The following is a 54,791-nucleotide window of genomic DNA, read 5'->3' on the forward strand; positions in this document are numbered from 1 at the left end:
GCTCTGGCCGCCCCTGGATGTCCGGGTCAAGCCCGGGCATGACAGAAGGGGGAAGGTTCGTAGGTTGGGTTCGCGGATGCGAACCCAACATGCCGGTGACGCAACCCGAGTGTTGGGTTCGCCTTTGGCGAACCCAACCTACGCTGCGGTTCGAGGCCGGCCATGAAGCGCTTCACCGCCGTCGTGCCGGCCGGGGGTTTCGACCCCGCCGCCGTCTTCGACCGGGTCGTGCTCGACTACGATTCCCGCCACCGCCGCCGCATCGTTCTCTACGGCGAGGCCGGGACCGTGGTGCTGCTCGACCTGTCCGAGGCGGCGCATCTGCGCCATGGCGACGCACTCAAGGGCGAGGAGGGCGGTCTGATCCTGGTCTCGGCGGCGCCGGAGCGGCTGGTCGAGATCCGCGCCGGCAGCCAGGCGGAGCTGATCCGCATCGCCTGGCATCTCGGCAACCGGCATCTGCCGACCCAACTGCTGCCCGACGCGCTGCGCATCCGCACCGACCATGTAGTCGAGGAGATGGTGCGCGGCCTCGGCGGCACGGTCACCGCCATCGAGGCGCCGTTCGATCCCGAGGGCGGTGCCTACGGCCATGGTGCGGTCCATGGGCACCACCATGGCTGACGGGGCGCTGTACCGGCTGATGGCCTGGCTGTCGCCGTCCTATCCGGTCGGTGCCTTCAGCCATTCCAGCGGCCTGGAATGGGCGAACGAGGCGGGCTGGGTGGTCGACCGGCCGGGGCTGATCGTCTGGATCGAGGATGCGCTGGCTTCCGGCGCCGGCTGGAATGACGCCGTGCTGTTCGCCCACGCCCACCGCGCCGCCGCGTCCGGCGACGACGACCGGCTGGTGGAGGTCACCGACCTCGCCGCGGCCCTGGCGGCCTCGCGCGAGCGGCAGGTCGAGACGATGGCCCAGGGCACCGCCTTCCTGACGATCTCCCGCGCCGCCTGGCCGGTGCCGGGGCTGGAGCGGCTGGCTGCGCGCGTCGGCGAGACCGTCGCCTATCCGGTCGCGGTCGCCGCCTGTGCCGCCAGCCACGGCATCGCCCTGACGCCGTCGCTGACCGCCTTCCTGCACGCCGTCGCTGCCAACCTGGTGTCGGCTGCGCAGCGCCTGGTGCCGCTGGGCCAGACCGACGGCCAGCGCGCCATCGCCGCGCTGATGTCGGCGGTGGAGACGGCCGCGGCCCGGGCGGCGGCCCTGCCGGACGGTGACCCCTTCAGCCAGTGCGGCGGCTTGGCCGTCGCCGCCGACATCGCATCGATGCAGCACGAGACCCAGTATACGAGGTTGTTCCGCACATGACCCGAACCCAGAACGGTCCGCTCCGCGTCGGCATCGGCGGCCCCGTCGGCTCCGGCAAGACGGCGCTGATGGACGCGCTCTGCAAGGCCTTCCGCGACCGCTACGACATCGCGGCCATCACCAACGACATCTACACCAAGGAGGATGCGGAGTTCCTGAACCGCGCCGGGTCGCTGTCCTCGGACCGCATCCTGGGGGTGGAGACCGGCGGCTGCCCGCACACCGCGATCCGCGAGGACGCCTCGATCAACCTGGCGGCGGTGGCCGAGATGCGGCGCCGCTTCCCGGGCCTCGACCTGGTGCTGATCGAATCCGGCGGCGACAACCTGGCCGCCACTTTCAGCCCGGAGCTGGCGGACATCACCATCTACGTCATCGACGTTTCGGCCGGCGACAAGATCCCGCGCAAGGGCGGCCCGGGCATCACCCGGTCGGACCTGCTGGTGATCAACAAGACCGACCTGGCGCCCCTGGTCGGCGCTTCGCTCGAGGTGATGGACCGGGATTCCCGCAAGATGCGCGGCGACCGCCCCTTCGTCTTCGCCCGGGTGCGCAGCGGCGACGGCGTGGCCGAGATCGCCGCGTTCATCGAGAGGGCCGGCGGGCTGGTTCCGCACTGATGCGAGACAGGCGGGGCCGGAGCCACCCCCTCACCCGAAATCGCAGACGCGATTTCGACCTCTCCCCAAGGAGAGGTGAATGAGCCCAGCTCCATTTTTCCCCTCTCCTCGGGGAGAGGGAGGGGCCCATTCGCGCTGGCGAATGGGAGGGTGAGGGGGCCGGGAACCGACCCTACCGCACGACCGCCTTCAGCGCCTCCAGCCAGACCAGGACGGCGGCGGCGCCGGCGTCGGGGAGGCCGATGGCGCGTTCTCCGAGATAACTCGCCCGGCCCAACCGCGGCAACATCCGCGCCGTGGCGTCGGTGCCGGCGGCCGCCGCGGCGACGCAGACGCCCCAGGCCTCGGCCGGGGACTTGCCGCTGGCCACCGCCGCTGAGAACGCCTCCGTCGCCGGATGCAGCGCGTCCAGCATGGTCCGGTCGCCCGGCTTGGCGCCGCCCAGCTCGCCGATCGCCTGCACCGCGACCGTGAAGGCCTCGGCCCAGGCGGCCGGGGCCGGGGTGGCATCGCCGGCCAGCCGCCGCGATGCGCGCAGCAGGGCGGTGGCGTAGAACGGGCCGGAGCTGCCGCCGATCGCCCGGCGCAGCGCGTCGCCGACCGATGCCAGCGCCCGTGACGGGTCGGCCCAGGCGGCGTCGGGCAGGGCCCGGATCGCCTCCGCCGCCCGCACCATGCTGGCGCCGAGATCGCCGTCGCCGGCGCGGGCATCGAGGTCGGTCAGATGCGGCTCGGCCTTGACCAGCGCGTCGGCCACCACCAGCCCGGCTTCCTGCAGCGCCGGGGCAAGCGGCGAGGGAGGGGCGTCGTCCTGCGCTACCGGTGCCGGCTCCGGCGCGCGGATCCGCCGCTTCGGCCCGATCTTGCCGCCGCCCGGCCAGGCCGGGGCCTGGGCTGGCGCGTCGAGCAGGGCGATCCGCTCGTCGTCCAGCTTCAGCAGGCTCAGCGAGCAGCCGGGCATGTCCAGCGCGGTCAGGAAATTGCCGGCCCAGGCCCGCTCCACCGCGATGCCGCGCACCGCCAGGTCGGCCAGGGCGGCGCGGGCGACGATCGACAGCTCCATCGGCGGCGTGGCGCCGAGGCCGTTGATCAGCAGCGCCACCCGGTCGCCGCGGGCGAGGCCGCGGTCGGACACGATCGCCTGCAGCATCTCGGCCACCAGCTCGTCGGCCGGCTGCAGCGGTCCGCGCCGCACCCCGGCCTCGCCATGGATGCCGAGGCCCAGCTCGATCTCGCTGTCGCCCAGCGTGAAGCCGGGCTTGCCGGCGGTCGGCACGATACAGGCGCCCAGCGCCACCCCCATGGTGCCCAGGTCGGCGGCGGCGGCGCGGACGATGGCGGCGACCTCGGCCAGCGTCCTGCCGGCGGCAATCGTGGCACCGGCCAGCTTGTGGATCAGCACGGTGCCGGCGATGCCGCGGCGGCGCGCCGGCTCGACCGTATCGCGCAGCGCCACGTCGTCGGCCACCACCACGATCTCGACCGGGATGCCCTCCTCCTGCGCCAGCTCGGCGGCCAGGCCGAAGTTCAGCCGGTCGCCGGTGTAGTTCTTGACCACCAGCACCGCGCCCAGCGGGCCGGCGGCGGCGCGGATGCCGGCCAGCACGGCATCGACGCTGGGCGAGGTGAAGACGTCGCCGGCGATGGCGCCCGCCAGCAGGCCGGGGCCGACATAGCCGGCATGGGCCGGCTCGTGCCCGCTGCCGCCGCCGGACAGCAGGGCGATGGGGCGCGAGGCCGGCACCGGCAGGTCGGCCCGGACCACCACGGCCTCCTCCTCCAGGAGGGCCAGGCCGGAATGCAGGTCGACGAACCCTTCCAGCATCTCGCGCAGGACATGGCGGGGATTGTTGATCAGCTTCTTCACGTCATGGCCCTCGCTCGAAAGAGTCGGGATCGGGGGGAACGGATCAGCCTTCGTTTCGTTGCCAGACTTCGGCCAGCTCCGGCTCGGCGCGCAACCGGCTGGCGATCGCCGACAGCTTGGGGCATTCGGCGGCGAACCACTCGCTGCGCGGCCGCCAGTGGTTCATCACCGCGACGTAGATGTCGAGGGCGGAGCGGGTCTGGCCCAGGAACCAGGGGGCGCCCGCCGCGGCCTCCATCTGCCGCCACAGCACCTTGCGGTGCTCGTCGGTCGACGCGCGCAGCTCGGCCTTCGCCTGGTCGCCGGTAACCCAGCGGCCGGGGTCGTCGCCATAGGCCCAGGTCGGGTACAGCGCGGCGACGATGAACACCAGGCGGCGCAGGAAGGCCGGCCGGTCCGGATGGTCGGCCGGCGGGGCCAGCCCGGCCTGCGGCGCCACATCGGCCAGATGCAGGGTGATCGCGCCGCTCTCAGTCATCACCGTGCCGTCGGGCAGGATCAGCACCGGCACCTGGGTCAGCGGGTTCAGGCGCTGCAGCATCTCGCGGTCGGCCGGGTTGTCGAAGATGTCGACCGACTTGATGGCGAAGGGCACGCCGGCGAGGGTCAGCATGATCTCGCTGAGCGTCGAGCCGGTGCTGGGCTGGGCGTAGAGCGTGTACATCGGTCCTCCCCTTCGTCGCGCTCCGCAGTCCTAACACGGCGCGGCGGCGCGTGACATCCGGCCTGAACGGGGTTGCGGCAGCAAGGCCGACGCTGCTCAAATGCCGTCACGAAATTGTAACAAACGGAGGCTTCGGATGATGCGATTCGGTTGGGCTTCGGGCCTGGCGATGATGGCTGCCGCGAGCGCGGCCCAGGCGCAGCAGGGCCCCGGCCCGGACGACAACCTCAACGCGGTGCTGTGGGACCAGACCTCGGTCGAGGCGCAGGCCAACGCGATCGGCGCCTATGCCCTGGCCCGGCTGCGTCTGGACGAAGCGCTGGCCGACCCGTCCCGCACCGCGGCGCCGGCCGAGCAGACCGGCGACTTCAAGTCTTTCCCGCCGGCGGTGGTGCTGGACGTCGACGACACGCTCCTGAACACCTCGGCGTACCAGGCCCGCAACGTGGCCGAGGGTTCCGGCTTCGACCCCAAGACCTGGACCAAATACGTCAACGCCAAGATCGACACCGCGATCCCCGGCGCGGTCGAGTTCACCCAATATGCCGCCTCCAAGGGCGTGAAGGTGTTCTACGTCACCAACCGCACCAAGGAGGAGGAGGGGCCGACGGTCGAGCACATGAAGGCGCTCGGCTTCCCGATGGGCGACAATGTCGACACCTTCCTCAGCGCCAAGGAGCAGCCGGACTGGGGCTCGGCCAAGGGCACACGCCGCGCCGTGATCGCCAAGGACTATCGGATCCTGCTGCTGGTCGGCGACAATTTCGGCGACTTCAGCGATGCCTATAAGGGCACGCTGGAGGAGCGGCAGAAGGCGTTCGAGGCGGCCAAGGACCATTGGGGCCGCGACTGGATCGCGATCGCCAACCCGACCTACGGCTCCTTCGAATCGGCGCCGTACAAGGGCGACTACAAGCTGCCGGCGGCGGAGCAGCGCAAGCTGAAGATCGAGGCGCTGACGCCCTGGAACGGGCAGTAGCCGTCTTTCCGGGGTCGCGGCGGATCAGAACCCGCTGCGGCCCTGGAACGGCTGGCCGGTGAGCAGCGAGACGAGATGCGCCAGCATCAGGATCACCACCAGCGCCGCCACCATCATCACCGGGATCACCGGGAACAGCCGCACCTCGCCCGGCGGCGGCTTGCGGCGGTCCATCACCAGCATGGCCGCCGTCACCGCCAGGGCGACGGCGAGGATGATCGAGGTGTTGGTCAGGTCGAGCTGCATCGTGGCTTCGCGGTAGCATTCCCGCGGCGGCGACGGAAGCTGCGGGTTGCATCCGCGGCCACGATTGCCGATATCGGCGCGGGCGGAGAGCAACGGGGCCGGATGATGAAGCGCTTCTACAAGGTGGTGGGTGTGGTGCCGGCGGGCGACGGATTTGCCGTCGTCCTCGACGGCAAGCCGATCAAGAGCCCGGCCAAGGCCGCTCTGGTCCTGCCCAGCCGCGCCTTGGCCGAGGCGGTGGCGGCGGAGTGGCGGGCGCAGGCTGGGGAGGTGGTGCCGTCCGCCATGCCGCTGATGCAGCTGGCGGCGACGGCGATCGACAAGGTGGCGCCGAATCGGCAGATGATCATCGACACCATCGCCCCCTATGGCGGCACCGACCTGCTGTGCTACCGGGCCGAGGCGCCGGCGGCGCTGGTCGAGCGGCAGGCCGCCAGCTGGCAGCCGCTGCTCGACTGGGCGATGACCGCCCATGACGCGCCGCTGACCGCGACTTCCGGCATCGTCCACCAGGCGCAGCCGGAGGCCAGCCTGGCGGCGCTGCGCGCGGCGGTAGCGGCGCAGGACGACTGGCGGCTGACGGCGCTGCACCAGGCGACGGCGCTGACCGGATCGCTGGTGCTCGGCCTGGCCCTCCTGGCCGGCCGGATCGACGCCGACGAAGCCTTCGAGCTGGCCGAGCTCGACGCCAGCTTCCAGATCGAGCGCTGGGGCGAGGATGCCGAGGCCACGGCCCGGCGCACGGCGCTCAAGGCCGAGCTGCAGGCCGCGGCCCGGCTGGCCGAACTGGCCGGGGCTTGATCACCCCGCCTTCTTCAGCCGTGTCTCCACCAGCCGGGACCACAGCGTGGCGCCGACCGGCAGGATCTCGTCGTTGAAATCGTAGCGCGGGTTGTGCACCGGCACGCTGCCGCGGCCGTTGCCGATGAACAGGAAGGCGCCCGGCTTCTCTGCCAGCATGTAGGCGAAATCCTCCGACGCCATGACGATGGCGCCGTTGCCATCGACCGCATCGGCGCCCATCGCTTCCGCCGCGGCCTCGGTGACCCAGGCCGTCTCGGAGTCGTCGTTGATCACCGGGATGACCTTGATCTGCACCTTCGGCTCGGCCCGGCCGCCGAAGGCGGCGGCGACGTCGCGGGCGAGCGCCTCGATCCGGGCCTTCAGCGCCTCCAGCACCTCCATCCGCAGCGCGCGGAAGGTGCCGCGCAGCACGGCGGTGTCGGGGATCACGTTGTAAGCGTCGCCGGCATGGATCTGGGTGACGCTGACCACGGCCGCATCGAGGGCGGCGACGTTGCGGGCCACCACGCTCTGCAGTGCCGTCACCACATGCGCCGCGATCAGCACCGGGTCGATTCCCGTCTCCGGCAGCGCGCCATGGGCACCGCGGCCGGTGATCTCGATGTCGAAGATGCCGCCGCCGGACATGGTCGGGCCGGGGCGGACCATGACCCGGCCGGCGTCCAGCGTGTGGAAATTGTGCATGCCGAACACGGCCTCGCAGGGGAACTGCTGGAACAGCCCGTCGGCGATCATCGCCTGCGCCCCGCCGCGGCCCTCCTCGGCCGGCTGGAAGATGAAATGCACCGTGCCGTCGAAGTTCCGCGTCGCGGCCAGGTAGCGGGCGGCGCCCAGCAGCATGGTGGTGTGGCCGTCATGGCCGCAGGCATGCATGGTGTTGGCGGTCTGCGACCGGTGGCCGAAGCCGTTCGCCTCCTGCATCGGCAGTGCGTCCATATCGGCGCGCAGCGCGATCGCCCGCGGATTGTTGCCGACCCTGAGCGTGCCGACCACGCCGGTCTTGCCGACCCCGGTCGCCACTTCGCAGCCAAAGGCGCGCAGCCGCTCCGCCACCAGGGAGCTGGTGCGATGCTCCTCGAAGCCCAGCTCGGGATGGGCGTGGATGTCCCGGCGCCATTCGGTCAGCTCGTCGGCGAAGCCGGCGATCATCGGGTCGATCTTCATGGCTGGTCCTTCGCGGGAACGTCAGACGATATCAGGACCTAAGGCCTAGCGGCTGGCAAGGCCCGATCTCGCCCATCCTCCCGCCGCGTGCTATTGCAGGCGGATGACGCTTTGCGGACATCCGCGGGGGGAGAATGCGCGAGATCCTTGAGGTGCTCGAGACCAAGCGAGCGGCGGCGCGCCTCGGCGGCGGCAGGAAGCGGGTCGAGGCCCAGCATTCGAAGGGCAAGCTGACGGCGCGCGAGCGGCTCGAGGTCTTCCTCGACCCCGGCTCCTTCGAGGAATGGGACATGTTCGTCGAGCACCGCTCGGCGGATTTCGGCATGGACGAGCAGAAGGTGCCGGGCGACGGCGTGGTCACCGGCTTCGGCACGGTCGATGGCAAGCTGGTCTTCGTCTTCAGCCAGGACTTCACGGTGTTCGGCGGCTCGCTGTCCGAGGCGCATGCCGAGAAGATCTGCAAGGTCATGAACCAGGCGATGAAGGTCGGCGCCCCGGTGATCGGCCTGAACGATTCGGGCGGCGCCCGGATCCAGGAGGGCGTGGCCTCGCTCGGCGGCTATGCCGAGGTGTTCCAGCGCAACGTCCTGGCCTCCGGCGTGGTGCCGCAGATCTCGCTGATCATGGGGCCCTGCGCCGGCGGCGCCGTCTATTCGCCGGCGATGACCGACTTCATCTTCATGGTGAAGGACAGCTCCTACATGTTCGTCACCGGCCCGGACGTGGTGAAGACGGTGACGCATGAGGTGGTGTCGGCCGAGGATCTCGGCGGCGCCGTTACCCACACCGCCAAGTCGGGCGTCGCCGACCTGGCCTTCGAGGACGATGTCGAGGCGCTGCTGCGCCTGCGCGACTTCGTCGGCTTCCTGCCATCCTCGAACCGGGCCCCGGCGCCGATCCGCCCGACCGAGGACCCGGCCGACCGGCCGGAGATGTCGCTGGACACGCTGATCCCGGCCAACCCGAACAAGCCCTACGACATGAAGGAGCTGATCGGGAAGGTGGTGGACGAGGGCGATTTCTTCGAGCTGCAGCCCGCCTTCGCCGGCAACATCATCATCGGCATGGCGCGGATGCAAGGCCGCACCGTCGGCATCGTCGCCAACCAGCCGATGGTGCTGGCCGGCTGTCTGGACATCGATTCCAGCCGCAAGGCGGCCCGCTTCGTCCGCTTCTGCGATGCCTTCAACATCCCGATCGTCACCTTCGTCGACGTGCCGGGATTCCTGCCCGGCACCAGCCAGGAGTACGGCGGCATCATCAAGCACGGCGCCAAGCTGTTGTTCGCCTATGCCGAGGCGACGGTACCGAAGGTCACGGTGATCACCCGCAAGGCCTATGGCGGGGCCTATGACGTGATGGCGTCGAAACATTTGCGCGGCGACGTCAACTACGCCTGGCCGACCGCGGAGATCGCGGTGATGGGCCCGAAGGGCGCTGTCGAGATCATCTTCCGGGCCGATCTCGGCGACGCCGAGAAGATCGCGACGCGGACCGAGGAATACCGCCAGAAATTCGCCAACCCCTTCGTCGCCGCGGCGCGCGGCTATGTTGACGACGTGATCATGCCGCACAACACCCGCCGGCGGATCTGCAAGGCCCTGGCGATGCTGGCCGACAAGAAGCTCGAGAACCCCTGGAAGAAGCACGACAACCTGCCGCTGTGACCCCGGCCGCCTTTGCCTCCGTCCTGCCATGCCGGGGTGGTGCGATGGACCGACACAGACGTCAGAGACCGGGATGATCGCGCGCTTCCGCACCCTGAAGATGCTCGTAGCCGGCGCCGCGCTGCTCGCCGCCTGCGCCACCGAAGCCGGGTTCCGCAAGGGGCTCGACCAGCTGAAAGGCCAGCCGAAGGACCAGCTGATCGTCCGCTACGGCCCGCCGATCTATGAGGGTCGGACCGAGGATGGGCGGCGCTACGCCCAGTTCAACCTGTCCTGGGTGGAGCGGGGCGGCGGCTACGTCAACAGCGTGCCGCGCACCGAGGTCGTCCGCGGCACCTATCGCGACGATGACGGCGACAAGCACCGCTACAAGGAGACGCGGACGGTCTATGACGACCAGTACGTGCCGCCCTATGCGGTCGACCGGCGCTGCCTGACCACCTTCTACTTCGATCCAGCCGGCCGCGTTGCCAGCTACGCCTATGCCGGCGACGGCTGCGTCGCGCCGGAGTAGCGAAGTTTTCTCTTTTTGATTGTGCAGATTTTCATGTTGCAATTTTTCATAATCAATTTATAGAGGTGACTGTCGGGTCAGCTCCACTCAGGATCGATAGAGATGCCTCGCCTCCGACCGGGCCTTGCCTTCCTCGGCGTGTCGTTGCTCGCCGCCTGTGCCGCGAGCAAGGACGATCTGGTCAGCGAAAAGCTGGACGGCTTCATCGGCATGCCCCGGGAGTCGCTGGTCGGCCTGTTCGGCAAACCGGCCAGGGACTCCATCCGCCAGGACGGGCTACGTCACGTCACGTTCGTGCAGTCCCGGCAGACGGAGAGCCCCGGCTTTTACACGCCGACGTTGCAAACGCAGACTGTCAACGGCTCGTTTTTCGGCCGTGGCGGATGGCTGCACAGCTACAACGAGACCATCACCACCCCGGCCGACGGCAGCTGGAATCCGGCCAGGACTGACCATTGGTTCTGCACTCTCGACTTCGCCCTCGACGCCGGAGGACGTGCCATCTCACACACCTACGACGACCCGTTCGGCTGCTTCTATGCCTTGAGGCTGGATCTGTATCGGTAGCTTACAGCAGCGGCCGCAGCGCCAGGTCGAGGCCGAGCAGAAAGAGGCCGAGGAAGAACCAGCGCCGGAACACCTCCGGCCGCACCCTGAGCCGCAACCACTGGCCGGCGGCCATGCCCAGCAGCGCCGGGGCCAGCGCCAGCAGCGAAGTGCCGGCGACGGTCAGCGGGAAGGCGCCGTCGCGCGCCAGCCCGGCGGCCAGCGCCAGGGTCGAGACGGTGAAGGACAGGCCCAGCGCCTGCACCAGATCCTCCTTCTCCAGGCCGAGCGCCTGCAGGAACGGCACCGCCGGGATCACGAAGACCCCGGTGGCGGCGGTGACCAGGCCGGTGGCGGCGCCGACCGGGGCGGACCACCAGCGCTCCGCCCGGGCCGGGACGGAGAAGCGCAGCCCGGCCAGGCCGATCGCGGCATAGAGCACCAGCGCCGCGCCGAGCGCGATGGTGGCGCTTTCGGCGCCGGCTCCGGTCAGCAGGCCGGCCCCGGCCCAGGTGCCGAGAGAGATCCCGGCCATCATCGGCCACAGCCGGCGCAGCAGCCCGCCGAAGCGCGGCCCGGCGAAAAGCTGCCAGAGATTGGTCGCCAGCGACGGCACCACCAGCAGCGCCGCCGCCTGGGCCGGCGCCATGGCCAGGCCGAGCAGCCCCATCGCCACGGTTGGCAGGCCGAGCCCGACCATGCCCTTGACGAAGCCGGCGAGCAGGAAGGTGGAAGCGACGAGGAGAAGCAGCGGATCGGTCATGGCCGGAGCTTGCCCGGACCGCGCTTCAGCGACAATGTGGGACTCCCTGACCCAGCCTTCGGCCAGGACGAAGGCTGGCCGAGCCCGGGAGGCCGTCAATGCGCTTCGATCTGACCGATCTGCGCCTGTTCCTGCATGTCGCCGAAGCCGGCAGTATCACCGCCGGGGCGGAGCGGGCGGCCTTGGCCCTGGCCTCGGCCAGCGCCCGCATCCGCGGCATGGAGGCGGCGGTCGGCACGGCGCTGCTGCACCGCGGCCGGCGCGGCGTGGTCCCGACCCCGGCGGGCGAGGCGGTGCTGCACCACGCCCGGCTGGTGCTGCAGCAGATGGAGCGGATGCGCGGCGAGCTCGGCGACTACGCCGGCGGCCTCAAGGGCCATGTTCGCATCCTCGGCAACACCGCGGCGGTGACCGAGTTCCTGCCGGAGCCGCTGGCCGAGTGGCTGGCCGCCCATCCGCGCATCGACATCGACCTGGAGGAGCGGCCGAGCCACGCCATCGTCGAGGCGGTGGCCTCCGGGCTGGCCGATCTTGGCATCGTCGCGGACATGGCCGAGGGCGGCGGGCTCGAGGGGCTTGAACGGATCCCGTTCCGGATCGACCGGCTGGTGCTGGCGGTGCCGCGTGGCCACCCGCTGGCGGTCCGGCGTCGGATCGCCTTCGCCGAGGTGCTGGGCGAGGATTTCGTCGGCTTGAGCCCCGGCAGCGCGCTGCAGGACCATCTCGTCCGCCACGCTGCCCGGGCCGGCCGGCCACTCAAGCTGCGGGTCCGGCTCGGCGGCTTCGATGCGGTGTGCCGGATGGTGGAGCAGGGCGTCGGCCTGGCGGTGGTGCCGGAGACCGCGGCGCGGCGCTGCCGCCGCAGCATGGCGATCCGGGCGGTGCCGCTGTCCGATCCCTGGGCGCTGCGCCGCCTGTCGATCTGCGTCCGGTCCCTAGACGCGCTGCCGGTGCATGCGAGGCGGCTGGTGGAGCATCTGGCGCAGGATTCGCCTGGGACGTAGGTCGGGGAGCCGCACGATGTTGGGTTCACGGCGAGCGAACCCAACACGGCCGAGGCGCGCTCACCTTTCCGGCAGCGGCAACCTCTCCGTCTCGTCCGGGATGGTGCCGAAGCGGCCCTCGCGCCAGTCTTCCTTGGCTTGCTCGATACGCTCGCGGCTGCGGGCGACGAAGTTCCACCACAGCTTGCGCGGGCCGTCGAGCGGCTCGCCGCCGAACACCAGCAGGCGGGTCTCCTCCAGCGCCTCGACCTCGACCATGTCGCCGGGCCGCAGCACCAGCAGGCGCTGCGGCGGGAAGTCGTCGTCGCCGATCCGAACCCGGCCGGAAACGACATAGACCGCGCGCTCCTCATGCTCCGCCGGCAGCGGCAGCACCGCGCCGGCCTGCAGCGCCGCATCGAGATACAGCGTCTCAGAGAAGGTCGCGACGGGCGAGCGGGCGCCATAGGCCGAGCCGACGATCAGCCGCACGGATTTGCCGGCGTCCTCGATCACCGGCAGGTCATCGACGCCGTGATGGGCGAAACTGGGCGCCACCTCTTCATAGGGGGCCGGCAGGGCGACCCAGGTCTGCACTCCGAACAGGGTCGACCCGGTGGCGCGCAGGGCCGGCGGCGTGCGCTCGGAATGGGCGATGCCGCTGCCGGCCGTCATCCAGTTGACGTCGCCGGGGCGGATCAACTGGCGGGTGCCCAGGCTGTCGAGATGGGTCTGCTCGCCGGCGAACAGATAGGTCACGGTGGCCAGGCCGATATGCGGGTGGGGCGGCACGTCGACGCCCTCGCCGGCACCGAACAGCGTCGGGCCCATCTCGTCGACGAAGACAAAGGGGCCGACCGAGCGTTTCTGCATCGACGGCACGGCCCGCCGCACCTCGAAGCCGCCGATATCGGCGGTGCGCGGGATCACCACGGTCTCGATGAAGGGGCAGGGCGTCTCGCCGACGGCGGGGTCGCGGGTCGGTTGCCAGCTCATCGTCTCTCCTGTGCCGGCGGACGCGGATGGACGGCCGTGCCGTTCGACCGTACCCTTCGCTCCGGCATCAGCCAAGGGGGACCGAAGATGGCCGACACCACCCAGGACGCCGCGGCGGGGGCCGCCGGCGAGACCGTGATCTGGAAGATCCGCACCGCGTTGCGCGCGTCGTTTTACGTCTGGGTGATCGCCATCGTGCTGGCGGTGCTGCTCGGCATGGTCGGCGGGCCGGTGCCGGCCGCAGCGCCGGTCATCCTGGCGGTCGTCTGGACCGGCTGGCGCTGGCTGACCAGCTACGAGCTCACGAGCGAGCGGCTGATCATCCGCTCCGGCCTGCTGGTGCGGAAGCGCGAGGAGGTGGAGCTGTTCCGGGTGCGCGACTTCTCGCTGTCACGGCCGCTGCAATGGCTGGTGCTGGGGCTGGGCACGGTCGGGCTGACCACGCGCGACCAATCGGCCCCGAACATCCTGATCGGGCCGATCGCGATGCCGGAGACCCGGCTGGACGAGCTGCGCCGGGCCACCGTGGCGCGCCAGAACCGGGTCCGGTTCCGCGAGGTCGAGGTGTCCTCGGCCGGCGACGAGCAGCATGGCGGGCATGGGCATGACGCCGGGGGGCTGCCGGGGTAGGGAAGGCGCCTGACTGGAGGGGCCGGCGCCGCCCCCTCACCCGAAATCGCTCCGCGATTTCGAGCTCTCCCCGGGGGAGAGGTGAAAGCCCCTCTCCCCGGGGAGAGGGAGGGGCCCGGCCCGCTTGGGCCGGGAGGGTGAGGGGGATGCCGCCGGAGGCGAGGCTTACTCGTCGTTGAACGGCCCGATCATCAGCGGTTCGAGCTTGAACCAGTTGCCGAGCTGGCTGTAGGTCAGCTTCACCGGCTTCAGGTCCCAATACACCTCCGACTTGGTCGGGCCGATGCATTCCAGCTGGCCGGATTCGTTCTTCTCGCGGCGGCAGCCATCCTCGCTGTCGAGGTAGTAGACACGGCCATAGATGCCGGCTTGGTCTTGCTCCACCGTGCCGAAGAAGGCGTCGACATCGGCGTCGTTGTTCTCCCCGCCGAAGAAGGCTTCCTCGGGCTTCACCACCGGCTCGTTGAACCGCAGGTTGTAGTCGTAATAGCCGGTGTAGTTGCGGCTCTGGCCCTTGGCATCGGTGAAGTTGCCCTCTTCCTCGACATAGCGGATCGAGCCGGTGACCTTGTCGGTGTAGGCCTGGTTGCCGATGGCGTACTGGAAGTTGATGCCGTTGTTGTCGGTCAGCCAGTTGCCGAGCTCGTAGTCATAGTCGAGGTTGCCGGAGACCCGGGTCTGCGGCAGGAACGAGAACGGGCCCGGCGCCAGCACCAGCCCCTGGAAGGCCAGCGGATCCGGGTTCTTGACCTGAATCGTCACCACTTTGCCGTTGACGGTGCGGGAATACAGCTTGTCCGCCGCCTTGGAGGCACGGTTGATCTGCTCGCCCAGCTCCCACCAGCGGGTGACCTCGCGGCCCTGGATGACGCCGCCGAACTTGCCGCTGGACTGCTGGCCCTTGACGATGTCGAGCCGCAGATTGCCGGATTCCGGCTGGTAGCGCCCGCCCTCGTCGATCGGCGTCTCACCGCGCAGGATCGCCACTTCCTTGGCGATCTGGCTTGGGTTCGCCGGGTTGTTGACGTCGATCCGCAGGCTGTAGGTGATCGTGTCCTCCGGCTTGCGCTGGGCCGAGCCGGCATAGGCCATCAGGTCCGCCACCGTCAGGGCCTCGATGGTGTAGACGTCGAGGCCGTTGGTGTTCCGGACGCTGCGCGAGTTGAAGTCGATGGTCATGTGGCCGGTGACCTTGGCGCCGTCGGTCACGGTCTGCAGGCCGCGATTGCTGCTCTGGGCCCAGGCCGGCGTCGCCGCAAGCAGTGCGGCCAAGGTCGCGACGCCCGCTGTCATGCGATGAGTCATGGTCTCCCCCTTCGAGTCTGCCGTGGGCGGGACTGTCTCCGCCGGCTGCATTCTGGCACTGCATAATGGGGCAGGCGACTCGGGGCTTTTCCATGGCGAAGACAGGGCAGGGCGGCGGCTGGGCCGTGACAGTCCGGCCGATGCGCGGCGACCCGGCCGAGATCGCGGCGGTGGTGGCGCTGATCCGCGGCGCCTTCGCGGACTATCTCGACCGGCTCGACCCGCCGCCCAGCGCGGTGAACGAGACGGCCGAGAGCATCGGCGCGCTGCTGGGCCGCGAGCACGGGCTGGTGGCCGAAGCTGGTGACGCCCTGGTCGGCTGCCTGTTCCTGCAGCGGCGCGAGGGCGGCGACATCTATGTCGGCCGGGTCGCGGTGGCCCACGAGCACCGCCGCGACGGCGTCGGCCGGGCGCTGATGGCGGCGGCCGAGGCGCAGGCGCGGCGGCTGGGCGGCGCGCGGCTGACGCTCGGCGTCCGCCTGGCGCTGGACGGCAACCGCCGCTTCTTCGCGTCGCTCGGCTTCACCGAGGGCGCGTTGCACGCCCATCCCGGCTACGACAAGCCGACCTGGGTCGAGATGACGAAGACGATCGGGTGAGAGGCGGCTGCGTTCGCCCCCTGGGCAGGCTGTTGCAGATGTGACGCGTCGAGCTTTGAGGACAGCCTCGTGCGCGTTGGCCCGCTACTCGAAGGCGAACACCCGCTTCCAGTCCTTCTTCATGCTGATCACGGTCCAGCCACGCGTCTTCGCCTCGCTCATCAACGAGTCGGAGAAGCCGCCGACCCTGGTCCCTTGCAGGCCGCCGGCGGGTCCGTACGCATATTCGCGATCCTCGTCGTCATGATGGACCAGCATCTTCAGCCGGGCGCCGCTGCCGGCACCGGTCCATTCGAGCATCTCGCGGTCGCCGTCGGAATTGCCGAAGGCCGCAATGGGCCTCCTGCCGATGAACAGGTTGATCCCGATCGCCTTGCCGTCGCCGTCGTCGATGAAGAACGGCTTCGGCATCCGCATCAGCACGGGCACGCCGCCCTGGGTCTCATACCTGGTGACGATGCTTGATCCGATGACCTGCTCCGGCGGGATGCCATAGACGCGCTGCGCATAGGCGCGGACGAATTCCTGCCCTCCGCCCGTCACGATATAGGTGCGGAACCCATTGGCGCGCAGATGGTCCATCAGCTCGAGCATCGGCTGGTAGACGAGTTCGGTGTAGGGCCGGTTGAAGCGGGGGTGCCTTGCCGCCTGCAGCCACCGCGCCACGATCTCCGAGAACGCGTCGCTGCTCATGCCGGCATGGGTGACGCCGATGATCTCGGTCCAATCCTTTTCTGTGAGCGAACCCAGTTCGGCATCGCGGGACAGGATCGACCTGAACGGCTCCTGCGTCTCCCATGGCGGATGATCTGCGGCCAGGATCCGGAGCCGGTCGAGCGCGAACATCGCCTGCGCATACAGGGGATGCTCGGTCCACAGGGTGCCGTCCTGGTCGAAGGTGGCGATCCGGTCCGCGGCCGGCACGTGGTCCGGGCCGGCCGAGTCCGTAGCGGCACGCACGAAGTCGAGAATCGCCTGTTTCGCCGGCCCATCGTTCCAGGACGGGAGCGCGCCGGCCGCCGCCTGCGCCCGCGCCGCCGTCGTGGAGAGCAAGGCAGGCAGGCATGCAAGCGCCGCCGTCGTGGAGAGCAGGGCCCGACGGCTGACGGCGGCTGAAGCAAGCGACGACTTCACGGCCTTCCTCCTTAACCTCCCGGCGGCCTGCTCGCTGCGCCACACCGGTTGTCGAGACTCACGATACGGGCCCTCATTGGGCAGTCAGGCTTGAAAACCCCTGCACTCGTGTCACCGGCGGCGGATTCCATTTGCCGGTAAGAGCCTCGGACTTTGGGGCATAGAGGCGCATGGTCAGGTTGAATTGTCCCTTCGGTGCGGGAAGCCAGTTGGCTTCGCCGTCCTTGCCGGGGCTCTCGTTCTGGATATAGAGGGTCAGCGACCCGTCCGGATTGGTTTGAAACGGCATCCAGCTGCTGACGGCGAAACGATTGAGACTGTTCGCAACCTGGAAGCCTTCCGGATCGTAGAGCGTGATGGACCAGAAGGCGTTGACCGGCGGCACAGAGTTCTCGTCGAACGTGACCGTGTATTTGTTCGAACCCTCAAGTGGCCTGCCGTCTTCGTCGCCGAGGTTCAGCGGGTAGATCGCGTCCTCCGGCAGGTTGGCTCCCAGGCCCAGCTGCGAGACGATGGCACGCTTGAGATAGTAGTTGCCGTAGACGCCCATCGTATCGGTGTTGACCGACCAATGGTTCGCCACCCGAGCGAGGGTCGGGACCTTCCAGGCCATCAGTTGTTGCGCTGCCTTCGGCGCTGCTTCGAGCGCCGACTTCACCGCCGGAGAGGCATTGTCGAAATCGAAGCTCTTCCCGGGTTCGATGCCCATGCGCCTCATCTGGGCAATGATCGGCTCGTCGGTGATATGCGGCGGGTGCAGCTTGAGCAACTCGGTCGCATAGGTGAAGTACTTGTCCGCCGGCATGGTGTCGACCTGGATCTTCGGCGGCGTCTTCATGTCGATGCTCGGATCGGGCGTGAACTCGACCGTCTTCGCCGGCTTGCCCCATCCGGAGAGCGGCGTGATCTCGTAGCCCGCCTGGATCTTGTGGACAGCGTCGTAGTCCGGCGGCCCGTCCGTCTTGGTGCGACCGATGATCCAGACATAGGGGGTCGGCGCGTCGATGCGCTGCGTGCCCTCCGGCAGTCCTAACTCCTGGGCGAGCGTATCGCGCAGATCGTCCCGCCAGCCGGGCGGCGCCACGAGGTAGGTGGCGGCCTGCGTTCCCGTGGTGCGCCAGCCGGGCGACGCGAAGACGTCGGTCCACATGTCGAGCATGGGCAGCAGGTAGTAGCGCCCCCCTGTGTCCGGCACCGAGACGACCATCGGCTCCGTCGTGAGATCAAGCCAGCCGGAGGAATAGAGCGTATCGAAGTTGGGCCGAACCACCGCCTTCATGTCGGCGGTCGGAAATGCGGGGATGTTGTTGAACTGGTTCATCGGACCACCGATCGACGCAGCTCCCGGCTTGACATTGGTGAGCTGCTTTCGGGTCACGTCCATCGTCACCAGCGGGTAAAAGTAGATATACGCATCGACCGCGATGCTCTGGACCTCCTGTGCGGAGAACGGCTGCGCGGCATTCTGGGCCATGACCGGCGAGGCGCCGATCGCCACAAGAACCGCAACAGAAGACAATGCATGCGCCCATGACCTGATAAGCAGCATCGAAGATCTCCCTTTATTGAAAGCTTTGTCTGTCCGTGATCCCGGGTGCGCGCCGGACTGCGTGGCACGGCCGCCGGCGATGTCGCCCGCGCCACCGGCGCGGCGCCCACGGCCTCAGCCGGGATGAAGAAAATCATCTGGGAAACAATTGCAGCGTCATGTCCCGGATGAGGGCCGTAAACTTTGGGTCCGCGGGGCCGGTCGCCTGATCGAGATACCCGGATACCGCCGAGGCCTCCCCGCCTGCCGCGCAGAATGCCGCCCTGGCCACGATCGGCCGCTTCGTCGCCGCGGTTGGAAGCGACTGAACGTTGCAGAGATCGACCGCCAGGATGTCGGGTGAGGGATTGAAGACAACGGTGACGGAATAGTCGCGGTTCGCGGAGGGGCCTGGGGTGGTCGTAAAGCGGGTCTTCGGTCCGACCGGGGTGCCCGTCATGAGTGCGGTCACCGCTTGATCGAAGCCGGGGGTTCCGAACGGATTTCCCAGGACCGTGGTCCGTAGATCTCGCCCGTCCGCAGCGGCGAAGAATTCAGCACTCGAGTAAAGCGGATTGATGTCCTCGACGACAACACGGTCGCTCGAGCATCCGCCCACGATGAAGACGCCGGCGACAACAACAACTGTTCGGAACAGGACTGCCATGTTCTGCCTCCCAATACCAGATACATCCAGAGAGGAATTCGTCGCGACCAGAAAGGGATGGGCAGCCTGATGACTACCCGTCGTTTCGTGGCCGGCTAGTTGCCGGGCATGCTCTTGATCGCCGCGTCGACCTGCTTCTTGACGGCATCCAGGTTGAAGGAGGCCGGGTCCTGCATCGGGGGGTAGTCGATCGCCGTGAGGGCGAGGTTCTTGACCACCTCCTGAACCGAGACGAAGCGCCAGAACTCGCGGGCATAGAAGTCGTTCATATAGCCACCGCCGAGATCGTTGAGGGTCTGGCCACTGATCGACGGCGTCCGTTCGAACGGATCCTGGCGAATGTTGACCATCGTCGGCATGTCCGTCGTCACCTTCGGACCGGGCCATCCTTCGGGCTGCTGATAGAACTGGAATTTGAAGTCGTCGATGCGCACGGCACCCAGCTGCGGGCCGCCGAAATAGAAGAACTCACGGCGCGCGGACGGCGCCTTGCCCAGCAGCAGGTCCAGCTGGTTGTAGCCGTCCAGGTGGTTCTTGTAGCTCCGGTCACCGAGCTGCACGCCTTTCAGGAGCTGGTCGGTGATGTCGGGATTCCCGGCGGCCGCCACGAGGGTGGGGAACCAGTCGAGGGCGGAGAAGATGCCGTTCTCAACCGTGCCAGGCTTGACCTTGCCCGGCCAGCGGATGATCGCCGGAGCGCGGAAGCCGCCCTCCATCACGGTTCCCTTGGTGCCCTTGAACGGTGTCATGCCGCCATCGGGCCAGGTGAACACCTCCGCCCCGTTGTCGGTGGTGAAGATGACGATGGTGTTGTCGGCCTCGCCGATATCCTCCAGGTGCTTCAGGATGGCGCCGACGCTGTCATCCAGCTGCGCCATGCCGGCTTCCTCGAGGCCGAAGTTGCTCTCGCTGTTCATGAGGGCCTGATACTTCGGCGACAGGAACGTCCACACATGCATGCGTGTCGTGTTGTGCCAAACGAAGAACGGCTTGCCGTCCGCCTTGGCCTTGTCGATGAAGTCGGTCGAAGCCTTGACCAGCACTTCATCGATGGTCCCCATGTCGTATTTGGCCTTGGGCGTGATGTCGTGCATGTTCGGCACGTTCGACATATCCGGGTATGGGGCCAGCGGACCTTCATCGACGATCCTCTGCTTGCCGATCTTGCCCCAGCGCGGCTGCTCGGTCGTATCGTCGGTGTCCGTCGCCCAGCAGTGCAGCAAGTTGCGCGGGCCGACCTTGTCGCGATAGGCCTGATCATTCGGGAACGAGTACCAGTAGGGATCCGACATCGCGTCGAGGTGGTACAGGTATCCGAAGAACTCATCAAATCCGTGCAGCGTCGGCAGATACTTGTTCAGATCGCCGAGATGGTTCTTGCCGAACTGGCCGGTGGCATACCCCTGGACCTTGAGGGCGGCGGCGATGGTTGCGGCCTTGTCCGGCATGCCGACATCCGCGCCGGCCTGGCCCACGGTGGTCAGGCCCGTGCGCAACGGGATCTCACCGGTGATGAAGCTCGCCCGACCTGCGGTGCAACTCGCCTCCGCATAATAGTCGGTGAACATCATGCCCTCGGATGCCAGCTTGTCGAGGTTGGGCGTCTTCCCGGACATCATGCCTCGATGGTAGGCGCCGATGTTGAACCAGCCGATGTCGTCGCCCATGATGACGACGATGTTGGGCTTCGCGCCCGGGGCCGCCGGCGTCGGCGCGTTCTGGGCCTCGGCCGCCGCGAAAGGCATTGTCACCCCGGCCGCCGCAGCCAGCGCCGTGCCCGAAAGCAGCAGCTCCCGCCGGCTGACTCCGGCTACCGATGTCGATCCCTGCGGGTGCTTGCCGTCGATGTCGACCGTCTCGGGCGTCCTATCGATCGGATCCATGGGTTGGTTCCTCCTGTTCGACAGATCAAGGGGCGGGTGAGGCGCTCCCTCGTTTCACGCAGCGGAAGCCGATATGGCTCATGGAAGTGTCGACCGGCTGGGCATGGCGCGCGGCCGGGCGATAGCGCCGGCAGTAGTTCGGGGCGCAGAGATGGGATCCGCCCTTGACGACACGGCGCGGAATCCGGAAGTGCGCCGTGGCGTGGTCGTAGCTCGCCTCCAGCTTGCCGCCGCGCGGGTTCTGCGACACGCAGCACGCCTTCGGCGCATCGGGCTGGTGGCGGTCGGCCCAGAAGTCGCTCGTCCACTCCCAGACATTGCCGATCATGTCGTGCAGGCCGTAGCCGTTCGCGGGGAACGCCTCAACCGGCGATGTCCGGGGATAGCCATCGGCCTCCAGGTTCTCGTGGGGAAACGCGCCCTGCCAGGTGTTCGCCATGTGGCGGCCGCCGGGCGTGAACGCGTCGCCCCAGGCGAACTCCGCGCCGTCGAGGCCGCCGCGGGCCGCGAACTCCCACTCGGCTTCGGTGGGGAGGTCCTTGCCGGCCCAGGCCGCATAGGCGACGACGTCCTGGTAGGCCACATGAACCACCGGCTGGTCGTCGAGGCCCTCGATGCCGCTGCCGGGCCCACGGGGGTGACGCCAATCCGCGCCGCTGCGGAAGTCCCACCACTGCGAACAGTTGCGCAGGTCGACCGGACGCGCCGGAGGCGTGAAGACGAGCGAAGCGGCCTTCAGCATCTCGGGCTTTGCGCCGGGGTAGTCCCTCGGATCCGGCGGGATCTCGGCGAAGGTCACGTAGCGGGTCGCATCGACAAAGGCGCGGAACCGCCGGTTGGTGACGGGTGTCCGGTCGATCCAGAAGTCGTCGACCCGAACGGCGTGCGCAGGCGCCTCCTCAGGGTAGTGACGATCGGAGCCCATCCGGAAACTGCCGCCGGCGATCCAGATCATGTCCGGCTGTTCGAGATCCGCCTTTGCGCTTGAAATGGATGGATTCGAAATCATCGAAGATGCCAATGCGTTGCGCTCGCTGAGCCGCGGTCAGAAGCGGATGGTGACGCCGAGAACCGGCCCGTAGAGCGCGAGGTCGTCGAGGGGGGCGTGGTCGCCGAAATCGTAGCCGAGGTAGCGGTAGCCGACCGCACCTGAGACCGAGTTGTTGAAGCGGTACTCGACGGCGCCGAGCACCTGCCAGGTGAGGTCGGAGTTGCCGGCGCCGATGTCGGCGTAGCCGATCAGCGAGAAACCGTCGCCGAGCTCCGCGCTGGCGCGGACACCGACGAGGCCATCGATGATGGTGTCGCTTTTGCTGAAGCCGCGCGACAGGCCGAGCCGGCCCTGTCCCTTGAAGTCGGTGTCCAGCCACAGCCCCACAATCCGGGCGCCGACCAGGAGATCGACGCTGTATCTCGGGTCGTCGACCACCCTGGCGGTGGCGCCGATGGTGGCCAGAAGCGCTTCCAGGTTGGTGTGATATCGGGTCCTGAAGGCGCCTGGCAGGTTGCCGTCGACGCTGAGGGACACGTAGTCGAGGTCGACAAGCAGGCCGATCCGCTCGTAGCGGACCGTGCCGACGATCATGCCGGCGAAATCGAGATCGCTCAGGATGTCCGAGAAGTCCTTGTCGATCGACAACGACGGGATGCCGCGTTCTCCGCGGGGCCTGAAGTCGCGGGTGCTGCCACTGACCGAGGGCAGCCAGGCATAGGGTGTGATCCGGACAAACCACGGCCCGGCCTCCGTACCGGCGGGTGGCGGTGCGGCCGTGTCCTGGGCCATGGCGGGGGGTGCGGAGGCCACGCAGCACAGGGCCGCGAGGGCCGCGCCGATGGCCCTTGCCCGCTGGGTGGCGTCCGCGAAGGCCGTCACCATTTCGGCTTTCCTCCCTGTTGTCGGCCCGCCGTTGAACCAGCGGATCACGCTTCGGCCCCGCGTCAGGCCGCCGCCGTCATGCCGTTCCCATCATTGGCCCATGGTGATTTCGATCGCGTCGGCGCCGAGGCTCAGCATCAGCCCTTCGCGCTTGGCGACGAGATGCATGACGACGCCGCTGTCGTTCTTGAGCCAGAGATCGCCGCCGCTCGCGGTGCCGATGGCAAAGCCGTAGCGGCCCTGGGCGTAGGTCCCGGGGAACTGCTCGATGCTCTGCAACTGATAGACCTCGCCACGGGCTTCGATCGTCGACAGTCCGATGCCGCCGATGCCGACGCCGCCGACCTTGAACGGATAGGTCCGGCCGCGGAAATTCAGGGTCCCGCCGCCAGCGCTGCCGCTGCCGATATAGGCTGCCTGGACCTCATGCATCTCCACGGTGCCGTCGGGCGCCTGGCCTTGGACCGTCGCGGGACCGGCCCCGGACTGCTGGCCGGAGCAAGCCGCAAGCAGCAACGCCGGGAGTGCATATAATATGATGCGCCCTCTATGTCTTGTACTAGGCCGGTGATCCTCAATCAATTGCGCGCTGGTCATGATTGTCCTCTCCCTTCAACAATCACCCACGCCTTCTTATTTTAGAACTAACGTCCCATTTTTTTGAGTTATACCAAGTTTTTCCGAAACTTTCCACCAGTAACTTGTGGATCGTTGTTCTTGAGGCTTCATCATATGGCTCCGGAAGCCCTCGATAGGCCCCTGAGGTCGGGATCGACTGATGAATTCCGGAGCGGGCGCTTGACATATTTGAGCGGCGCCAGTGCCCTCAGAGCCACGGCGAGAGGCGGTCACGTCCGCTCTGGGCGATCACTTCAAACTGGCGACCGAAAGTCGGCGTCCAGACGGTGGCTGAAGGTCCGGAATGGTGCGATCCGGTCGCCGCGGCCAACCGGCGCGATCGACCGCTTCCCGCCCTCCGCGGACAATTGGTGTCTTCCGGATAATCCGCCCGTCCACGCCGGTCTGGCCTCACCCCCGGAAGCTTCGCCGGAAGTCGCGAGGCGTCATCGCCTTCAGCGCCCGGAACTGGCGGTTGAAATTGGCGATGTTCTGGTAGCCGACCTCGTCTGCGACATGGGCGATCGGCCGGTCGCTGTTGATCAGCAGCGAGCAGGCCTGGCCGATGCGCAGCTGCGCCACGTAGCGTGACACGGTCAGCCGGGTGTGCCGGCGGAAGAAGCGGTGGAAGGCCGAAGGGCTGAGGCAGGCCAGGCCGGTCAGCGCCGCGATCGGGATCTCGTCGCGGTAGTGGGCATGGATGTGGTTCAGCACCCGGTCGATCCGCGCCTGCTCCGGCGCCGCCACGGCGGCCGGCAGCGGCGCCGGGGCGGCCAGCGGCGCGCGGCCCTCGTCCCGTGCCAGGGCGGTCAGCACCTCGATCAGCCGCAGCAGGCGGCCGGCGGGGTCGAGATCCGGCATCGCCTCGATCGCCGGCCGCACCGCAGCGGCGGCACCGGCGGAGAAGGCGAGGCCGCGCCCGGCCTCGTCGAGGATGCGCCCGACCGGCCGCAGCTCGGCCAGCGACCCGACCAGCCGCGCCGCCCAGTCCGGCGAGAACCACATCACCAGGGCGATGTGCGGCCGGGCCGGGTCGATCCGCTCTCGCGAGCACCAGGTGTGCGGCAGGTTCGGGCCGACCAGCACCAGGTCGCCGTCATCGTATTGGCCGAGATGGTCGCCGACATGGCGCTGGCCGCGACTGTTCAGCGTCAGCGTCAGCTCGAATTCCGGGTGGTAGTGCCATTCGAACGGGATGGCGTCGTCCAGCCGCCGGTTCAGCAGCGTCCAGGACGCATCCCCTGGTACCGTCACCTTCTCGAAGATCGGCTGCATCGCGGAAACTGATACGCAAGGACGGCCCCGGCGCCATCCGACGCGACTCCAGTATCAGTTTTCGGCAGGCGACGCCAACACGGCAGGTCCGGACGGCGCTACAGTTGCGGATATGGACGGCCGAACGCCGCACCGCTCAGGGGAGACGCCGATGGACCGCTATCAGTATGGGGACAACCGACCGGGCAATGCCTCGGTCTCCTACACCTACGACACCCAGCTCAAGGACATCGACAAGACGCTGCCGCTGCGCGTCCTGTCCGAGGCGGACTGGAAGCACTGGATCACCTGGGGCTATGTCGTGGTCCCCAACGCCGTGCCGGCCGAGCATGTCCAGCGCACCCGCGATCTGCTGTGGGAGTTCCAGGAGATGGATCCGAAGGATCCGGAGAGCTGGGTCAAGCCGCAGCTGCGCGACCATGCGATGAAGGAGCTGAACAACAGCGGCATGGTCGAGATCTACAACCACCAGCTGCTGTGGGAGAACCGCCAGCACCAGCGGATTTACGACGCCTTCGTCGACATCTGGGACACCGAGCGGCTGTGGGTCACCATCGACCGCGCCAACCTGAACCCGCCGAACCGGCAGGCCCGCGGCTTCAACGGCTTCATCCACTGGGACGCCGACACCTCGCTGACGCCGCTGCCGGTGAACTGCCAGGGCGTGCTGTCGCTGGTCGACACCGACCCGGAGATGGGCGGCTTCCAATGCGTGCCGGAGCTGTTCCGGACGCTGGAGGCTTGGCGCGAGAGCCAGCCGGCCGACCGCAACCCCTGGGCGCCGGACACCACAGGCTTCGAGATCCGGAACATCACCATGAAGGCCGGCGACCTGCTGATTTTCAACAGTCTGCTGGCCCACGGCATCCGGCCGAACCGGTCGCAGGACCGGGTGCGGATGGCGCAGTACATCTCGATGACCCCGGCCGATGAGGGCAACGCCCAGCTGCGCGAGTGGCGCGTCCAGTCCTGGCGCGACCGCGAGCCGCCGCAGGGCTACGCCTTCCCCGGCGATCCGCGCGAGTGGGAGAAGACCCGCTACGAGCGTGCCAGGCTGACCCCGCTGGGCGAGAAGCTGCTCGGCCTCGCCTCCTGGGACGAATAGTCGACGGTTTGCGCCGGTTCTGTCCGATCCTCCCTTTCGCCCCCATCTCCTTGGGAACGAAAGGGAGGAGTCCGCACCATGGATCTGCACGGCAAGACCATCCTGATCACCGGCTCGACCGACGGAGTCGGCGTCTGGGTCGCCCGCCGGCTGGCGGCAGACGGCGCCCATGTCCTGCTGCACGGCCGGAGCGAGGCCCGCGGCCGGGCGGTGCTGGAGGCGATCCGGGCGGAGGGCGGCAGCGCCGAGTTCCTACCGGCCGATCTGTCCGCGCTGGCCGAGGTGCGGCGGCTGGCCGAGGCCGTATTGGCGCGGCACGACCGGATCGACGTCCTGATCAACAATGCCGGAATCGGCCTCGGGCTGGATCAGACCCGGCGCGAGACCAGCGCCGACGGGTATGAGCTGCGCTTCGCCGTGAACTACCTCGCCGGCTTCCTGCTGACCCGGCTGCTGCTGCCGGTGCTGCGGCGCAGCGCTCCGGCGCGGATCGTCAACGTCGCTTCGGCCGGACAGCAGGAGATCGATTTCGACGACGTCATGCTGACCCACGGCTACAGCGGCATGCGCGCCTATTGCCAGAGCAAGCTGGCGCAGATCCTGTTCACCTTCGACCTCGCGGAGGAGTTGCGTGGTAGCGGCGTCACTGCAACCTGCCTGCACCCCGCGACCCATATGGACACGACCATGGTGCGGCAAGGCGGCTTCCAGCCGACCAGCACCGTTGAGGAGGGCGGCGAGGCGATCCTGGCGCTTGCGGTCTCACTCGGGCGGGAGGGCGAGAGCGGGGTCTATTTCAGCGGCCAGCACCCGGCCCGGCCGCTGGCCCAGGCCGAGGACCCGGCGGCGCGGGATCAACTGCGGCGCCTCAGCACCCGCCTCGCCGGCCTCGAACCGGGCTGAACCGCCGGCGCCTGGCCGGATCATGTCCCATTCGTAACTTGTCCGGGGCGAGGCGCGGCGCGAAGGTCGCGGCCTTGGAGGTGCGCGATGGCGACCGACACGGCATCGAGAAGTGGTGGAACCGCCCGGCGCTGGCTGCGCGGCGCCGGTGAGTTGGCAGTGCTGCTGCTGGTGATCGCGGCCGGCAAGACCGCCATCGCCGAGCCCTTCTACGTCCCCTCCGGCTCGATGGAGCCGACGCTGCAGATCGGCGACGAGCTGGTGGCCGCCAAGTTCAGCTACGGCTACAGCGCCGCTTCGCTGCCCTTCGGCCTGACCGTGCCTGCGAGCGGTCGAGTGTTGGGACGGATGCCGGAACGCGGCGACGTCGTCGTCTTCCGCTGGCCCGGCGACCCGTCGCAGACCTGGGTCAAGCGGGTGATCGGGCTGCCGGGCGACCGCGTGGCGATGCGCGACGGGCGGCTGTGGCTCAATGGCGAGCCGGTCGCGCTGCAGCCGGACGGCGAGGGCAGGGTGGAGCACGGCAACGGCTCGACCGTGCCGGCCGTCCGCGCGATCGAGACCCTGCCGGGCGGTGTGAGCCACCCGATCTTCAAGCTCTACGCCCGCGGACCGCTGGACGAGATGGCGGAGGTGACGGTGCCGCCCGGCGATCTCTTCGTCATGGGCGACAATCGCGACAACTCGGCCGACAGCCGCCTGCCGGTCAGCGCGGGCGGCGTCGGACTGCTGCCGGTCGGCGACCTTGTCGGCAAGGCCGAGGTCATCGTCGCGTCCTGGGATCTCGGCCGCGCCTCGCAGCCGGTCTGGACCTGGCCCGCCGGCCTGCGGCTGGGCCGCTTCCTGTCCGCAATCGAATAAGGGTGCTCGCCCCTCGCCGTCATTGCGAGGAGGCGAAGCCGACGAAGCAATCCAGGGGCCACGTCAAACGGCCCTGGATTGCTTCGCTGCGCTCGCAATGACGGTCCTTTGAAGGACGCCGCGGGATCAGATCGCCGCGGTAACCTGGATCTCGACTCGGTATTCCGGGCCGGCCAGCTTGCTCTCGACCGTGGCGCGGGCCGGGGTGTTGCCGGGCGAGACCCACTTGTCCCAAGCCGCGTTCATCGCCGCGAAGTCGGCGATGTCGGCCAGCCAGATGTTGGCGGTCAGCATCTTGGTCTTGTCGGTGCCGGCCTCGGCCAGCAGGGCGTCGATCGTCGCCAGGATCTGGCGGGTCTGCTCGGTCACGTCCGGGGTCGGGTTCTCGGCGACCTGGCCGGCCAGGAATACGCGATCGCCATGGATGACGGCCCCGCTCATGCGCGGGCCGACGCCGATGCGCTTGATGGTCATGGGTGTCCTCTTTCTTTCTTCGGGTGGGATCAGGAGTCGAGCTTAGCCAGCAGCTTGGCCCGGGTGGGGTCGTCGACGAAGGCGGCCTGCAGCGCGGTGCGGGTCATCTGCCGCAGGGCAGCCTCGTCGAGGCCGAAATGCCGTTCCGCCACATCATATTCATGGCCGATGGTGGTGGCGAAATAGGGCGGGTCGTCGCTGTTCAGCGTCACCTTCACCCCGGCCTCCAGCAGCTTGCGCAGCGGATGGGCACGATAGTCCGGATAGACCTTGGTGGCGATGTTGCTGGTCGGGCAGACCTCCAGCACCGTGCCGCGGTCGGCCAGCTCGCGCACCAGGGCCGGGTCCTCGATCGACCGCACGCCGTGGCCGATGCGGGCCACCGGCAGGCGCAGGGCGGCCCACACGCTCTCCGGCCCCGCCGCCTCGCCGGCATGGACGTTGCAGGCCAGGCCGGCCTCGTCATGGGCGATGTCGAAAGCCTGGGCGAACAGGCGCGGCGGGAAGCCGGCCTCGTCGCCGCCCATGCCGAAGCCGGTGACCAGCGGATGTGGGTGCTTCGCCGCCAGCTTCGCCACCTCGACCCCGCGCTCGGCCCCCAGATGGCGGACGCAGGTGACGATGATGCGGGATTCGATGCCGGTCTCGGCCCGCGCATCCTCGATGCCCTGGACGATGCCGTCGAGGTGGCCCTGGTATGACAGGCCGGCCGCCGCGGCATGGTCGGGCGAGGACATCAGCTCGACATAGATCGCGCCCTCGGCGGCGCAGGCCTTCAGGTATTCATAGGTGACGTCGCGATAGTCCCGGTCGGTCCTGATCACCGTGCTGGCGGCGTCATAGACCTTGAGGAAGTGCAGGAAATTGGCCCAGGCGAACTCGCCCCGGGCGTCGAACAGGTCGGCCGGCAGGGTCATGCCATGCCGGGCCGCCAGGCGGCGGACCAGGTCCGGGCTGGCCGCGCCCTCCAGATGCAGGTGAAGCTCCGCCTTCGGCAGCATCGCCGCCCCCTCCGTCATGATACTGGGACCCCGCTCTCGCCGGCCGGGTCGGTCGCCCCGCCGGGCGGCGAGACAGGCGATTTGGTCCGCGTCTCGCGGTGCAGGATGTACAGGCCGCTGGCGACGACCACCGCCGAGCCGACCCAGATCCACAGATCGGGCACGTCACCCCACAGCATGAAGCCGAGGCCAACGCCCCAGATCATGCCGGTGTATTCGAACGGCACCACGATCGACGGCGTCGCCACGCGATAGGCCTGCGCCATCATGATCGCGCCGATGCCGCCGAGCAGGCCGAGCACGGCGAGCAGCCCGGCATCCTTCCAGGTCGGCGTCACCCAGATGAAGGGCATCTGCACCCCGGCGACGGCGACGATGACAATGGTGGCGTAGAAGATCATCGAGGCGTTGGTCTCGGTGCGGCTGTACAGGCGCATCAGCACCATCGACAGCGCATAGGCCGCGGTGGCCAGCAGCGCGATGGCGGCGCCGCCGCCGAAGCTGCTGCCCTCGCCGCCCGGCCGGATCATGATCAGCACCCCGGCGAAGCCGACCAGCACGGCCAGCCAGCGCCGCATCCCCACCTTCTCGCCCAGGATCGGCACCGACAGGGCGGTGATGAACATCGGCGCGGCGAAGCCGATGGCGTAGGCGTCGGCCAGCGGCATCACCGCGAAGGCCCAGAAGAAGCCGAAGGTGCCGACGACGCCGACCAGGCCGCGCAGCAGATGCGCCCCGACCCGCCGGGTCCGCAGCGCTTTGAGCCCGGGTGGCCGATACAGCAGCATCAGGGTCGGGATCAGCCCGATCGAGGCGCGGAAGAACACGATCTGGGCGATCGGATAGTCGGCCGACAGCCATTTGATCATGGCGTCCATGACGCACAGGACGAAGACGCCGCCGGCATAGAGCGCAATGCCCTGCGCCGCCGACTGCTTCGCCTGCGGCGGCGCGGCCACAGCCTGCGCGGCCATGCTCAGGCGATCCGTTCGGCGACCAGCGCCAGCTGGGCCGGGGCGGTGTCGGCCACCGTCACGGCGGCGCGGATCGCGGCTTCGGCCGCGGCGGCCGAGGCCTCGTCGCGGGCGTGCAGCAGGGCCAGCGGCCGGCCCTTGGGGCCGACGGCCTCGCCGATCGCGGTGATCTCGGTCAGGCCGACGGCATGGTCGACGCCGTCCTCCGGCCGGGTGCGCCCGCCGCCCAGCGCGACAATGGCGACGCCGATCGCCCGGGCATCGACCGCGGCGACGACGCCGTCACGCTGCGCCGCGATCGGCCGCACCACCGGTGCCGTCGGCAGGTGGTCCTTCTCCAGGATGTCGGCCGGGCCGCCCAGGTCCCGGACCATACGGGCGAAGCGCTCGGCCGCGGCGCCGCTGGCGAGCGCGTGCTCGACCTTGACCCGGCCGGCCCCGGCGTCGGCGGCCAGGCCGCCGATCACCAGCAGCTCGGCGGTCAGCCGGGCGGTGACCTCCCACAGCCGCTCGTCCTTCGGCCCGCCGGTCAGCAGGTCGATCGATTCCCGAACCTCGACGGCGTTGCCGGCGGTGCGGCCCAGCGGCTGGTTCATGTCGGTCAGCAACGCGACCGTCGGCAGCCCCCCACCGTTCGCCACGTCGACGATCGACCGGGCCAGGGCTCGAGCGTCATCGATGTCGCTCATGAAGGCGCCGGTGCCGAACTTGACGTCCATGACCAGCCCGCCCAGGCCGGCGGCCATCTTCTTCGACAGGATCGACGCGGTGATCAGGTCGATGGATTCGACCGTGCCGGTGGTGTCGCGGATGGCGTAGATGCGGCGGTCGGCCGGGGCGATGTCGCGGGTGGCTCCGACCACGGCGCAGCCGGCCGATCGCACTACCCGGTCCAGCACATCCGTCTCCGGCTGACTGACATAGCCGGGAATCGAATCCATCTTGTCCAGCGTGCCACCGGTGTGGCCCAGGCCGCGGCCGGAGATCATCGGCACGAAGCCGCCGCAGGCGGCGACGATCGGGGCCAGGATCAGGCTGGTCTTGTCGCCGATGCCGCCGGTCGAATGCTTGTCCAGCACCGGGCCGGGCAGGTTGGCGGCCGACCAGTCCAGCACCCGGCCGGACCGGGCCATGGCGCGGGTGAAGGCCACCCGCTCGGGCATGGTCATGCCGCGAAAGAACACCGCCATGGCGAAGGCGGCGATCTGGGCGTCGGTGACGCTGGCATCGACCGCGCCGCGCACCACCGCCTCGATCTCGGCGACGTCCAGCACGGCCCCGTCGCGCTTGCGGCGGATGATCTCCTGCGGCAGCAGCGCCATCTCAGCGGCGCTCGGCCGACGCGGCGACGAACTCGGACATGGCGACCCTCGGGCGAATCCGTTTGGACACGGTTGGTTCTTACTAGGACGGGAAACGGACGGACGCCAGAGCGCTTCTGCCGGGTCAGTCCCGCAGGTTCTCCGGCCCGAAGGAATGCGGCAGCAGGGCGTCGAGCGTCGTGGTCAGGCGCAGCCCCTCCGGCCCGCAGACATGGACCTTCGTGTCCCCCCGGGCGAATTCCCGGATGCGCTGGCGGCAGCCGCCGCAGGGCGTGCACAGCAGGGTGTCGCCGGCCTCGCCGCCGATCACCACGATCTCCTCGATCGCCTTGCCGCCGGCCGCGACCATGATTCCGATCGCCGTCGCCTCGGCGCATTGGCTCTGCGGATAGGCGGCGTTCTCGACATTGCAGCCGGCATGGATGGCCCCGTCCGGCGTGCGGATCGCGGCGCCGACCGGGAAGTGCGAATAGGGCACATGGGCATGCATCCGGGCGGCGCTGGCGGCCTGGAACAGCGCCTCGAAAGCCGTGTTCGCCATGAGCTTATCGTTCCTTGACGTAGGGCACGCCGCTGGCCTTCGGCGCGGTCGCGCGGCCGATGAAGCCGGCCAGCAGGACCACGGTCAGGATGTAGGGCAACGCCTGGATCAGCTGGACCGGGACCTCGCCGAAGCCAGGGATGATCGTGCCCTGCAGCCGCGCCTCCAGTGCATCGAGCAGGCCGAACAGCAGGCAGGTCAGCATCACCGGCCAGGGCTTCCACTTGGCGAAGATCAGCGCGGCCAGGGCCAGATAGCCCTTGCCGGCGGTCATGTCGCGGCCGAAGGAGGCGTTCTGCGCCACCGACAGATAGGTGCCGGCGAGGCCGCACAGCACCCCGGTCAGCACCATCGCCTGGTAGCGCAGCGCCGTCACCGAGATGCCGGCGGTGTCGACCGCCGCGGGATTCTCGCCGACCGCGCGCAGCCGCAGGCCGAAGCGGGTGCGGTAGACGATCCACGCCGTCAGCGGCACCGCCAGGAAGGCGGCATAGACCAGCACCGAATGGCCGGAGATCAGCTCGGACCAGATCGGCCCGACCACCGGCACGTCGCGCAGCGTGTCGGCCAGCGGCAGCGCGATCTGCTGGAACCGGGCGTCGCCCTCCAGCGGCGGGGTCTGGCCGCCGCGCTGGTACCAGGCGATGCCGAGCGTGACCGTCAGGCCCGAGGCCAGGATATTGATGGCGAGGCCGGAGACCACCTGGTTGCCGCGATGGGTGATCGAGGCGTAGCCGTGCAGCAGCGCCAGCACCACCGACACCACCACGCCCATGCCCAGCCCGGCCCAGGCCGAGCCGGTGCCGGCGGCCATGGCGGCGGAGGCGAAGGCGGCGGCCAGCATCTTGCCCTCGAGCCCGATATCGACGAGCCCGGCCCGCTCGGCGAACAGGCCAGCCAGCGCCGCCAGCACCAGCGGCGTCGAGGTGCGGATGGTGGCGTCGAGCAGGGCGATGACGTCGAGCAGGGTCATGAGCTTGCCCCCTTCGCCACCTGCAGCGCCGGCGCGCGGCGCCGGAACAGCGCCTCGATCCGCGGCCGGAACAGGTTCTCCAGCGCGCCGGCGAACAGGATCACCAGACCCTGGATCACCACCACCATGTCGCGGGTGATCTCGGGCATGTCGAAGTTCAGCTCGGCCCCGCCCTGATACAGCGCGCCGAACAGCAGCGCTGCGAAGATGATGCCGAAGGGATGGTTGCGGCCCATCAGCGACACGGCGATGCCGACGAAGCCGGCGCCGGCGACGAAGTTCAGCAGGATGCGCCGCTGCACGCCCATGATCTCGTTCAGGGCGATGAAGCCGGACAGGGCGCCGGAGATGCACATCGCCAGCAGGATGATGCCGGCCACCGAGATGCCGCCATAGACCGCCGCGCGGGGATTCAGCCCCACGGTCCGCAGCGCATAGCCCCAGCGGGTGCGCCAGATGAAGATCCAGACGAAGACGCAGCAGGCCAGGGCCCACAGGAAGGACAGGTTCAGCGGCAGCCGCCGCATCTTGATGCCGAACCAGGACAGCACCTCGCTGATGGTCGGCAGCACGGTGTTGGCGGCGAAGGCCCGGCTTTCCGGCGATTGCTGGCCCGGCGCGATCAGCACATGGACCATCAGATAGACCATCAGCGACGAGGCGATGAAGTTGAACATGATCGTCGTGATGACGATGTGGCTGCCGCGCTTGGCCTGCAGGTAGGCCGGGATGAAGGCCCAGGCGGCGCCGAACAGCGCGGCCGCGATGATCGCCAGCGGCAGCACCAGGATGAAGGGCAGGAAGTCGAGATAGAGGCAGACCAGCCCGACGCCGAGCCCGGCGATATAGGCCTGGCCCTCGGCGCCGATGTTGAACAGCCCGGCATGGAAGGCCACTGCCACGGCGAGGCCGGCGAAGATGAAGTTGGTGGTGTAGTAGAGCGTGTAGCTCCAGTTCGGGAAGGTGCCGAAGGCGCCCTTCAGCAGCAGCCCTGCCGCCCGCACCGGGGTGTAGAGATAGTCCGCGCCCGGCAGCGTGCCGTCGGCATACTGGCCCCAATAGATCAGCAGCACCACCAGCCCGGCGGCGATGAAGGCCAGCACCAGATTGACCGCCGGGATCAGCCCGATCGACACCCAGCGCGGCACATCGGCCGGACGGCCGAAGGCGCTCATTCCGCCGCCTCCTGCTGGACGCCGGCCATCATCAGGCCCAGCGACTGCTCGCTGGCGCCGTCGGCCGCGACCTCGCCGACGATCATGCCGTCGAACATCACCAGGATGCGATCGGCCAGCGAGCGGATCTCGTCGAGCTCGACCGAGACCAAGAGGATCGCCTTGCCGCTGTCGCGCAGCGCCACCAGGCGGCGGTGGATCGCCTCGATCGCGCCGATGTCGACGCCGCGGGTCGGCTGGCCGACCAGCAGCACCTTCGGGTCGCGCTCGACCTCGCGGCCGACGATGATCTTCTGCTGGTTGCCGCCGGAGAAGTTGGCGGCCTTGAGATAGGGGTTGGGCGGGCGGACGTCGTAGTCGCGCATCAGCCGCTCGCAATGGGCCAGCACCTTGCGGCCGTCGGTCATCACCGCGCCGTTATAGGCCGGGTCGGCATGGTGGCCGAGGATGGCGCATTCGGCGGCGGTGAAGGCGGTGACCAGCCCCTCGCGGTGGCGGTCCTCCGGCACATGGCCGACGCCCAGCGAACGCATCGTCCCGGCATCGACATGGGGCAGGGACGACAGGGCGGTGCCGCCGATCGCGATGTCGCCCTTGGCCGGCCGGACCATGCCGGCCAGGGCGGCCAGGAGCTCCGACTGGCCGTTGCCGGACACGCCGGCGATGCCGACGATCTCGCCAGCCCTGAGTGCGAAGGACACGTCCTTGACCCGGCGCACGCCCTGGCCGTCGACGACGTCGAGGTCGCGGATTTCCATCAGCGTCGCGCCCGGCCGGGCCGGGGTCTTGTCGACGCGCAGCAGCACCTTGCGGCCGACCATCAGCTCGGCCAGCTGCTCGCGGCTGGTCTCTCTGGTCGCGACATTGGCGACAACGCGGCCCTGCCGCATCACCGTCACCGCATCGGTGATCGCCATGATCTCGCGCAGCTTGTGGGTGATCAGGATCACCGTCTTGCCCTGGGCGCGCAGCGCCGCGAGGATGCGGAACAGGTGGTCGGCCTCCTGCGGCGTCAGCACGCCGGTCGGCTCGTCCAGGATCAGGATGTCGGCGCCGCGGTACAGCGCCTTCAGGATCTCGACCCGCTGCTGCAGCCCGACCGGCAGGTCGCCGACCACGGCGTCGACCGGCACCTCCAGGGTGTATTCGCGCTCCAGCCGCTGCAGCTCCGCCCGCGCCTTGGCCTTGCCGCCGGCCAAGAGCGCGCCGCCCTCGGCGCCCAGGATCACGTTCTCCAGCACCGTGAAGGGCTCCACCAGCATGAAGTGCTGGTGCACCATGCCGATGCCGGCCGCAATCGCGTCGCTGGAAGAGGTGATGCGCCGCGGCTGGCCATCGACCAGGATCTCGCCGCTGTCGGCCTCGTAGAAGCCGTACAGGATCGACATCAGGGTCGACTTGCCGGCGCCGTTCTCGCCGATGATGCCATGGATCGTGCCGGGGGCGATCGTCAGCGACACGTCCTGGTTAGCCTTGACCGGGCCGAAGCTCTTGTTGATGCCGCGCAGTTCGATGGCCGGCGGCGCCCCTGTCGGGGCACCGCCAACCGTCGCGGCGCGGGTCACGCCATCATTGTCCATTGCGGATCGGACGCCGCTGTTACATCGGGCAGGAGTTGTTGGTGCGGTAGTCCACCACCTGGATCGAGCCGTCGATGATGCCCTTGGCCGCCGCGTCGACCTTGGTCTTCATCTCCGGCGTGACCAGCTTGGCGTTGTTGTCGTCCAGCGCCCAGCCCACGCCGTCCTCCTTGAGGCCGAGCACGTTGACGCCGGGCTTGAACTTGCCGTCCTGGGCCGATTTGAAGACGTTGTAGGCGGCGACGTCGACGCGCTTCAGCATCGAGGTCAGGACCGAGCCGGGATGCAGGTGGTTCTGGTTGCTGTCGACGCCGATCGACAGCTTCTTGGCGTCGGCCGCGGCCTGCAGCACGCCGAGGCCGGTGGCGCCCGCCGCGGCATAGACCACGTCGGCGCCGCGGTCGAACTGGCTGCGCGCCAGCTCGCCGCCCTTGGTCGGGTCGTTCCAGGCGGCCGGGGTGGTGCCGGTCATGTTCTCCAGCACCTTGGCGCTGGAATTGGCGTAGTGCACGCCCTGGACATAGCCGCAGCCGAAGGCGCGGATCAGCGGGATGTCCATGCCGCCGACGAAGCCGACCGTGCCGGTCTTCGAGGCCAGCGCCGCCAGCACGCCGACCAGGAAGGAGCCTTCCTGCTCCTTGAACACGATCGACTGCACGTTCGGCTTCTCGACCACCGCGTCGATGATCGCGAACTTCACGTCCGGGAACTCGTCGGCGACGATCTCCAGCGCCGGGGCCTGGGCGAAGCCGACCGCGATCACGACATTGGCGCCGTTCTCGGCCATGCGGCGCAGCGCCTGCTCGCGCTGGGACTCGTTGGTGACCTCGAACTCGGCGATCTTGACGCCGGACTCCTCGGACCACTTCTTCGAGCCGTTGTAGATGCCTTCGTTGAAGGAGCGGTCGAACTTGCCGCCCATGTCGAAGACCACTGCCGGCTTCACCTCGTCGGCGAAGGCAGCCCCGGCCACGAGCGCCGTGGAGAGGGCGAGGGCGGAAAGAAGGTTTTTCATTGTTGGAAGACGCTCCCTGTCGAACCAAGAGTCAGAACATATCTGCCATGCGCATGGGGCGCCAGCGCCGCGAGGGGCCGGAGGCATGGGCGGAGGATATGGAGCAGGCCGGCCGCGCCGGTGTCGGATGCCGTCGTCATCATCTCTCCCAGGGGCTCGATCCCGGACGTCCAGCCGGGAGACGACGAACCGAAAGCTTCGCGTGGCGCCGCGGCCGGATTTCCCGTGCCCTCGGCGCCGCCTCTCCTGAAGTCGAACCGTAACGAAATCCTGACCAAACGGTCAAAGCAAATTTTGCGTTGAAAATCAGTATTAATATCGGACAAAAGGCCTATCGCTGATCTCGCGGGCTGCAGGATCTGTCCAGCACGCACCATCATCACCTGGATATTGAGGGCGTCTGCGAGGGGTGGGGCGCGCTTTGCGATAACGCACTGCGTCGGGCGGCGGCGATCCCTAGTGTGTCTGGGGCATGTCCATCTGCCGAGCCTCACCGATCGGCGCGGGCATGCCCGGACCAGGCCGGGATTGCGGCTCCACTGAGACGAGGGAGGCATTGTCGATGACATGGATCAAGTTCGACACCATTCGCCCCGATCGGCCGCTCGATCAGGCCCTGGTCGCTTTCATGGAGATTTCTGCCAATCAAGGCGCCCAGTTGCGCTCCACGCATGGCGCTCTTATCGCGATGGTCCGCGCCCTGGCGGCGGAAACCCATTCGCAGGCGATTTCCGAGGCCCTGGCCCGGCTCGCCGAGGCCGAAGTGAGGATGGCGGAGTACGAGTCCAAGAGCCTTGATGCCATCGAGCGCCTTGCCAGCAAGCTCCAGGCCGCCGTGGGGTCGCAGCCGCCGGGTTAATCGCCGAGGCGGCGAGGGGCCAGGCGATGTGGCACTGGACCAAGGGAACTGGAAGGCCGAGCCGGACGTAGCCGGCGCTCGCCGCCCACAACGGGCCGCTGGCGGTCTCCGGCGTCTGTCCGGGGTCGACTATTTCCCCAGGGCGGCGCGGTCGGCCGCCGTCGTGACGAGCCAGTCGCGGAAGGCGCGGACCGCCGGACGGTCGATGGCGTCGGTCCGGCACAGGAAATGATAGGCGTAGTCAGCCACCTGGATGTCCGGGAACGGGCGGATCAGCCGGCCGCGCACCAGGTCGTCGGCCATGATCGAGCTGCGGCCGAGCGCCACGCCTTCGCCGACCACGGCCGCCTCCAGCATCATGTGGCTGTCGCTGTAGCGCGGCCCGCGGCGATGGTCGATGTCGTCGAGCCCGAAATGCAGCAGCCAGTGCTGCCAGGTGACCCAGGGCTCGTCATCCCCGGTCAAGACGTCGTGGATCAGCGTGTGGTGGCGCAGATCCTCCGGCCGCAGCAGCGGGTGTGGCCCGTCGAGCAGCTTCGGGCTGCACACCGGGAACACCGCGTCGTCCAGGAAGCGCTCGACATGCAGGCCGGGCCAGCCGCCGCGACCGTAGCGCAGGGCGACGTCGACCCGCTCGCCGCGGAAATCCACTGCCTGGTGCTGGGCTCGGACCTCGATCTCGAGGCCGGGGTTGAGCCGGCGGAAATCGGCCAGCCGCGGCAGCAGCCAGCGCACGGCGAAGGACGGCAGCACGGTGACCGACAGCACGGTCTGGACCTCGTCGACCCGGATCCGCGCCACCGCCTCGGCCAGCCGGTCGAAGCCGCGGGTCAACTGCGGCGCCAGGATCCGGGCCTGCTCGGTCAGCGCCAGCCCGCGCGGCAGCCGCTGGAACAAGGCGACGCCAAGATGCGCCTCCAGCGCCTTGACCTGATGGCTGATCGCGGCGGGCGTGACCGCGAGTTCGTCGGCCGCATCGACGAAGCTGAGATGCCGGGCGGCAGCCTCGAAGGCGCGGAGGGCGTTGAGCGGAGGCAGGCGGCGCGCCATCGGATCGGCCCGGTCGAGCGATAGATTTTCTAAGCCGTAGCACGAGAAAGCCTCGTTTGTCGAAACCGGAACGAAGGCGCAACTAATAGGGCGAGGCGGATGCTTCCCCACGGGGCCAGCCGACCTCGAAGGCAAGGAGAACCGTCATGTCCGCCACTGGAATCCAGCTCACCGCCTCTCGTGCCGACCTCGCCTCCCGCGGCCTGGTCCTGCGCTTGGTCGACCGGCTTCTGGACTGGCAGGACCGCGAGCGGCAGCGCCGCCACCTGTCCAGCCTCGACGATCATGTCCTCGCCGATGTCGGCCTGAGTCATGGTGATGTCGAGGAAGAGATCCGCAAGCCGTTCTGGCGCGCCTGATCCCGATCAACCGGCCCTGGGTGCTTCGTACCCCAGGGCCGGTCACGCCGGACGGCAAGCCTTTCCCGCGGCCCGTCAGAGCTTGATGATCTGCATCCCGCCCGTGCCTGTGAACACGAACAGGCGACGGCCCGGCATCACCCGCAGCCGACGGGCCTCCGCCGGCAGGTGATATCGATTCAACAGGGTTGGCTGGCGCGGATTGCGGACATCGACTTCCTCGACATCCCCATCCGTCGCGACGAACACCGTTTCGGAGCCGAGTGCGATCGCCCGCCCAGCTTGGCTGGCCGCGTAGAATCCGACGCGAACCGGCCGGCTCGGCTGGGTCACATCCACGATATGGAGGCCGGTCGAGCAGCGCAGGTGGATGGTCCTGGCGTCGTCACTGAGGGCCAGGTCGCTCGCGAATTCGCAATCGTCGCTGTAGCGTCCGATCTCGCTGATCTGCGAAGGGTTGCCGACATCGAAGATGCGCAGTCCCCCCGCAGGACCGCCCGCGACGTCCGGCGCGGTGGCGGCGAAGAGGAACCGTCCGGCCAGTTGCAGCCGCTCGACCCGGGTGTCCACCGGAACCGCGTCCCGCACCACCGGACGAGCCGGGTTCGACACGTCGACTGACGTCACTGAGCCCCCGTTCGTGGCCGTGCCGAGATAGACATGCCGGCCCTTCCCTGCGATTGCGGAGGAGAATTCGGCGGGCAGGCGCCCCAGCTCGCGTGGCGACGTCGGATTGCTGAGATCGACGACGATCAGCCCATAGCCCCAGGCCGCCAGATAGGCCCGCCTGCCATCAACCGCCATGTCCTCGAACGCGCGGGCCTGCTTGGCCTTCGGCAGGTCGGCGTAGAACTTGCCGGTCGGCGTCAGGTCATCGTCGGTGGCCGCGCTCAGCCCATAGACGTTCTGGAGCAGGACCAGGCTGCGGTCGATGTGGGTTGCGTCCATGACATCGGCGCCGCCAAGGGTATCGACGACGCTGGCCAGGCGGGGTGACGCCGCCTTGCCGGTGTCGAAGAGCGCCAGCTGATCAGTGGTGGTGGCCACCCATCCCAGCCGGCCCTGCACAGTGGTCGTTTCCGCGGCGAAGGCATTGTCGAAGTCGGCGCGGCCGACCCGGCGGACCGGCAGGCGCAGGCTCCAGACGCTGACGCCGGATGTGCCAAAGCCGTAGGCTTTGTCGCCAGCGATGAAGCCGTTGAAGAGCGCCTCGCCCGGCGCTGCGCTTCCCCACAGCAGTGGCGGACCGCCCCAGGGCGGCAGGTAATACAGGTTGACGCTCAACCCGAACCCCACCGCCAGCGGCCAGGCAAACTGCAGGCGGAAATTCTCGAACCCGTCCAGATTTTGACTGGTCACCTGCTTGGGAAAAGTCTTCCGGCTGTTGTCGAACACCTGCAGCAAGGTATCGCCCAGCCAGGTCCGGGCGGACGTGAAGATGCGGTTGCCGGCCACGCCGACCACATCGGCGGGGCCGCCCTCGACCACCCGGATGGCTCTGGGGTAGAGCGGATCGGCCAGGGAGTGGACGACCACGCCTCTTTCGCTGTCGAACGCGTAGAGAAAATCCCCGTCGATCGAGATCGCCGTGACGTTTTCGGGCGATGCGCTTATCCGCAGAAGGCGGCCGTCGATCAGCCTTGGCCGGCCCGGATCGAGGAGGGAATAGATGGCCAGGCCGGAGGAACTGCCGCCCCGTTGCCAGCTGGCGTAAAGATACCGGCCGCGCGATGCGATCGCGGTGATGACGCCGGCGAGCGGCTGCCGGCGCGTGTCGCCGGCCAGCCGGGGTGCCTCCGGGGTCCGGTAGTCCCATGCCGTGACGGTGGAACCGGTCGGAAGATAGACGAAGTCACCCCGCTTGAGGGGGACGCCGATCTGGCCGCCATAGGATGTTTGATTGGTCCGTGCCGCCAGGTCCTGCGCATGGGCCAGGCCCGCGCTGGAGATCGCGAGGGCCAGCGCCAGCGCGATCTGTCTTGAATACCGAAACGCCGTTTGCCGCACATGCGCCGATAATCTTGTCGTTACAGATGCTCTCACGACCGACTCCTTTTTGATTGGGTTGGTTGTTCGGCACGTCGCAATGTTTGGTGTTGATCCGTCATGGCGAGCCCCGCAGGGGCGTGGCCATCCAGGGCCGCTCGCTCCGGCTCCTGGATGGCCACGTCGGCTTCGCCTCCTCGCCATGACGGGGAACGGGGAGAGCCGCTCTCAGGACGGAACCGACGAGAACTCAACGGGAAGCGGGCGAACTCACGAAGGACATGCTGCACGATCGACGCAGGCATGGGTGCAAGTTCGCCTCCCTGGGACTATTCGGTCTCGGAAACATCGAAATCTATGGATCCGGAAGTGGAGCGCCGGTCCTCAGATTCGAATCTGGATTTCACCATTACAAATGAAACGAAATCTGACAAGCGGTTTTGCTGGATCAAAAAACGGTCACCGAAGATCTATTCAATATTGTTCAAAATTAGATTGGTATATTGTCGATCGTCATTTTTGTTTTGGCTTGTCCGGCAACCTGCCGAGGGGGCGGGGGCTCGCGGTGACGATCGATGTCCCCATCGAGGATCGCGCCGGCTGGTGGCCGCCGGATCCGATGCTAGAGTGATGCCATGACCGATGGGATCGCCGACCACACCGAGACCCTGGCCGAAGAGATCGCCAACGCCGTCACCCATGGCATCGGCGCCGCCCTCGCCATGGCCGGGCTGGTCGTGCTCATGGTCCTGGCCGGCCTGCATGGCGGCGCGCTCGAGATCGTCAGCCTGGCGATCTACGGCGCGACGCTGGTGCTGACCTATGTGGCGTCCACCCTGCTGCACGCGGCGCGCACGGCCCGGTTCAAGCGCGTCTGCAACCTGCTCGACCATGCCTCGATCTACCTGCTGATCGCCGGCACCTATACGCCGTTCCTGCTGCTCGGCCTGCGCGGCACCTGGGGCTGGACGCTGTTCGCGGTGATCTGGGGCCTGGCGATCACCGGCGTGGTGCTGCGCCTGGGCCTGCGCCGCTACGGCCGGCACATCGCGCTGCCGCTCTATCTCGGCATGGGCTGGCTGATCCTGGTCGCGATCGGCCCGGTCTGGTCGTCGCTCGGCGGCGCCGCGGTCGGCTGGATCGTGGCCGGCGGCCTCGCCTACACCGCCGGCGTCGCCTTCTATGTCTGGGAGCGGCTGCCCTTCAACCACATGATCTGGCACCTGTTCGTGCTGGCCGGCAGCGGTCTGCACTTCGCCGGCATCATGGTCACCGTCGTGCCGTTCGGCTGAGCCTTACAGGGTATAGACGCTCGCAGCCGTGTCGCACATCAGCTGGCGTTTCTCCGCAGGGCTGCAGCCGTCGATCACCTCGAGATAGGCGCCATAGAGCTGCCGGAAGGTGCAGGACAATCTGCAGATCGGCATATGGCTTGCGAACATGCAGCGGCGCGGGCCGAAAGCTTCGATCGCGTCCAGGATCCATGGGCGGATCTGGGCCACCGTCCAGCGGATGCCGAAGATGCACTCCATCCCGAAGATCTTGAGCGCAACATTGGGCCGGCCGGCGACAGCGGCGATGCCGCGCTTCCAGGCCGACCGGCCGTCGTTCGTCAGGTCGAGAGGCCAGCCCATGACCGGCAGGACGAACTGGATGTCGGGGCAGGCGGCGGCCACGGCGGCGAGATCGAACAGCTGGGGACCGAAGACCTCGATTTCGCAGACGAGGTCGCGGCCGCGGAGCGATGCCACCCCGCGTCGCCAGGCGGCATCGGAGAGGAGGTCCGGCCCAGGCGCGAAGCGCAGCCGCGGGTCTGTCGGGTGCCAGCCCAGATGCTGGCGAACGCACCGGATGGGGCCTGCCGCGACGTGGGTATCCAGCATGCGCTCCAGATCGGGGCTTCGGAAGTCGACGAGCCCGATCATGCCGTTCGGCCGGCCGGTCGCCCGCGCCAGTTTCCCAGCCCAGCGTACCTCGCCCACCGGATCGTCCGAGATGAACTCGGCCCAGATCGTCTTGACGACGTTCAGCCCCGCCGTGTCCCGCCCGTAATCCTCGGGCCGGTAGACCCTCGGCAATGCGCTGTAGTCGCCGACAAGGACCTCGAAGCCGGCGCTGCGTTGCGCGAACACCGGATAGCGCAGATGCCTCGCATCGTAGAAGTGCTGATGGCAATCAAGAATGGGGAGGGCTTCGTCGTCCATGAATCAGACCCCTCGATCGACAAAAGGCCGGGTGAGCAGCCGCAGCGGAAACGGGCGGCCTCTCGGTTGGAAAAGCAGCGTCAGTCCGAATCTTCTGCTGCCGGAAGCCAGCGTCGGACGAACCCGCGGTCATCGTAGGCGGCCTCGAAAATCGACGATGCGAGCACGGCATGCATATGAAGCGTGCCCGATCCGGCATTTCGGAAGCCGTGCTTGCACCCGGCCGGAACGATGAGGTCTGGCCGCTGGTCAGAATGGCAGCCTCGTCATGGACCCAGATTTCGGCCTCGCCTGAAACGACTGTCAGAACCTCTTCGACCGCGTGGCTGTGTGTCGGAGCGCCCATGGATGGGGCGATCCATTGTTCGAATATGCAAAATTGACCGGCGCCGTTGCCGGCTGATGCAAGCATTCGCGTTTCCACTCCTGCCCGCCACTCCTCGCGTGCCTGCTCGCTGTGCGAGACGATCTTCATATGGATGCCTCCCATGCGCAGAACCTCTCTCCCTTCAGGCCGGGCCTCGGGGCGCACAAGACCGCGCGGTCCCGCGATGGCGCGACCACGGTCATTCCGATCCGACGTCGATTGGCCGCCGATTCCACCATCCGCGCTCCCGTGCCCGGCGCCAAGGTCCGATTCCGGTGTAGCCGCCGGACTTCCACCGCGACCTCGCCGATATCCTCGCACGGCCGTCCACTGATTCCTCGCCTGAAGCGGGCTCATCTGGCGTGGCCCTCGACAACGTCAGAAACGAGTGCGGAAATCTCCTGGTTCGGATCACTCATTCGCAACTTCGATTTGCCAAATTGTGGATTTCAAAAGGGGGGACGCATGCGCGCACCGGTTATGCAAGGTCGCGGCTTTTATAATCAGCACTCGGAAGTGCAGGCGCGCTCCGCCTTGGAAGCCGATGGCGTTCTGGAACGGGCGCTCGCCTCAGTCGCGATTTCGCCCGGTCCGCTCACCATTGCGGATTTCGGCTCGTCGCAGGGCCGCAATTCGATGCGCCACGCGCCGTTCGACAATGGTGACGTACCGGGATTGGCGCTGGAGGAGCCGGTGATCGCGGAGACACCGAACGCGGCCGTGCTGCGTTGGCGACAGACGGGTGACGCCGCGACATTCGCCGCCGACACAACCGCCTTCTTCATCGCCGCCTTCACGCCGTCGCTGTTCGGCGACGATGCCGCGCTGCGCGACCTGTTTGCCAGCCGCTTTGCCGAAGCCGTCGCGCTGGCTCCCGCCGAGGTGGCGCGGCCGCTGCTGACGGCGACGCTGCGGATCGTTCGCCGCTAGGGACAGGCCGGCCGGACAGTGCCACGCCGACGCGACGGGGCTGGCACCGGGACGCCGCCATCGCCATTCTGTGCCTCGGGACCACCAGCGGGCGAGGGGCAGGTGAGCGAACGGCCGGACGACATCTTCCAAGAGGACCTCGGTCCGGCCCGTCGCGGCTGGGGCGCGCGGCTGGGCGGCCTGTTCCGGCGCAGGACAAAGGCCGACTCCCCACCGCCGGCCGCACCGCCGCCGGCCGGAGGCCGGCGCTGGTCCCGCGCGGTCGCCTGGGGCATCGGCGGGCTGGTGGTGCTGTTCGTACTCTACATGGCGGTCGGCGCCTTCGTCGTGCACGCGGTCGACGACGACCCGGACTTCGCCGTGGCCGCGCCGGTGGCCAATGGCAGCCAGGCGGTCGAGATCGCCGCGGCGCTGATCGAGCGTGAGACCGGCGGCACCCATCGCTGGACCGCGAACGACCCGTTCTTCCTGCCGGGCTGGCTGCTCGACAACATGCCGAACTACCAGCAGGGCATCATCTACGCCCTGTCGCGCTTCACCGCCGAGATGGGCGACCAGATCGGCCGGTCGCGCGGCTCGTCGCAGGTGGATCCGGATCTCGACCGCGCCACCGGCCTGCTGCGCTATCCCGGCACGATCTGGCTGTTCGACCTCAGCACCTCCTGGGCGCCGACGGCGTCGTCGGAATCGCAGTACCGCGCCGCCGCGCGGGCGCTGCGCAGCTACAACGACCGGGTCGCGGCCGGCACCGCGCCGTTCGAGCGGCGGGCCGACAACCTGCTGCAGACGATCGACCGCTTCGCCGCCGATCTCGGCTCGCAATCCTCGGTGATCGCCGACCACATCGAGGCCAGCCGCGGCTGGATCATCGACACCCAGGCCGACGACATCTTCTATGCCACCAAGGGCCGACTCTACGCCTATTTCCTGGTGTTGCGCGCCCTCGGCCGCGACTTCGACGGGGTGATCGCCCAGTCCGGCGCGACCAAGATCTGGGACGAGATGGTCGACAATCTGCGCGAGGCGGCGGAGCTGCGGCCGCTGGTGGTGATGAACGGCCGCGCCGACGCCATGTTCCAGCCCAACCACCTGGCGGTGCAGGGCTTCTTCCTGCTGCGCGCCCGCACCCAGATGCGTGAGCTGTCGAACGTGCTGCGGAACTGACGGTCGGCCCACTTTTCCTCGTCATGACGGTCAATATTGCGGGCCGCCAGGATCAGGCTTTGGGAGCCCGTTCGAGAATGGGCGTGGCGTGAGTCGGCTGGTGGTGGTTTCGAGAACCGGAGCGCAGCGCACATTTGGTGCGTGAGCACCGGAAGCGGAGAAACCGCCGTCAGACGGCCGCGCCGGGTCCGTTATCGGACGGGCTCCGGCCGAACGGCCCCAGCGCCGCGGCGTGCCGCGCCACCAGGTCGAGGCCGAATTCGGTCGGGCGCAGCGCCGGCGCCCGGTCGTGCACCGCTAGGCCGGCCCGGGCGGCGAACAGGCGCTTGCCATAGCAGATCAGCGTCTCGATCGACTGCATGACGAAGACGATCGACGGCGCCACCCGGGCATAGGAAGCGGCGGCCGCCACCTCGTCGCCGGCTTGGTGCAGACGCTGGATCGCCACCGCGTGGTCGACCGCGTCCGGTGCCAGCAGGAAGCCGCTGCAGCCGGCGCGCAGGCTGTCGATCATCTCAAGCCCGCCGCGGCCGTTGAACACCCGCAGCTTTCCCTCGGTCGTGGCGATCAGCCGCTCGATCTCGACGGCCGAGCCCTCCGCCTTGATCAGGGTCATGTTGGCGCGCCGCCGCATCAGCCGGGCGACATCGTCGGCGGCCAGGCCGCGGCCGAGATATTGCGGCGCGTTCTGGATCGCCACCGGCAGCGCCGTCGCCTCCATCACCCGGCCGAAGAAATCGAGATACTCGCCCGCGCCATAGCTGCCGGCCGCCGGCGGCTGCAGGATCAGCCAGCCGGCCCCGGCCGCCTCGGCGGCGCGGACCATCGCCACCTGCTCGGCCACCGACGAACCGAAGATGGTGAATCCGACCGGCACCCGGCCGCCGACATCCTCGGCCACCCAGTCCATCAGCGCCCGCCGCTCGTCGAAGCCCAGCTTCGCCACCTCCGTGGCCAGGCCGAGGGCAGCGATGCCGGCGACCCCGGCCTGCAGGCACGTCTCCACCTGCCGGCGCATGGCGGCGCGGTCGAGCCGTTCCTCGGCGTCGAAGAAGGCGTAGAGGATGGCGTGGATCCCGGATGCGGTCATGGCGCTCTCCCGATGTCAGTCCGCCGTCAGCGGCGCCGTCGCCTCGCCCGCCTGCTCGTGCAGCCGCTCAGTCAGGTCGGCGAGGTTGTCGCGGAGTTGGGCGAAGGTGAAGGCCAGGGCGAAGGCCTGGCCGAATTCGCGGCCGTCCAGCCCGTCCCCGCCGGCGCCTCGCAGGGCGTCGACGCTGCTCTGCAGCGCCGCCACGGCCAGGTCGAGGGCGCTGCCGTCGCCCGGCGCGGCCTGCGCTTCCAGCGCCGCGGCCAGCGCTGTCATCCGCTTCTTCGCCGCCGTCACCGCCTGCTCCAGCGTCGCCCCCAGCGCCGCCTGCAGCGCCGGCGACAGTGGGGTGTGGGCCGCCCGGTTGAGGATGATCTCGCTGTACCACAGGCGGCGGATCGTGCGGATGATCGGGGCGGGGTCGAGATGCTCGGGGATCGCGCCGGGCCGCTCGCGCCGCGCCTCGTCCAGCTGGCCCTCGGCCTTGCGCATCAGAGTGCGGATGCGCTGGTTGATCGCGGTCGCGTCCCCCTCCGCCCCGCCCAGGCGCCCGGCGACCAGGGCCAGCAGGCCGGCGCATTGGCCGAGCAGCTCGGCGGCGGTCTCGCGCAGATGGTCGCGGGCGCGGACCGGCAGGATCAGCAGGGCGGCCAGCACCCCGACGACCGTGCCCAGGCTGATCTCCGCCACCCGCTGGAAGGCCGCGCCCAGTGGATCGGCATGGCTCGGGTCGGACAGCATGACGATCGCCGCGGTGACCGCGCCCAGGCGCAGATTGGGCCGCCGGGCGGCGATGTAGACCGTGGCCAGCATCACCAGCAGCAGCACCGTGCCGGTGCCCAGGGAAGAAGGGCCGGACAGCACCGCGCCGATCACCCCGAACACGGCGCCGATCAGGGTGCCGAGCAGCCGGTCGATGGTAGCGCCCAGCGTGGCGCCGAGCGTGGCCTGCAGCACGATCACCGCGGTCAGCACCGACCAATAGCCCTTGGGCAGGCCGAAGGCCTCGGCCAGGGCATAGGCGGCGACGGCGGCGATCGCGCCCCGCACCGCCTGGCGGACATGGATCGGATCCAGACGAGGCAGGGTCGGGCGGATCATCGCGACTCCGGGGCTGCAACGACAGCATGCCAGAGAGCGCAGGTGCGCTGCAGCATCGGCGATCGAGATTGAAAAGCACTCGCAATCGCAACATTCGCATGCTACCCAGCCCCGTTCACGACGGGGGTGCGTATGGGCGCGATGATGCGGATCCTGGCGGTGGCGGCGCTGGGCCTCTGGGCCGGCACGGCCGTTGCGGCGGACGACAAGATTGCGGTCACCGACCTGGCCGGGCGCACGGTCGAGGTGCCGAAGCATGTCGAGCGCATCCTGCTCGGCGAGGGGCGGCAGATCTACATCGTCGCCGCGCTGGATCGCGAGAACCCGATCGGCCGCATCGCCGGCTGGAAGGACGAGTTCGAGCGCTCCGACCTCGACACCTATCGGCTGTACCAGGCGAAGTTCCCCGGCATCGACGCCATCCCCGACATCGGCGACCCGGAGGAGGGCACGTTCAACGCCGAGCAGGCGATCGCGCTGAAGCCCGACGTGCTGTTCCTGCTGCTGGGCCAGAAGCAGGCGGCGGAGGAATCCGGGCTGGTCAAGACGCTGGAGGGCGCCGGCATCGCCACCGTCTTCATCGACTTCCGCGACGAGCCCTTCACCAACACCGAGCCCAGCGTGCGGCTGTTCGGCCAGATCCTCGGCCGGCAGGACCGGGCCGAGGACTTCATCGCCTTCTACCGCCAGAAGCTGGACCTGGTGCTGGGCCGGTTGTCCAAGGCGGATGCGCCGAGGCCGAAGGTGATGTTCGAGCGCGCGGCCGGTACCGGCTGGGGCGCGGAATGCTGCGCCTCCTTCGGCGACGAGAATTTCGGCCGCATGGTGCGGATGGCGGGCGGCACCAACATCGCCGCCGGCCTGATCCCCGGCGCCTTCGGCGTGCTGAACCCGGAGCAGGTGACGGTCGCCAACCCGGACGTGGTGATCGCCACCGGCGCCAACTGGTCGCAATTCGTGCCGGACGGCGGCTGGGTCGGCCTCGGCCCCGATGCCGACCAGGCGGCGGCGAAGGACCGGCTGGCGGCGCTGGTGCGGCGCCCGGCCTATACCGGCGTCAAGGCGGTGGCCGATGGCCGCGTCCACGCCATCTGGCACCAGTTCTACGATAGCCCCTACCAGTTTGTCGGGGTGCAGCAGATCGCCAAATGGCTGCACCCCGATCTGTTCGCCGATCTCGACCCGGAGGCGACGTTCCGCACCCTGCACGAGCGCTTCCTGCCGATCCCGTACCGGCCGGGCTACTGGGTCTCGCTGTCTCCCGCGGGCTGAAGGTCTCATGGTCGACCACACCTCTCCGATCCCGATCGACACCCATCTGCGCGCCGGCCGTGCCGCTTATCGCGGCCTGGCCCGGCGCAAGCTGCTGCTGCTCGCGGCCCTGGCCGCGGCGCTGCTGGTCAGCCTGGTGCTCGACATCGGCATCGGCCCGGCGCGCTACGGCGTTGGCGAGGTGGTGTCGGCCCTGGTCTCGCCCTCCGACGTGCCGGCGACGCTGCGGGTGGTGATCTGGGACATCCGCCTGCCGGTGGCGCTGATGGCCGTGGTGGTCGGCGCCGCTTTGGCCGTGGCCGGGGCGCAGATGCAGACGGTGCTGAACAACCCGCTGGCCGACCCCTTCACCCTCGGCATCTCGGCCGCCGCCAGCTTCGGCGCGGCGCTGGCGATCGTGCTCGGCGTGGCGCTGATCCCCGCCCTGACCGACATCATGGTGCCGGTCAACGCCTTCCTGATGGCGCTGGTGGCGTCGCTGGGGCTGCACGCGCTGAGCCAGCGCCGCGGCGTGACCATGGAGACGGTGGTGCTGCTGGGCATCGCCATCGTCTTCACCTTCAACGCCCTGTTGTCGCTGCTGCAATATGTGGCGTCGGAACAGGCGCTGGCGGCGGTGGTGTTCTGGACCATGGGCAGCCTGGGCAAGGCCAGTTGGGGCAAGCTGGCAGTCACGGCGATCGTCCTGGTCGTGCTGCTGCCCTTGATGGCGCGCCGGGCCTGGCAGCTGACGGCGCTGCGCCTGGGCGAGGACAAGGCCTGCAGCTTCGGCATCGATGTCCGCCGGCTGCGGCTGGAGACGATCCTGGCCGTTAGTCTGCTGGCCGCGGTGCCGGTCGCCTTCGTCGGCACCATCGGTTTCGTCGGGCTGGTCGGGCCGCACATCGCCCGCATGCTGATCGGCGAGGACCAGCGCTTCTTCCTGCCGGCCTCGGCCCTGGCCGGGGCGCTGATGCTGTCCGCCACCTCGATCGTGTCGAAGTCGATCGTGCCGGGCGTGATCTTGCCCGTAGGCGTGATCACCGCGCTGGTCGGCGTGCCGTTCTTCTTCAGCCTGATCCTGGCCAGCCGGCGCCGCGCATGGCAATGACCCCCGTGACCCTGGAGTTGCGCGACGTCTCGGTCGCCTACGGCCGCCGGGCGGTGCTGCACGGCATCACCACCCCGGTGATGGCGGGCGGCGAGGTCACCGCCGTGATCGGCCCGAACGCGGTCGGCAAGTCCAGCCTGTTCCGCCGCATCGCCGGGCTGATCGGCGGCCCGGGCGAGGTGCTGGTCGACGGCCGCCCCGCCGGCAACTGGGACCAGGGCGACGCGAACCGGCCCTGCCACCTGCCGCAAGAGGCAGTGGTGAACGCCGTCCTCACCGTGCTCGAATCCGTGCTGCTGGCGCGCAAGAGCAGCGCCGGCTGGCGCGTCGACGACAGCGATCTCGACGCTGTCACCCGCACCCTGGCGCTGCTCGAGATCGACGACCTCGCCATGCGCAGCCTGGGCGAGCTCAGCGGTGGCCAGAAGCAGCTGGTGTCGATCGCCCAGGCGCTGGTGCGCGACCCGCGCATCCTGTTGATGGACGAGCCGACCAGCGCGCTCGACCTGCAGCGCCAGGTCGAGGTGCTGACCCTGATCCGCGACCTCGCTCGCAGCCGGGGCCTCTGCGTGCTGATCGCGCTGCACGACCTGAACCAGGCGGTGCGCTTCACCGACCGGGTGCTGGTGCTGCGGGAGGGCCGCGTCGCCGCCTGCGGCGAGCCGCGCGAAGTGGTCACCGCCGCGATGCTGCGCGAGGTCTACGGCGTCGAGGCGCGGATCGAGACCTGCTCCGACGGCATGCCGATGGTGCTGGCCGACCGCTCCACCCGCCGGCGCCGCATCCCGCTCGACCGGCTGGCGGCGGAATAGGCCGGGACCGGTCAATCAGCATCATCGATCAAAATCACAAGCTCAATCTGTTGGATCGATTGACGCTTTCGTGAAACCGTTCGAAGCTCCTCATGACCGCGGGCCCGGCGATCGGATCTCACCGGCCTGGCACGCGCCGCACCAGGGACTTCGAAGATGGCTTCAGCGTTCGAGACCGATCCGCACCGCAACGCGATGACGCGCCGGCGCCTGCTCGGCATGGCGGGGTTGGGCGGCCTGGCCACGATCTCGGCTCCGGCCTGGGCGCAGTCGATGGTCGATCTGCCTTTGCCGGGCGGTCCGACGGCGCGGCCGATCGCCACCGACTTCCCGGAAAAGGGGGCGATGATCGTGCAGCGAACGCGCCCGCCGATGCTGGAGACGCCCTGGGAGGTCTTTGACAAGGGCGTGTTCACGCCGAACGACCAGTTCTATGTGCGCTGGCACTGGGCGGTCATTCCGACCGAGATCGATGTCGACAGCTTCCGGCTCGCCGTGCACGGGCATGTCGGCCAGCCCCTGTCCCTGTCGCTCGATGACATCCTGCACGGCCTGCCGCGGGTCGAGCTCGCCGCCGTCAATCAGTGCTCCGGCAATTCGCGCGGCTTCTTCGAGCCGCGGGTCCCCGGGGGGCAATGGGCGAATGGCGCCATGGGCAACGCGGTATGGGCCGGGGTGCGGCTGAGGGACGTGCTGGACCGGGCGGGGGTCAAGCCCGGCGCGGTCCAGGTGCGCCTGCGCGGCCTGGACGAGCCGGTGGTGGACGACGCGCCGCGGTTTATCAAGTCGCTCGACATCGACCATGCCCGGGACGGCGAGGTGATGATCGCCTACGCCATGAACGGCGCGCAGTTGCCGCTGCTGAACGGCTTCCCGCTGCGGCTGGTCGTGCCCGGCTGGTACGCGACCTACTGGGTGAAGATGCTCAGCGACATCGAGGTGCTGGATCAGCCCGACACGAACTACTGGATGAAGACCGCCTACACCATCCCGGACACGCCGCATGCCGACATCAGGCCGGGCCAGACGGGCGTGCCCACGGTCCCGATCAACCGGATGGTGCCGCGGTCCTTTGTCACGAATGTCGCGACGGGAGGCTCGCTGCCTGCCGGCAAGCCGGCCGCGCTGCGCGGCCTCGCCTTCGGCGGGGACTGCGGGGTCACCGCCGTGGACATCTCGGTCGACGGTGGCACCTGGCAGCCGGCCCGGCTGGATGCCGACCATGGCCAATACAGCTTCCGGGCCTGGACTGCCGAGACCGTGTCGCTGCCCCCGGGCAGGCATGCCGTGGCGGTCCGCTGCACCAACAGCAAGGGCCAGGCCCAGCCCGACAGGCCCAACTGGAACCCGGCGGGCTTCATGCGCAACGTCATCGAGACCATCGACATCACGGCGGCCTGAGGAGGGTCCGATGCTTCGCAACTTGTGGATCGCCGGCCTGCTGTGCGCCGTGCCGATGGCCTGGACGGTCCGGGCTGCCACGCCGTTCGAGCTCAAATCGGTCTCGGTCGACCTTCCCGACAGCGATCGGACGTTTCCGGGAGGAGCCGAGGCTGAGGCGATCAACAACAACTGCCTGGCCTGCCACTCGGCCGGCATGGTGCTGAACCAGCCCGCCCTGTCGAAGGACGCCTGGACGGCTGTGGTCAACAAGATGGTCAAGACGTACAAGGCCCCGGTCGCGCCGGAGGATGTCGCCCCGATCATCGAGTATCTGGCGACGCTTCCGGCCGGCAAATAGCGGGAAACGAAAAGGCCCGCCGGAGGCGGGCCTTGCGTCGAGCCGGAGCCGGAAGCCTTCAGGCGGCCAGCTTCTCCTCGGCGTCCAGGGTGGCGGCCACGGCGTGGATCACCGCGGCGATCCGGATCACGGCCTGGACCACGTCCTTGCCGACGCCCTTCTTGGCGACGACCTGCTCATGGCTGTCCATGCACATGCCGCAGCCGTTGATCGCCGACACGGCCAGCGAATACAGCTCGAAATCCACCTGGTCGACGCCGGGATTGGCGATCGCGTTCATGCGCAGCCGCGCCGGCATGGTCGCATAGTCCTTCTCGGACACGAGGTGGGTGAAGCGGTAGTAGATGTTGTTCATGCCCATGATCGCCGCCGCGGTCTTGGCGGCGCCCTGCGCCTCGGGCGACAGGTGCTGCGCCGCCTCGGCCGCGATCGCCTTGATCACGGTGGCGTTGCGCGAGGCATAGGCGCTGGCCAGGGCCGAGCCCCAGATCTGCTGGGCGGTCACGCCGGGCGGGGTCAGAATCGAGGACAGGTTGAGCTTCAGATCCTTGGCGTAGTCGGGAAGGCTGGCCTTCAGCGTGTCGATCGACATGGGGGCTCCGGCGGGACTGGGACAAGACGGTGGCCGGCCCGCTTGGGGCCGGCCGGAGAGACAGGACGCCGGATCAGGCGGCCTGCAGGGTCTCCTCGCCCTTCTGCCAGTTGCAGGGGCACAGCTCGTCGGTCTGCAGCGCGTCGAGCACGCGCAGAACCTCGTGCGGGTTGCGGCCGACCGACATGTCGTTGACCGAGACGAAGCGGATGATGTTGTCCGGGTCGACGATGAAGGTGGCGCGCAGGCAGACTTCCTCGTTCTTCTCGAGGATGCCGAGCGAGCGGCTGAGATCCTTGCGGATGTCGGCCAGCATCGGGATCGGCAGGTCCTTCAGGTCGGCGTGGTTCTGGCGCCAGGCCAGATGCACGAACTCGCTGTCGGTCGAGACGCCGTAGGTCAGCGCGTCACGGTCGGCGAAGTCGCCGGCCAGCTTGCCGAACGCGGCGATCTCGGTCGGGCAGACGAAGGTGAAGTCCTTCGGCCAGAAGAACACGATCTTCCACTTGCCCTTGCTGGCGGCGCGGTCGATCTGCGTGAAGGCGTCCTTCGGATTGGTCGAGACAACGGCCTGGAGCGAGAAATCCGGGAAGGTGTCGCCAATGGTCAGCATGGGCATCGAGAGGCTCCGTGGGATCTGCGTTCGTTGGGTTTTGTGTGCGGCGCAACAGCGTTGGTGCCGCAGTGCAGCAAGGGGATAGCAAGCCGGAGTCCCACAATCAAATCGATTGTTCCGACAATTATGATAGCCTGAGCCTATGAACCAACCGATCACCCTGCGGCAGCTCCGCTATGTCGTCGCCGTCGCCGACACGCGCCATTTCGGCCGCGCCGCGGCCGCCTGCCATGTCAGCCAGCCCTCGCTCAGCGCCCAGGTCCAGGCGCTGGAGGAGATGCTGGGCGGGCCGCTGTTCGAGCGGTCGAAGCGCCGGATCATCCTGACCCCGTTGGGCGAAACCATCGTTGCCCGGGCGCGGCGCATTCTGGCCGAGACCCAGGACCTGCTGCTGGCCGCCCGCGACCAGGCGGCGCCGCTGGCCGGCGACTTCCGGCTCGGCGTGATCCCGACGCTCGGGCCCTATCTGCTGCCGCGGCTGATGCGCACGCTGCGCCGCACCTATCCCGACCTGCGCCTGTATCTGCGCGAGGACCTGACCGACCGGCTGGTCGAGCGGCTGCGCCGCGGCGAGCTGGAGGCGGCGTTGCTGGCCCTGCCGGTCGAAGATGCCAAGCTGGACTCGCTGCCGGTGTTCGACGAGCCCTTCCTGCTGGCCGTGCCGACCGGCCACCGGCTGGCCCGGGCCAACCGGGTGACGCCGGCCGACCTGTCGGGCGAGCATCTGCTGCTACTGGAGGACGGGCATTGCCTGCGCGACCAGGCGCTGGAGGTGTGCCGCAGCGCGGCGCGGACCGAGGAGGATTCGTTCGGCGCCACCAGCCTGTCCACCCTGCGTGAGATGGTGGCCGGGCGGATCGGCATCACCCTGCTGCCGGCCCTGGCCTGCACCGCGCCGACCACGGCCGACAGCGAGGTCGCGCTCAGGCCCTTCGACGCGCCGCAGCCGTCGCGGCGGATCGGGCTGGTATGGCGTCGGGGGGCGGCGCGGCGGGGCGAG

At 68.8% G+C, this 54,791-nt stretch carries 57 protein-coding genes (1 of these 57 running past the window's edge); 25 read left to right on the forward strand and 32 right to left on the reverse strand.

From position 1 onward, the window contains the following. Positions 1–162 precede the first annotated feature (162 nt). Genes FFK22_RS21370 through ureG form a run of 3 tightly spaced genes read left to right on the forward strand, consistent with a single transcriptional unit; the run spans position 163 to position 1,929 of the window. Entirely contained in the window at positions 163–624 is a 462-nt protein-coding gene (locus FFK22_RS21370) for an urease accessory protein UreE (protein ID WP_138888414.1), read from the forward strand. Continuing rightward, positions 593–1,309, forward strand: coding sequence for an urease accessory protein UreF (locus FFK22_RS21375; protein ID WP_221938753.1), 717 nt, complete (start codon positions 593–595; stop codon positions 1,307–1,309). Before FFK22_RS21370 ends, FFK22_RS21375 begins: the two co-directional genes overlap by 32 nt. Then, positions 1,306–1,929: an urease accessory protein UreG gene (gene ureG / locus FFK22_RS21380; protein WP_138888413.1), complete on the forward strand. Its 624-nt coding sequence runs from the start codon at positions 1,306–1,308 to the stop codon at positions 1,927–1,929. Before FFK22_RS21375 ends, ureG begins: the two co-directional genes overlap by 4 nt. A gap of 172 nt (positions 1,930–2,101) precedes the next feature. On the opposite strand, the gene FFK22_RS21385 is transcribed toward ureG, so the two are convergent. Both FFK22_RS21385 and FFK22_RS21390 read right to left on the reverse strand, forming a co-directional pair. Continuing rightward, a complete protein-coding gene (locus FFK22_RS21385; protein WP_138888412.1) occupies positions 2,102–3,796 on the reverse strand; it encodes a dihydroxyacetone kinase family protein in 1,695 nt (564 codons plus the stop codon). Positions 3,797–3,839: 43 nt separating this feature from the next. Beyond that, a complete protein-coding gene (locus FFK22_RS21390) occupies positions 3,840–4,460 on the reverse strand; it encodes a glutathione S-transferase family protein (RefSeq protein WP_138888411.1) in 621 nt (206 codons plus the stop codon). Between the two features lie 136 nt (positions 4,461–4,596). Here FFK22_RS21390 and FFK22_RS21395 point away from each other — a divergent pair, with 136 nt between their 5' ends. After that, positions 4,597–5,439 (forward strand): 5'-nucleotidase, lipoprotein e(P4) family, encoded by an 843-nt coding sequence (locus FFK22_RS21395; RefSeq protein WP_138888410.1) that lies wholly within the window; start codon positions 4,597–4,599, stop codon positions 5,437–5,439. 24 nt (positions 5,440–5,463) lie between these two features. On the opposite strand, the gene FFK22_RS21400 is transcribed toward FFK22_RS21395, so the two are convergent. Beyond that, a complete protein-coding gene (locus FFK22_RS21400; protein ID WP_138888409.1) occupies positions 5,464–5,685 on the reverse strand; it encodes a hypothetical protein in 222 nt (73 codons plus the stop codon). 102 nt (positions 5,686–5,787) lie between these two features. Here FFK22_RS21400 and FFK22_RS21405 point away from each other — a divergent pair, with 102 nt between their 5' ends. Continuing rightward, on the forward strand, positions 5,788–6,486 hold the full coding sequence (locus FFK22_RS21405) for an ATP12 family chaperone protein (RefSeq protein WP_221938754.1): 699 nt from the start codon (positions 5,788–5,790) through the stop codon (positions 6,484–6,486). On the opposite strand, the gene FFK22_RS21410 is transcribed toward FFK22_RS21405, so the two are convergent. Next, a complete protein-coding gene (locus tag FFK22_RS21410) occupies positions 6,487–7,653 on the reverse strand; it encodes a M20 aminoacylase family protein (protein ID WP_138888408.1) in 1,167 nt (388 codons plus the stop codon). 134 nt (positions 7,654–7,787) lie between these two features. On the opposite strand from FFK22_RS21410, the gene FFK22_RS21415 reads away from it, so the two are divergent. From FFK22_RS21415 to FFK22_RS21425, 3 genes are all read left to right on the forward strand, one after another. Further along, positions 7,788–9,320 carry an acyl-CoA carboxylase subunit beta gene (locus tag FFK22_RS21415; RefSeq protein WP_138888407.1) on the forward strand — a complete coding sequence of 511 codons (1,533 nt, stop codon included), beginning with the start codon at positions 7,788–7,790 and terminating at the stop codon, positions 9,318–9,320. Positions 9,321–9,393: 73 nt separating this feature from the next. After that, positions 9,394–9,834, forward strand: a complete 441-nt coding sequence (locus tag FFK22_RS21420; RefSeq protein WP_138888406.1) for a hypothetical protein — start codon at positions 9,394–9,396, stop codon at positions 9,832–9,834. Positions 9,835–9,936: 102 nt separating this feature from the next. Next, positions 9,937–10,401 carry a hypothetical protein gene (locus tag FFK22_RS21425; protein ID WP_138888405.1) on the forward strand — a complete coding sequence of 155 codons (465 nt, stop codon included), beginning with the start codon at positions 9,937–9,939 and terminating at the stop codon, positions 10,399–10,401. 1 nt (position 10,402) lies between these two features. Here the strand turns inward: FFK22_RS21425 and FFK22_RS21430 are convergent, their stop codons facing one another. Then, positions 10,403–11,143 (reverse strand): sulfite exporter TauE/SafE family protein, encoded by a 741-nt coding sequence (locus FFK22_RS21430; protein WP_138888404.1) that lies wholly within the window; start codon positions 11,141–11,143, stop codon positions 10,403–10,405. Positions 11,144–11,241: 98 nt separating this feature from the next. Between FFK22_RS21430 and FFK22_RS21435 the strand changes: the two genes are divergently transcribed. Then, the gene (locus tag FFK22_RS21435; protein ID WP_138888403.1) at positions 11,242–12,147 is read left to right on the forward strand and encodes a LysR substrate-binding domain-containing protein; all 906 of its coding nucleotides are present in this window, start codon (positions 11,242–11,244) and stop codon (positions 12,145–12,147) included. A 60-nt stretch (positions 12,148–12,207) separates the two neighbouring features. Here the strand turns inward: FFK22_RS21435 and FFK22_RS21440 are convergent, their stop codons facing one another. Then, on the reverse strand, positions 12,208–13,122 hold the full coding sequence (locus tag FFK22_RS21440) for a pirin family protein (RefSeq protein ID WP_138888402.1): 915 nt from the start codon (positions 13,120–13,122) through the stop codon (positions 12,208–12,210). A gap of 87 nt (positions 13,123–13,209) precedes the next feature. Here FFK22_RS21440 and FFK22_RS21445 point away from each other — a divergent pair, with 87 nt between their 5' ends. Further along, on the forward strand, positions 13,210–13,752 hold the full coding sequence (locus FFK22_RS21445) for a PH domain-containing protein (protein ID WP_138888401.1): 543 nt from the start codon (positions 13,210–13,212) through the stop codon (positions 13,750–13,752). 165 nt (positions 13,753–13,917) lie between these two features. Here the strand turns inward: FFK22_RS21445 and FFK22_RS21450 are convergent, their stop codons facing one another. Beyond that, positions 13,918–15,045: a hypothetical protein gene (locus tag FFK22_RS21450; protein WP_221938755.1), complete on the reverse strand. Its 1,128-nt coding sequence runs from the start codon at positions 15,043–15,045 to the stop codon at positions 13,918–13,920. Between the two features lie 104 nt (positions 15,046–15,149). Here FFK22_RS21450 and FFK22_RS21455 point away from each other — a divergent pair, with 104 nt between their 5' ends. Beyond that, positions 15,150–15,656 (forward strand): GNAT family N-acetyltransferase, encoded by a 507-nt coding sequence (locus FFK22_RS21455; RefSeq protein WP_186002568.1) that lies wholly within the window; start codon positions 15,150–15,152, stop codon positions 15,654–15,656. 84 nt (positions 15,657–15,740) lie between these two features. Here the strand turns inward: FFK22_RS21455 and FFK22_RS21460 are convergent, their stop codons facing one another. The 8 genes from FFK22_RS21460 to FFK22_RS21495 all read right to left on the reverse strand — a co-directional run bounded on the left by FFK22_RS21460 (position 15,741) and on the right by FFK22_RS21495 (position 24,637). Continuing rightward, positions 15,741–16,790: an HAD family phosphatase gene (locus FFK22_RS21460; RefSeq protein WP_138888464.1), complete on the reverse strand. Its 1,050-nt coding sequence runs from the start codon at positions 16,788–16,790 to the stop codon at positions 15,741–15,743. Between the two features lie 73 nt (positions 16,791–16,863). Beyond that, positions 16,864–18,339: a DUF1254 domain-containing protein gene (locus FFK22_RS21465; protein WP_306770147.1), complete on the reverse strand. Its 1,476-nt coding sequence runs from the start codon at positions 18,337–18,339 to the stop codon at positions 16,864–16,866. Between the two features lie 133 nt (positions 18,340–18,472). Next, positions 18,473–18,985 carry a hypothetical protein gene (locus FFK22_RS21470; protein ID WP_138888398.1) on the reverse strand — a complete coding sequence of 171 codons (513 nt, stop codon included), beginning with the start codon at positions 18,983–18,985 and terminating at the stop codon, positions 18,473–18,475. Positions 18,986–19,080: 95 nt separating this feature from the next. Next, on the reverse strand, positions 19,081–20,868 hold the full coding sequence (locus FFK22_RS21475) for an arylsulfatase (RefSeq protein WP_221938756.1): 1,788 nt from the start codon (positions 20,866–20,868) through the stop codon (positions 19,081–19,083). Between the two features lie 25 nt (positions 20,869–20,893). Next, positions 20,894–21,823 carry a formylglycine-generating enzyme family protein gene (locus FFK22_RS21480; RefSeq protein WP_143956854.1) on the reverse strand — a complete coding sequence of 310 codons (930 nt, stop codon included), beginning with the start codon at positions 21,821–21,823 and terminating at the stop codon, positions 20,894–20,896. A 90-nt stretch (positions 21,824–21,913) separates the two neighbouring features. Beyond that, a complete protein-coding gene (locus FFK22_RS21485) occupies positions 21,914–22,744 on the reverse strand; it encodes a hypothetical protein (RefSeq protein ID WP_138888396.1) in 831 nt (276 codons plus the stop codon). 90 nt (positions 22,745–22,834) lie between these two features. After that, positions 22,835–23,341 carry a hypothetical protein gene (locus FFK22_RS21490; protein WP_138888395.1) on the reverse strand — a complete coding sequence of 169 codons (507 nt, stop codon included), beginning with the start codon at positions 23,339–23,341 and terminating at the stop codon, positions 22,835–22,837. 432 nt (positions 23,342–23,773) lie between these two features. Continuing rightward, positions 23,774–24,637: a helix-turn-helix domain-containing protein gene (locus tag FFK22_RS21495; RefSeq protein ID WP_138888394.1), complete on the reverse strand. Its 864-nt coding sequence runs from the start codon at positions 24,635–24,637 to the stop codon at positions 23,774–23,776. 151 nt (positions 24,638–24,788) lie between these two features. Between FFK22_RS21495 and FFK22_RS21500 the strand changes: the two genes are divergently transcribed. From FFK22_RS21500 to lepB, 3 genes are all read left to right on the forward strand, one after another. Next, positions 24,789–25,742, forward strand: a complete 954-nt coding sequence (locus FFK22_RS21500; protein ID WP_138888393.1) for a phytanoyl-CoA dioxygenase family protein — start codon at positions 24,789–24,791, stop codon at positions 25,740–25,742. Positions 25,743–25,820: 78 nt separating this feature from the next. Continuing rightward, positions 25,821–26,645: an SDR family NAD(P)-dependent oxidoreductase gene (locus FFK22_RS21505; RefSeq protein ID WP_138888392.1), complete on the forward strand. Its 825-nt coding sequence runs from the start codon at positions 25,821–25,823 to the stop codon at positions 26,643–26,645. A gap of 87 nt (positions 26,646–26,732) precedes the next feature. Beyond that, positions 26,733–27,506, forward strand: a complete 774-nt coding sequence (lepB, locus tag FFK22_RS21510; RefSeq protein ID WP_138888391.1) for a signal peptidase I — start codon at positions 26,733–26,735, stop codon at positions 27,504–27,506. Between the two features lie 126 nt (positions 27,507–27,632). Here lepB and FFK22_RS21515 read toward each other — a convergent pair whose 3' ends face one another. The 9 genes from FFK22_RS21515 to FFK22_RS21555 form a co-directional block, all read right to left on the reverse strand. Further along, positions 27,633–27,980, reverse strand: a complete 348-nt coding sequence (locus FFK22_RS21515; protein ID WP_138888390.1) for a RidA family protein — start codon at positions 27,978–27,980, stop codon at positions 27,633–27,635. A gap of 29 nt (positions 27,981–28,009) precedes the next feature. Next, complete coding sequence (locus FFK22_RS21520; RefSeq protein ID WP_221938757.1) at positions 28,010–28,999, reverse strand: adenosine deaminase; 990 nt, start codon at positions 28,997–28,999, stop codon at positions 28,010–28,012. Beyond that, positions 28,996–29,955: a DMT family transporter gene (locus FFK22_RS21525; protein ID WP_138888389.1), complete on the reverse strand. Its 960-nt coding sequence runs from the start codon at positions 29,953–29,955 to the stop codon at positions 28,996–28,998. The genes FFK22_RS21520 and FFK22_RS21525 overlap by 4 nt, the downstream gene beginning before the upstream one ends. Before the next feature lie 2 nt (positions 29,956–29,957). Then, a complete protein-coding gene (deoA, locus tag FFK22_RS21530) occupies positions 29,958–31,277 on the reverse strand; it encodes a thymidine phosphorylase (protein WP_138888388.1) in 1,320 nt (439 codons plus the stop codon). A 124-nt stretch (positions 31,278–31,401) separates the two neighbouring features. Continuing rightward, positions 31,402–31,818: a cytidine deaminase gene (locus FFK22_RS21535; protein WP_138888387.1), complete on the reverse strand. Its 417-nt coding sequence runs from the start codon at positions 31,816–31,818 to the stop codon at positions 31,402–31,404. Between the two features lie 4 nt (positions 31,819–31,822). Then, positions 31,823–32,791: an ABC transporter permease gene (locus tag FFK22_RS21540; RefSeq protein WP_138888386.1), complete on the reverse strand. Its 969-nt coding sequence runs from the start codon at positions 32,789–32,791 to the stop codon at positions 31,823–31,825. Further along, positions 32,788–33,966: an ABC transporter permease gene (locus FFK22_RS21545; protein WP_138888385.1), complete on the reverse strand. Its 1,179-nt coding sequence runs from the start codon at positions 33,964–33,966 to the stop codon at positions 32,788–32,790. Before FFK22_RS21545 ends, FFK22_RS21540 begins: the two co-directional genes overlap by 4 nt. Further along, positions 33,963–35,531, reverse strand: coding sequence for an ABC transporter ATP-binding protein (locus tag FFK22_RS21550; RefSeq protein ID WP_306770148.1), 1,569 nt, complete (start codon positions 35,529–35,531; stop codon positions 33,963–33,965). Before FFK22_RS21550 ends, FFK22_RS21545 begins: the two co-directional genes overlap by 4 nt. Before the next feature lie 34 nt (positions 35,532–35,565). Then, positions 35,566–36,561 (reverse strand): BMP family protein, encoded by a 996-nt coding sequence (locus tag FFK22_RS21555; protein WP_138888383.1) that lies wholly within the window; start codon positions 36,559–36,561, stop codon positions 35,566–35,568. A 562-nt stretch (positions 36,562–37,123) separates the two neighbouring features. On the opposite strand from FFK22_RS21555, the gene FFK22_RS21560 reads away from it, so the two are divergent. Continuing rightward, on the forward strand, positions 37,124–37,420 hold the full coding sequence (locus FFK22_RS21560; protein ID WP_138888382.1) for a hypothetical protein: 297 nt from the start codon (positions 37,124–37,126) through the stop codon (positions 37,418–37,420). A gap of 129 nt (positions 37,421–37,549) precedes the next feature. Here FFK22_RS21560 and FFK22_RS21565 read toward each other — a convergent pair whose 3' ends face one another. Beyond that, a complete protein-coding gene (locus FFK22_RS21565) occupies positions 37,550–38,470 on the reverse strand; it encodes a transcriptional regulator GcvA (protein ID WP_138888381.1) in 921 nt (306 codons plus the stop codon). Between the two features lie 146 nt (positions 38,471–38,616). Here FFK22_RS21565 and FFK22_RS21570 point away from each other — a divergent pair, with 146 nt between their 5' ends. Then, a complete protein-coding gene (locus FFK22_RS21570; protein ID WP_138888380.1) occupies positions 38,617–38,829 on the forward strand; it encodes a DUF1127 domain-containing protein in 213 nt (70 codons plus the stop codon). A gap of 75 nt (positions 38,830–38,904) precedes the next feature. Here FFK22_RS21570 and FFK22_RS21575 read toward each other — a convergent pair whose 3' ends face one another. Beyond that, positions 38,905–40,872 (reverse strand): hypothetical protein, encoded by a 1,968-nt coding sequence (locus FFK22_RS21575; protein ID WP_186002569.1) that lies wholly within the window; start codon positions 40,870–40,872, stop codon positions 38,905–38,907. Between the two features lie 578 nt (positions 40,873–41,450). Between FFK22_RS21575 and FFK22_RS21580 the strand changes: the two genes are divergently transcribed. Beyond that, a complete protein-coding gene (locus FFK22_RS21580; protein ID WP_138888378.1) occupies positions 41,451–42,107 on the forward strand; it encodes a hemolysin III family protein in 657 nt (218 codons plus the stop codon). Positions 42,108–42,110: 3 nt separating this feature from the next. On the opposite strand, the gene FFK22_RS21585 is transcribed toward FFK22_RS21580, so the two are convergent. Next, positions 42,111–43,019: an amidohydrolase gene (locus tag FFK22_RS21585; RefSeq protein ID WP_138888377.1), complete on the reverse strand. Its 909-nt coding sequence runs from the start codon at positions 43,017–43,019 to the stop codon at positions 42,111–42,113. After that, positions 42,991–43,743, reverse strand: coding sequence for a cupin domain-containing protein (locus FFK22_RS44815; protein WP_373683758.1), 753 nt, complete (start codon positions 43,741–43,743; stop codon positions 42,991–42,993). Before FFK22_RS44815 ends, FFK22_RS21585 begins: the two co-directional genes overlap by 29 nt. A 108-nt stretch (positions 43,744–43,851) precedes the next feature. Here FFK22_RS44815 and FFK22_RS21595 point away from each other — a divergent pair, with 108 nt between their 5' ends. After that, a complete protein-coding gene (locus FFK22_RS21595) occupies positions 43,852–44,316 on the forward strand; it encodes a hypothetical protein (protein ID WP_138888376.1) in 465 nt (154 codons plus the stop codon). A 102-nt stretch (positions 44,317–44,418) separates the two neighbouring features. Further along, positions 44,419–45,480 carry a DUF2333 family protein gene (locus tag FFK22_RS21600; protein WP_138888375.1) on the forward strand — a complete coding sequence of 354 codons (1,062 nt, stop codon included), beginning with the start codon at positions 44,419–44,421 and terminating at the stop codon, positions 45,478–45,480. Positions 45,481–45,649: 169 nt separating this feature from the next. Here FFK22_RS21600 and FFK22_RS21605 read toward each other — a convergent pair whose 3' ends face one another. Together FFK22_RS21605 and FFK22_RS21610 are read right to left on the reverse strand one after the other, a co-directional pair. Next, entirely contained in the window at positions 45,650–46,570 is a 921-nt protein-coding gene (locus FFK22_RS21605) for a dihydrodipicolinate synthase family protein (protein ID WP_138888374.1), read from the reverse strand. 15 nt (positions 46,571–46,585) lie between these two features. Further along, positions 46,586–47,668 carry an FUSC family protein gene (locus FFK22_RS21610; RefSeq protein ID WP_186002570.1) on the reverse strand — a complete coding sequence of 361 codons (1,083 nt, stop codon included), beginning with the start codon at positions 47,666–47,668 and terminating at the stop codon, positions 46,586–46,588. Positions 47,669–47,800: 132 nt separating this feature from the next. On the opposite strand from FFK22_RS21610, the gene FFK22_RS21615 reads away from it, so the two are divergent. The 5 genes from FFK22_RS21615 (at position 47,801) to FFK22_RS21635 (ending at position 52,583) form a co-directional block, all read left to right on the forward strand. Continuing rightward, entirely contained in the window at positions 47,801–48,940 is a 1,140-nt protein-coding gene (locus FFK22_RS21615) for an ABC transporter substrate-binding protein (RefSeq protein WP_186002571.1), read from the forward strand. 7 nt (positions 48,941–48,947) lie between these two features. Then, the gene (locus FFK22_RS21620) at positions 48,948–50,030 is read left to right on the forward strand and encodes an iron ABC transporter permease (RefSeq protein WP_138888372.1); all 1,083 of its coding nucleotides are present in this window, start codon (positions 48,948–48,950) and stop codon (positions 50,028–50,030) included. Continuing rightward, positions 50,021–50,842: an ABC transporter ATP-binding protein gene (locus FFK22_RS21625; protein WP_221938759.1), complete on the forward strand. Its 822-nt coding sequence runs from the start codon at positions 50,021–50,023 to the stop codon at positions 50,840–50,842. Before FFK22_RS21620 ends, FFK22_RS21625 begins: the two co-directional genes overlap by 10 nt. A 156-nt stretch (positions 50,843–50,998) precedes the next feature. Continuing rightward, positions 50,999–52,243, forward strand: coding sequence for a molybdopterin-dependent oxidoreductase (locus tag FFK22_RS21630; RefSeq protein WP_186002572.1), 1,245 nt, complete (start codon positions 50,999–51,001; stop codon positions 52,241–52,243). A 10-nt stretch (positions 52,244–52,253) separates the two neighbouring features. After that, positions 52,254–52,583: a cytochrome c gene (locus tag FFK22_RS21635; protein ID WP_138888371.1), complete on the forward strand. Its 330-nt coding sequence runs from the start codon at positions 52,254–52,256 to the stop codon at positions 52,581–52,583. A gap of 58 nt (positions 52,584–52,641) precedes the next feature. Here the strand turns inward: FFK22_RS21635 and FFK22_RS21640 are convergent, their stop codons facing one another. Next, positions 52,642–53,175 carry a carboxymuconolactone decarboxylase family protein gene (locus tag FFK22_RS21640; RefSeq protein WP_138888370.1) on the reverse strand — a complete coding sequence of 178 codons (534 nt, stop codon included), beginning with the start codon at positions 53,173–53,175 and terminating at the stop codon, positions 52,642–52,644. Positions 53,176–53,248: 73 nt separating this feature from the next. After that, the gene (locus FFK22_RS21645; protein ID WP_186002573.1) at positions 53,249–53,794 is read right to left on the reverse strand and encodes a peroxiredoxin; all 546 of its coding nucleotides are present in this window, start codon (positions 53,792–53,794) and stop codon (positions 53,249–53,251) included. A gap of 139 nt (positions 53,795–53,933) precedes the next feature. Between FFK22_RS21645 and FFK22_RS21650 the strand changes: the two genes are divergently transcribed. Then, on the forward strand, positions 53,934–54,791 hold the 5' portion of the coding sequence (locus tag FFK22_RS21650; protein WP_138888369.1) for a LysR substrate-binding domain-containing protein. 99 nt of this gene lie beyond the right edge of the window; 858 of the gene's 957 nt are visible here — the first part of the coding sequence; its start codon is at positions 53,934–53,936; the stop codon falls past the right edge of the window.

It is taken from the genome of Mycobacterium sp. KBS0706, from assembly GCF_005938675.2.
Taxonomy (GTDB): domain Bacteria; phylum Pseudomonadota; class Alphaproteobacteria; order DSM-16000; family Inquilinaceae; genus Inquilinus.

Coding starts and splice junctions, on each gene's coding strand:
- FFK22_RS21605 (WP_138888374.1), bottom strand. CDS start 46,570: ATGACCGCATCCGGGATCCACGCCATCCTCTACGCCTTCTTCGACGCC.
- FFK22_RS21570 (WP_138888380.1), top strand. CDS start 38,617: ATGTCCGCCACTGGAATCCAGCTCACCGCCTCTCGTGCCGACCTCGCC.
- FFK22_RS21420 (WP_138888406.1), top strand. CDS start 9,394: ATGATCGCGCGCTTCCGCACCCTGAAGATGCTCGTAGCCGGCGCCGCG.
- FFK22_RS21415 (WP_138888407.1), top strand. CDS start 7,788: ATGCGCGAGATCCTTGAGGTGCTCGAGACCAAGCGAGCGGCGGCGCGC.
- FFK22_RS21585 (WP_138888377.1), bottom strand. CDS start 43,019: ATGGACGACGAAGCCCTCCCCATTCTTGATTGCCATCAGCACTTCTAC.
- FFK22_RS21525 (WP_138888389.1), bottom strand. CDS start 29,955: ATGGCCGCGCAGGCTGTGGCCGCGCCGCCGCAGGCGAAGCAGTCGGCG.
- FFK22_RS21620 (WP_138888372.1), top strand. CDS start 48,948: ATGGTCGACCACACCTCTCCGATCCCGATCGACACCCATCTGCGCGCC.
- FFK22_RS21435 (WP_138888403.1), top strand. CDS start 11,242: ATGCGCTTCGATCTGACCGATCTGCGCCTGTTCCTGCATGTCGCCGAA.
- FFK22_RS21555 (WP_138888383.1), bottom strand. CDS start 36,561: ATGAAAAACCTTCTTTCCGCCCTCGCCCTCTCCACGGCGCTCGTGGCC.
- FFK22_RS21540 (WP_138888386.1), bottom strand. CDS start 32,791: ATGACCCTGCTCGACGTCATCGCCCTGCTCGACGCCACCATCCGCACC.
- FFK22_RS21630 (WP_186002572.1), top strand. CDS start 50,999: ATGGCTTCAGCGTTCGAGACCGATCCGCACCGCAACGCGATGACGCGC.
- FFK22_RS21595 (WP_138888376.1), top strand. CDS start 43,852: ATGCGCGCACCGGTTATGCAAGGTCGCGGCTTTTATAATCAGCACTCG.
- FFK22_RS21430 (WP_138888404.1), bottom strand. CDS start 11,143: ATGACCGATCCGCTGCTTCTCCTCGTCGCTTCCACCTTCCTGCTCGCC.
- FFK22_RS21465 (WP_306770147.1), bottom strand. CDS start 18,339: ATGCTGCTTATCAGGTCATGGGCGCATGCATTGTCTTCTGTTGCGGTT.
- FFK22_RS21580 (WP_138888378.1), top strand. CDS start 41,451: ATGACCGATGGGATCGCCGACCACACCGAGACCCTGGCCGAAGAGATC.
- FFK22_RS21445 (WP_138888401.1), top strand. CDS start 13,210: ATGGCCGACACCACCCAGGACGCCGCGGCGGGGGCCGCCGGCGAGACC.
- FFK22_RS21400 (WP_138888409.1), bottom strand. CDS start 5,685: ATGCAGCTCGACCTGACCAACACCTCGATCATCCTCGCCGTCGCCCTG.
- FFK22_RS21545 (WP_138888385.1), bottom strand. CDS start 33,966: ATGAGCGCCTTCGGCCGTCCGGCCGATGTGCCGCGCTGGGTGTCGATC.
- FFK22_RS21490 (WP_138888395.1), bottom strand. CDS start 23,341: ATGACCAGCGCGCAATTGATTGAGGATCACCGGCCTAGTACAAGACAT.
- lepB (WP_138888391.1), top strand. CDS start 26,733: ATGGCGACCGACACGGCATCGAGAAGTGGTGGAACCGCCCGGCGCTGG.
- FFK22_RS21500 (WP_138888393.1), top strand. CDS start 24,789: ATGGACCGCTATCAGTATGGGGACAACCGACCGGGCAATGCCTCGGTC.
- FFK22_RS21410 (WP_138888408.1), bottom strand. CDS start 7,653: ATGAAGATCGACCCGATGATCGCCGGCTTCGCCGACGAGCTGACCGAA.
- FFK22_RS21515 (WP_138888390.1), bottom strand. CDS start 27,980: ATGACCATCAAGCGCATCGGCGTCGGCCCGCGCATGAGCGGGGCCGTC.
- FFK22_RS21475 (WP_221938756.1), bottom strand. CDS start 20,868: ATGGATCCGATCGATAGGACGCCCGAGACGGTCGACATCGACGGCAAG.
- FFK22_RS21535 (WP_138888387.1), bottom strand. CDS start 31,818: ATGGCGAACACGGCTTTCGAGGCGCTGTTCCAGGCCGCCAGCGCCGCC.
- FFK22_RS21405 (WP_221938754.1), top strand. CDS start 5,788: ATGATGAAGCGCTTCTACAAGGTGGTGGGTGTGGTGCCGGCGGGCGAC.
- FFK22_RS21565 (WP_138888381.1), bottom strand. CDS start 38,470: ATGGCGCGCCGCCTGCCTCCGCTCAACGCCCTCCGCGCCTTCGAGGCT.
- ureG (WP_138888413.1), top strand. CDS start 1,306: ATGACCCGAACCCAGAACGGTCCGCTCCGCGTCGGCATCGGCGGCCCC.
- FFK22_RS21615 (WP_186002571.1), top strand. CDS start 47,801: ATGGGCGCGATGATGCGGATCCTGGCGGTGGCGGCGCTGGGCCTCTGG.
- FFK22_RS21440 (WP_138888402.1), bottom strand. CDS start 13,122: ATGAGCTGGCAACCGACCCGCGACCCCGCCGTCGGCGAGACGCCCTGC.
- FFK22_RS21610 (WP_186002570.1), bottom strand. CDS start 47,668: ATGATCCGCCCGACCCTGCCTCGTCTGGATCCGATCCATGTCCGCCAG.
- deoA (WP_138888388.1), bottom strand. CDS start 31,277: ATGGCGCTGCTGCCGCAGGAGATCATCCGCCGCAAGCGCGACGGGGCC.
- FFK22_RS44815 (WP_373683758.1), bottom strand. CDS start 43,743: ATGAGCCCGCTTCAGGCGAGGAATCAGTGGACGGCCGTGCGAGGATAT.
- FFK22_RS21560 (WP_138888382.1), top strand. CDS start 37,124: ATGACATGGATCAAGTTCGACACCATTCGCCCCGATCGGCCGCTCGAT.
- FFK22_RS21450 (WP_221938755.1), bottom strand. CDS start 15,045: ATGACAGCGGGCGTCGCGACCTTGGCCGCACTGCTTGCGGCGACGCCG.
- FFK22_RS21470 (WP_138888398.1), bottom strand. CDS start 18,985: ATGGCAGTCCTGTTCCGAACAGTTGTTGTTGTCGCCGGCGTCTTCATC.
- FFK22_RS21640 (WP_138888370.1), bottom strand. CDS start 53,175: ATGTCGATCGACACGCTGAAGGCCAGCCTTCCCGACTACGCCAAGGAT.
- FFK22_RS21625 (WP_221938759.1), top strand. CDS start 50,021: ATGGCAATGACCCCCGTGACCCTGGAGTTGCGCGACGTCTCGGTCGCC.
- FFK22_RS21495 (WP_138888394.1), bottom strand. CDS start 24,637: ATGCAGCCGATCTTCGAGAAGGTGACGGTACCAGGGGATGCGTCCTGG.
- FFK22_RS21390 (WP_138888411.1), bottom strand. CDS start 4,460: ATGTACACGCTCTACGCCCAGCCCAGCACCGGCTCGACGCTCAGCGAG.
- FFK22_RS21425 (WP_138888405.1), top strand. CDS start 9,937: ATGCCTCGCCTCCGACCGGGCCTTGCCTTCCTCGGCGTGTCGTTGCTC.
- FFK22_RS21395 (WP_138888410.1), top strand. CDS start 4,597: ATGATGCGATTCGGTTGGGCTTCGGGCCTGGCGATGATGGCTGCCGCG.
- FFK22_RS21520 (WP_221938757.1), bottom strand. CDS start 28,999: ATGACGGAGGGGGCGGCGATGCTGCCGAAGGCGGAGCTTCACCTGCAT.
- FFK22_RS21645 (WP_186002573.1), bottom strand. CDS start 53,794: ATGCCCATGCTGACCATTGGCGACACCTTCCCGGATTTCTCGCTCCAG.
- FFK22_RS21505 (WP_138888392.1), top strand. CDS start 25,821: ATGGATCTGCACGGCAAGACCATCCTGATCACCGGCTCGACCGACGGA.
- FFK22_RS21480 (WP_143956854.1), bottom strand. CDS start 21,823: ATGATCTGGATCGCCGGCGGCAGTTTCCGGATGGGCTCCGATCGTCAC.
- FFK22_RS21635 (WP_138888371.1), top strand. CDS start 52,254: ATGCTTCGCAACTTGTGGATCGCCGGCCTGCTGTGCGCCGTGCCGATG.
- FFK22_RS21370 (WP_138888414.1), top strand. CDS start 163: ATGAAGCGCTTCACCGCCGTCGTGCCGGCCGGGGGTTTCGACCCCGCC.
- FFK22_RS21455 (WP_186002568.1), top strand. CDS start 15,150: ATGGCGAAGACAGGGCAGGGCGGCGGCTGGGCCGTGACAGTCCGGCCG.
- FFK22_RS21375 (WP_221938753.1), top strand. CDS start 593: ATGGTGCGGTCCATGGGCACCACCATGGCTGACGGGGCGCTGTACCGG.
- FFK22_RS21485 (WP_138888396.1), bottom strand. CDS start 22,744: ATGGTGACGGCCTTCGCGGACGCCACCCAGCGGGCAAGGGCCATCGGC.